At 63.8% G+C, this 56,189-nt stretch carries 54 protein-coding genes and 1 pseudogene (1 of these 55 running past the window's edge); 21 read left to right on the top strand and 34 right to left on the bottom strand.

The window, feature by feature from the left end; all coding sequences use genetic code 11:
- From CFB17_RS17935 to adhP, 7 genes are all read right to left on the bottom strand, one after another.
- A protein-coding gene (locus CFB17_RS17935) for an ABC transporter permease (protein WP_088562955.1) crosses the window boundary here: on the bottom strand, positions 1–685 show its 5' portion. The gene continues 332 nt to the left of window position 1, outside the view; only the first 685 of its 1,017 coding nucleotides appear in the window; its start codon is at positions 683–685; its stop codon lies off the left edge, out of view.
- On the bottom strand, positions 678–2,177 hold the full coding sequence (locus CFB17_RS17930) for a sugar ABC transporter ATP-binding protein (RefSeq protein WP_088562954.1): 1,500 nt from the start codon (positions 2,175–2,177) through the stop codon (positions 678–680). Before CFB17_RS17930 ends, CFB17_RS17935 begins: the two co-directional genes overlap by 8 nt.
- Before the next feature lie 2 nt (positions 2,178–2,179).
- Positions 2,180–3,178 carry a substrate-binding domain-containing protein gene (locus CFB17_RS17925; protein ID WP_322112152.1) on the bottom strand — a complete coding sequence of 333 codons (999 nt, stop codon included), beginning with the start codon at positions 3,176–3,178 and terminating at the stop codon, positions 2,180–2,182.
- Between the two features lie 138 nt (positions 3,179–3,316).
- Positions 3,317–4,435 (bottom strand): LacI family DNA-binding transcriptional regulator, encoded by a 1,119-nt coding sequence (locus CFB17_RS17920; RefSeq protein WP_279311759.1) that lies wholly within the window; start codon positions 4,433–4,435, stop codon positions 3,317–3,319.
- A gap of 466 nt (positions 4,436–4,901) precedes the next feature.
- Positions 4,902–5,054, bottom strand: a complete 153-nt coding sequence (locus tag CFB17_RS19375; protein ID WP_165769701.1) for a hypothetical protein — start codon at positions 5,052–5,054, stop codon at positions 4,902–4,904.
- Positions 5,055–5,751: 697 nt separating this feature from the next.
- Positions 5,752–6,177, bottom strand: a complete 426-nt coding sequence (locus CFB17_RS17915) for a GFA family protein (protein WP_088562951.1) — start codon at positions 6,175–6,177, stop codon at positions 5,752–5,754.
- Positions 6,178–6,351: 174 nt separating this feature from the next.
- Entirely contained in the window at positions 6,352–7,380 is a 1,029-nt protein-coding gene (gene adhP, locus CFB17_RS17910) for an alcohol dehydrogenase AdhP (RefSeq protein ID WP_088562961.1), read from the bottom strand.
- A gap of 198 nt (positions 7,381–7,578) precedes the next feature.
- Here adhP and CFB17_RS17905 point away from each other — a divergent pair, with 198 nt between their 5' ends.
- From CFB17_RS17905 to CFB17_RS17890, 4 genes are all read left to right on the top strand, one after another.
- A complete protein-coding gene (locus tag CFB17_RS17905; RefSeq protein ID WP_088562950.1) occupies positions 7,579–8,013 on the top strand; it encodes a N,N-dimethylformamidase, small subunit in 435 nt (144 codons plus the stop codon).
- A gap of 78 nt (positions 8,014–8,091) precedes the next feature.
- Complete coding sequence (locus tag CFB17_RS17900; protein WP_088562949.1) at positions 8,092–10,464, top strand: N,N-dimethylformamidase beta subunit family domain-containing protein; 2,373 nt, start codon at positions 8,092–8,094, stop codon at positions 10,462–10,464.
- Positions 10,461–11,297, top strand: a complete 837-nt coding sequence (locus CFB17_RS17895) for a Rieske (2Fe-2S) protein (RefSeq protein ID WP_088562948.1) — start codon at positions 10,461–10,463, stop codon at positions 11,295–11,297. Before CFB17_RS17900 ends, CFB17_RS17895 begins: the two co-directional genes overlap by 4 nt.
- A complete protein-coding gene (locus CFB17_RS17890; protein ID WP_088562947.1) occupies positions 11,281–11,646 on the top strand; it encodes a hypothetical protein in 366 nt (121 codons plus the stop codon). The genes CFB17_RS17895 and CFB17_RS17890 overlap by 17 nt, the downstream gene beginning before the upstream one ends.
- Here CFB17_RS17890 and CFB17_RS17885 read toward each other — a convergent pair.
- Positions 11,628–12,020, bottom strand: coding sequence for a hypothetical protein (locus tag CFB17_RS17885; RefSeq protein ID WP_088562960.1), 393 nt, complete (start codon positions 12,018–12,020; stop codon positions 11,628–11,630). The genes CFB17_RS17890 and CFB17_RS17885 overlap by 19 nt on opposite strands.
- A gap of 103 nt (positions 12,021–12,123) precedes the next feature.
- Here CFB17_RS17885 and CFB17_RS17880 point away from each other — a divergent pair, with 103 nt between their 5' ends.
- Positions 12,124–12,645, top strand: coding sequence for a cupin (locus CFB17_RS17880; protein WP_088562946.1), 522 nt, complete (start codon positions 12,124–12,126; stop codon positions 12,643–12,645).
- 33 nt (positions 12,646–12,678) lie between these two features.
- Positions 12,679–13,626 carry a prolyl aminopeptidase gene (pip, locus tag CFB17_RS17875; protein WP_407642439.1) on the top strand — a complete coding sequence of 316 codons (948 nt, stop codon included), beginning with the start codon at positions 12,679–12,681 and terminating at the stop codon, positions 13,624–13,626.
- 69 nt (positions 13,627–13,695) lie between these two features.
- Here pip and CFB17_RS17870 read toward each other — a convergent pair whose 3' ends face one another.
- Positions 13,696–14,604, bottom strand: a complete 909-nt coding sequence (locus CFB17_RS17870; RefSeq protein WP_088562944.1) for a ferritin family protein — start codon at positions 14,602–14,604, stop codon at positions 13,696–13,698.
- A 287-nt stretch (positions 14,605–14,891) separates the two neighbouring features.
- Between CFB17_RS17870 and CFB17_RS20005 the strand changes: the two are divergent.
- Positions 14,892–15,221, top strand: a pseudogene (locus CFB17_RS20005) (DUF1348 family protein).
- Positions 15,222–15,439: 218 nt separating this feature from the next.
- On the opposite strand, the gene CFB17_RS17860 reads toward CFB17_RS20005, so the two are convergent.
- Positions 15,440–15,655 carry a hypothetical protein gene (locus CFB17_RS17860; protein ID WP_133063952.1) on the bottom strand — a complete coding sequence of 72 codons (216 nt, stop codon included), beginning with the start codon at positions 15,653–15,655 and terminating at the stop codon, positions 15,440–15,442.
- 252 nt (positions 15,656–15,907) lie between these two features.
- Here CFB17_RS17860 and CFB17_RS17855 point away from each other — a divergent pair, with 252 nt between their 5' ends.
- Entirely contained in the window at positions 15,908–16,207 is a 300-nt protein-coding gene (locus CFB17_RS17855) for a hypothetical protein (protein WP_088562942.1), read from the top strand.
- Positions 16,208–16,327: 120 nt separating this feature from the next.
- Here CFB17_RS17855 and CFB17_RS17850 read toward each other — a convergent pair whose 3' ends face one another.
- Positions 16,328–17,203: a nitrilase family protein gene (locus tag CFB17_RS17850; protein ID WP_088562959.1), complete on the bottom strand. Its 876-nt coding sequence runs from the start codon at positions 17,201–17,203 to the stop codon at positions 16,328–16,330.
- 399 nt (positions 17,204–17,602) lie between these two features.
- Entirely contained in the window at positions 17,603–18,625 is a 1,023-nt protein-coding gene (locus CFB17_RS17840) for a hypothetical protein (RefSeq protein ID WP_088562940.1), read from the bottom strand.
- A 158-nt stretch (positions 18,626–18,783) separates the two neighbouring features.
- Here CFB17_RS17840 and CFB17_RS17835 point away from each other — a divergent pair, with 158 nt between their 5' ends.
- The gene (locus CFB17_RS17835; RefSeq protein WP_165769700.1) at positions 18,784–19,269 is read left to right on the top strand and encodes an EF-hand domain-containing protein; all 486 of its coding nucleotides are present in this window, start codon (positions 18,784–18,786) and stop codon (positions 19,267–19,269) included.
- A gap of 45 nt (positions 19,270–19,314) precedes the next feature.
- Here CFB17_RS17835 and CFB17_RS17830 read toward each other — a convergent pair whose 3' ends face one another.
- The 3 genes from CFB17_RS17830 to CFB17_RS17820 form a co-directional block, all read right to left on the bottom strand.
- On the bottom strand, positions 19,315–20,985 hold the full coding sequence (locus CFB17_RS17830) for an amidohydrolase (protein WP_088562938.1): 1,671 nt from the start codon (positions 20,983–20,985) through the stop codon (positions 19,315–19,317).
- 609 nt (positions 20,986–21,594) lie between these two features.
- Positions 21,595–23,994, bottom strand: a complete 2,400-nt coding sequence (locus tag CFB17_RS17825; RefSeq protein ID WP_243389942.1) for a phosphoketolase family protein — start codon at positions 23,992–23,994, stop codon at positions 21,595–21,597.
- A 107-nt stretch (positions 23,995–24,101) separates the two neighbouring features.
- Positions 24,102–24,983, bottom strand: a complete 882-nt coding sequence (locus CFB17_RS17820; protein ID WP_243389941.1) for a DMT family transporter — start codon at positions 24,981–24,983, stop codon at positions 24,102–24,104.
- 632 nt (positions 24,984–25,615) lie between these two features.
- Here CFB17_RS17820 and cyoA point away from each other — a divergent pair.
- The 5 genes from cyoA (at position 25,616) to CFB17_RS17795 (ending at position 31,398) form a co-directional block, all read left to right on the top strand.
- Positions 25,616–26,524 (top strand): ubiquinol oxidase subunit II, encoded by a 909-nt coding sequence (gene cyoA, locus CFB17_RS17815; RefSeq protein ID WP_207762175.1) that lies wholly within the window; start codon positions 25,616–25,618, stop codon positions 26,522–26,524.
- 3 nt (positions 26,525–26,527) lie between these two features.
- Entirely contained in the window at positions 26,528–28,552 is a 2,025-nt protein-coding gene (gene cyoB, locus CFB17_RS17810) for a cytochrome o ubiquinol oxidase subunit I (protein WP_088562934.1), read from the top strand.
- A gap of 3 nt (positions 28,553–28,555) precedes the next feature.
- Positions 28,556–29,182 carry a cytochrome o ubiquinol oxidase subunit III gene (gene cyoC / locus CFB17_RS17805; RefSeq protein ID WP_088562933.1) on the top strand — a complete coding sequence of 209 codons (627 nt, stop codon included), beginning with the start codon at positions 28,556–28,558 and terminating at the stop codon, positions 29,180–29,182.
- A 1-nt stretch (position 29,183) separates the two neighbouring features.
- Positions 29,184–29,603: a cytochrome o ubiquinol oxidase subunit IV gene (gene cyoD, locus CFB17_RS17800; RefSeq protein ID WP_088562932.1), complete on the top strand. Its 420-nt coding sequence runs from the start codon at positions 29,184–29,186 to the stop codon at positions 29,601–29,603.
- A gap of 157 nt (positions 29,604–29,760) precedes the next feature.
- Entirely contained in the window at positions 29,761–31,398 is a 1,638-nt protein-coding gene (locus tag CFB17_RS17795; protein ID WP_088562931.1) for a dihydroxyacetone kinase subunit DhaK, read from the top strand.
- Between the two features lie 9 nt (positions 31,399–31,407).
- Here the strand turns inward: CFB17_RS17795 and CFB17_RS19370 are convergent, their stop codons facing one another.
- Positions 31,408–31,578 (bottom strand): hypothetical protein, encoded by a 171-nt coding sequence (locus tag CFB17_RS19370; protein WP_165769698.1) that lies wholly within the window; start codon positions 31,576–31,578, stop codon positions 31,408–31,410.
- 150 nt (positions 31,579–31,728) lie between these two features.
- Between CFB17_RS19370 and CFB17_RS17790 the strand changes: the two genes are divergently transcribed.
- Entirely contained in the window at positions 31,729–32,661 is a 933-nt protein-coding gene (locus CFB17_RS17790) for a LysR substrate-binding domain-containing protein (RefSeq protein WP_165769697.1), read from the top strand.
- A 7-nt stretch (positions 32,662–32,668) separates the two neighbouring features.
- Here CFB17_RS17790 and CFB17_RS17785 read toward each other — a convergent pair whose 3' ends face one another.
- The 4 genes from CFB17_RS17785 to CFB17_RS17770 all read right to left on the bottom strand — a co-directional run bounded on the left by CFB17_RS17785 (position 32,669) and on the right by CFB17_RS17770 (position 35,590).
- Entirely contained in the window at positions 32,669–33,460 is a 792-nt protein-coding gene (locus tag CFB17_RS17785) for a YdcF family protein (protein ID WP_088562929.1), read from the bottom strand.
- Between the two features lie 77 nt (positions 33,461–33,537).
- Entirely contained in the window at positions 33,538–34,056 is a 519-nt protein-coding gene (locus CFB17_RS17780; protein ID WP_243389940.1) for an ankyrin repeat domain-containing protein, read from the bottom strand.
- 116 nt (positions 34,057–34,172) lie between these two features.
- The gene (locus tag CFB17_RS17775; protein WP_088562927.1) at positions 34,173–34,889 is read right to left on the bottom strand and encodes an SDR family oxidoreductase; all 717 of its coding nucleotides are present in this window, start codon (positions 34,887–34,889) and stop codon (positions 34,173–34,175) included.
- A 26-nt stretch (positions 34,890–34,915) separates the two neighbouring features.
- Positions 34,916–35,590 (bottom strand): peroxiredoxin-like family protein, encoded by a 675-nt coding sequence (locus tag CFB17_RS17770; RefSeq protein ID WP_088562926.1) that lies wholly within the window; start codon positions 35,588–35,590, stop codon positions 34,916–34,918.
- Positions 35,591–35,852: 262 nt separating this feature from the next.
- Between CFB17_RS17770 and CFB17_RS17765 the strand changes: the two genes are divergently transcribed.
- The 3 genes from CFB17_RS17765 to phnX all read left to right on the top strand — a co-directional run bounded on the left by CFB17_RS17765 (position 35,853) and on the right by phnX (position 39,436).
- Positions 35,853–36,758, top strand: coding sequence for a LysR family transcriptional regulator (locus CFB17_RS17765; RefSeq protein ID WP_088562925.1), 906 nt, complete (start codon positions 35,853–35,855; stop codon positions 36,756–36,758).
- Positions 36,759–37,085: 327 nt separating this feature from the next.
- The gene (locus tag CFB17_RS17760) at positions 37,086–38,633 is read left to right on the top strand and encodes an alkaline phosphatase family protein (RefSeq protein WP_088562924.1); all 1,548 of its coding nucleotides are present in this window, start codon (positions 37,086–37,088) and stop codon (positions 38,631–38,633) included.
- The gene (gene phnX, locus CFB17_RS17755; RefSeq protein WP_407642442.1) at positions 38,633–39,436 is read left to right on the top strand and encodes a phosphonoacetaldehyde hydrolase; all 804 of its coding nucleotides are present in this window, start codon (positions 38,633–38,635) and stop codon (positions 39,434–39,436) included. The genes CFB17_RS17760 and phnX overlap by 1 nt, the downstream gene beginning before the upstream one ends.
- A gap of 63 nt (positions 39,437–39,499) precedes the next feature.
- Here the strand turns inward: phnX and CFB17_RS17750 are convergent, their stop codons facing one another.
- The 3 genes from CFB17_RS17750 to CFB17_RS17740 all read right to left on the bottom strand — a co-directional run bounded on the left by CFB17_RS17750 (position 39,500) and on the right by CFB17_RS17740 (position 42,624).
- Positions 39,500–40,822 carry a dihydroorotase gene (locus tag CFB17_RS17750; protein WP_088562922.1) on the bottom strand — a complete coding sequence of 441 codons (1,323 nt, stop codon included), beginning with the start codon at positions 40,820–40,822 and terminating at the stop codon, positions 39,500–39,502.
- Between the two features lie 111 nt (positions 40,823–40,933).
- On the bottom strand, positions 40,934–41,812 hold the full coding sequence (locus CFB17_RS17745) for a GNAT family N-acetyltransferase (RefSeq protein ID WP_088562921.1): 879 nt from the start codon (positions 41,810–41,812) through the stop codon (positions 40,934–40,936).
- A 44-nt stretch (positions 41,813–41,856) separates the two neighbouring features.
- A complete protein-coding gene (locus CFB17_RS17740) occupies positions 41,857–42,624 on the bottom strand; it encodes an SDR family oxidoreductase (protein ID WP_088562920.1) in 768 nt (255 codons plus the stop codon).
- Positions 42,625–42,786: 162 nt separating this feature from the next.
- Here CFB17_RS17740 and CFB17_RS17735 point away from each other — a divergent pair, with 162 nt between their 5' ends.
- A complete protein-coding gene (locus CFB17_RS17735) occupies positions 42,787–42,999 on the top strand; it encodes a dodecin (protein ID WP_088562919.1) in 213 nt (70 codons plus the stop codon).
- A gap of 73 nt (positions 43,000–43,072) precedes the next feature.
- Here the strand turns inward: CFB17_RS17735 and CFB17_RS17730 are convergent, their stop codons facing one another.
- From CFB17_RS17730 to CFB17_RS17705, 6 genes are all read right to left on the bottom strand, one after another.
- A complete protein-coding gene (locus CFB17_RS17730) occupies positions 43,073–44,047 on the bottom strand; it encodes a lysophospholipid acyltransferase family protein (protein ID WP_088562918.1) in 975 nt (324 codons plus the stop codon).
- A 96-nt stretch (positions 44,048–44,143) separates the two neighbouring features.
- Positions 44,144–45,118: an ABC transporter permease gene (locus CFB17_RS17725; protein WP_088562917.1), complete on the bottom strand. Its 975-nt coding sequence runs from the start codon at positions 45,116–45,118 to the stop codon at positions 44,144–44,146.
- The gene (locus CFB17_RS17720; protein ID WP_243389939.1) at positions 45,115–46,074 is read right to left on the bottom strand and encodes an ABC transporter permease; all 960 of its coding nucleotides are present in this window, start codon (positions 46,072–46,074) and stop codon (positions 45,115–45,117) included. The genes CFB17_RS17725 and CFB17_RS17720 overlap by 4 nt, the downstream gene beginning before the upstream one ends.
- The gene (locus CFB17_RS17715) at positions 46,071–47,624 is read right to left on the bottom strand and encodes a sugar ABC transporter ATP-binding protein (protein WP_088562916.1); all 1,554 of its coding nucleotides are present in this window, start codon (positions 47,622–47,624) and stop codon (positions 46,071–46,073) included. Before CFB17_RS17715 ends, CFB17_RS17720 begins: the two co-directional genes overlap by 4 nt.
- Before the next feature lie 6 nt (positions 47,625–47,630).
- Positions 47,631–48,701: a sugar ABC transporter substrate-binding protein gene (locus tag CFB17_RS17710; protein WP_165769696.1), complete on the bottom strand. Its 1,071-nt coding sequence runs from the start codon at positions 48,699–48,701 to the stop codon at positions 47,631–47,633.
- Between the two features lie 711 nt (positions 48,702–49,412).
- On the bottom strand, positions 49,413–49,610 hold the full coding sequence (locus CFB17_RS17705; protein WP_106408576.1) for a DUF2735 domain-containing protein: 198 nt from the start codon (positions 49,608–49,610) through the stop codon (positions 49,413–49,415).
- A 407-nt stretch (positions 49,611–50,017) separates the two neighbouring features.
- Between CFB17_RS17705 and CFB17_RS17700 the strand changes: the two genes are divergently transcribed.
- Both CFB17_RS17700 and CFB17_RS20115 read left to right on the top strand, forming a co-directional pair.
- A complete protein-coding gene (locus tag CFB17_RS17700; protein ID WP_088562913.1) occupies positions 50,018–51,058 on the top strand; it encodes a glutamine synthetase beta-grasp domain-containing protein in 1,041 nt (346 codons plus the stop codon).
- A gap of 605 nt (positions 51,059–51,663) precedes the next feature.
- A complete protein-coding gene (locus CFB17_RS20115) occupies positions 51,664–52,122 on the top strand; it encodes an AraC family transcriptional regulator N-terminal domain-containing protein (protein ID WP_407642440.1) in 459 nt (152 codons plus the stop codon).
- A 315-nt stretch (positions 52,123–52,437) separates the two neighbouring features.
- On the opposite strand, the gene CFB17_RS19360 is transcribed toward CFB17_RS20115, so the two are convergent.
- From CFB17_RS19360 to CFB17_RS17675, 5 genes are all read right to left on the bottom strand, one after another.
- On the bottom strand, positions 52,438–52,575 hold the full coding sequence (locus CFB17_RS19360; RefSeq protein WP_165769694.1) for a hypothetical protein: 138 nt from the start codon (positions 52,573–52,575) through the stop codon (positions 52,438–52,440).
- A 101-nt stretch (positions 52,576–52,676) separates the two neighbouring features.
- On the bottom strand, positions 52,677–53,969 hold the full coding sequence (locus CFB17_RS17690; protein ID WP_088562911.1) for a multidrug effflux MFS transporter: 1,293 nt from the start codon (positions 53,967–53,969) through the stop codon (positions 52,677–52,679).
- 190 nt (positions 53,970–54,159) lie between these two features.
- The gene (locus tag CFB17_RS17685) at positions 54,160–54,429 is read right to left on the bottom strand and encodes a pentapeptide MXKDX repeat protein (RefSeq protein ID WP_088562910.1); all 270 of its coding nucleotides are present in this window, start codon (positions 54,427–54,429) and stop codon (positions 54,160–54,162) included.
- A 168-nt stretch (positions 54,430–54,597) separates the two neighbouring features.
- A complete protein-coding gene (locus CFB17_RS17680; RefSeq protein ID WP_088562909.1) occupies positions 54,598–55,257 on the bottom strand; it encodes an NrsF family protein in 660 nt (219 codons plus the stop codon).
- Positions 55,250–55,840, bottom strand: coding sequence for a sigma-70 family RNA polymerase sigma factor (locus tag CFB17_RS17675; RefSeq protein WP_207762174.1), 591 nt, complete (start codon positions 55,838–55,840; stop codon positions 55,250–55,252). The genes CFB17_RS17680 and CFB17_RS17675 overlap by 8 nt, the downstream gene beginning before the upstream one ends.
- Positions 55,841–56,189 lie beyond the last annotated feature (349 nt).

Here is a 56,189-nt window from a genome sequence, read left to right as displayed (position 1 = left end):
GGAAGCCGTAGGCGAAGAACTGCATGCCGGCGATGTTGATGCCGATGCGCCTTGCGGCCTCCGGGTTGCCGCCCATGGCGTAGAGCTGGCGGCCGACCTTGCTGCGCGTCATGAGCAGCCAGGTAAGCAATGCCGCCACCAAAAGCGCCACGATCGGCAGGGTGATGCGGACGAGATCGCCCGAGGTGGTCTCGGTCTCGTAGAAGGTGATCCGGTCCGTCCACCAGTCGGGCAGGTTGTAGATCGAGCGGCCGCCGGTGACATACATGAGGAAGGAGAAATAGACGCTCATCGTCGCTATCGTGGCGATGATCGAGGTGATGCGCACATAGTGGATGAGGGCGGCGTTAAGGAGACCCAGCGCCACGCCGATCAGAAGGCCGGCACCGATGCAGACGAGCGGCGGCAGGCCCGCATAGGCGGCCATGGCGGCCGCCACGTACTGGGCCACCGAGGCGGTGGCGGCAAAGGAGATGTCGATGCCGCCCGAGACCAGGACGACGAAGAGGCCAAGCGCCATGATCGCCTGGACGGCATAGCTCTCCAAGAGATCGACAATATTGGGCAACGTCAGGAAGGTAGGGCTGGCAAGGCTGAGCGCCAGCCCGGCCAGGAGGATGACGGCAAGCAGCCAGGCCTCCGGTCGGCGCTGCAGCCGGCTCAGAAAGGTCGATTGTTCATGCATAGATCTCGGCCTCCAGGGCCTGCTCCGACACCTGACCCGGCACGGCCTCGCCGACGATCCGTCCCTGGCGCATGTGGAGCACCCGATCGCAGGTGGCGAAGGTCTCGATGACCTCGTCCGAGATCAGCAAGATCCCGACACCTTCCCTGGCGAGGGCGGCCACGATGTCGTAGATGCCTTTCTTATTCTTGATGTCGACGCCGACAGTGGGGCTATCCAGGATCAATAATCGGGGCTTCGCGGCCAGCCACTTGGCCAGGACGACGCGCTGCTGATTGCCGCCTGAGAGGGTCTGGACGGGCTTGTCCAGCCCGGGGATCTTGATCGCCAGCCGCTTGACCCAATCGTCGGCCAAGGCGCGTCGCCGGCCTTCCCCGACCAGGCCCAGGCCATTCTTCATCCGGTCGATGACAGCCAGGACGGCGTTGGCGGCGATCGACTGGCGCAGCACGAGACCCAGGCTCAGCCGGTCCTCGGAGACATAGGCGATGCCGGCCTTGAGCGCTGCCCGGTTGGAGGTGAGGTTCAACACCTGGCCGTCCAGCTTGATGCGCCCGCTATCCGGCCGCGTCATGCCAAAAAGCGAGAGGGCGAGCTCGGTCCGACCGGCACCCAGGAGACCCGTCAGGCCCACGACCTCGCCCGCGCGGATCGTCAGGTTGATGTCGCGATACTCGCCGGCCCGCGAGAGGCCCTCCACCTCGAGCAGCGGTGGCGCCTTCGTCATGTCGCGCGCCACGACGCCATGGAAAATGTCCATGCCCGTCATCAGGCTGATGATCCTGGCCTGGTCGACCTCGGCCGCCGGCCAGGTGCCAACCTTGCGGCCATCGCGAAAGACGGTAACGCGCTCGGCGATCTCGACCACTTCCTCCAGGCGATGCGAGACGAAGACGACGGCGATGCCGTCCGCCTTCAGCTTTTGCACGATCGAGAGGAGACGACGGACCTCGGCGCGGGTCAGGGAGGCCGTGGGCTCGTCCATGAAGATAAGCCGGGCCTTGGCGGCCAGACCCCGGCAGATGGCGACGATCTGGCGCTCGGAGACCGAAAGCTCGGAAAGCGCCTTATCTGGATCAAGCGGAAAATCCAGCCGCTGCAAGGTGGCTAGCGCCAATGCGCGCATGCGGGCTTGACTGACCGGCACCGCCGGCCGGTTAAGATGTCGCTCGATCGCAATGTTCTCGGCGACCGACAGGTTGGGAAAGAGGGCCAGGTCCTGAAAGATGACCTGCACACCCAGTGCTCTTGCCTTGGCGGGATTGAGGGGCAGGACGGGTTCGCCGTCGATCAGGACGACGCCGCCCGGGTCGGGGGCATGCACTCCCGCCACAGTCTTGATCAAGGTCGACTTGCCGCACCCATTCTCGCCCACGAGGCAATGGATCTCGCCTGGGCGTACGTCCCAGTCGATGTCCGAGAGCGCCTTGACGCCGCCAAAGCTCTTGCTGATGCCGGCCAGGCGGAGATAGGGCGTCGATGCCGCCGGCATCGTCAGAGGCCGAGCGCTACGAGCCGGTCGATGTTGGCCTTGTCCAGCGATTCCAGCTTTTGTGCCTGGATCAGCCGCTTGGCCTTGTCGACTTTGACCGCACCGACCTCGACCAGTTCCATGCCGTCGGCAGGCTCCTTGCCCTCCGCCAGCATCTTGGCCACCTGGACCAGGCATTCGCCAGCGGTCATCGGATTCCAGATAAACCCGCCCCTGATGATGCCCTGCTTGACGTATTTTTGCCCCTGACCGGGCGAGTAGCCGCCAACGAGTGCCACGGACTTCGCCTTGCCGCGATCGTCCAGCGCTTTGCCGGCGCCGATCGGACCTTGCGAGCCGAAGGTCAAGATGCCCTTGATGTCAGGGTGGGCGCGAAGCTGGTCTTGCGTCGTGCGGAAGGAGTCGTCCAGGCTCTCGGCCACGCCGAACCGGTCGCCCAACATCTCCATCTTGGGATATTTCGTCTTTTGGTAGCTGATGGCGGCATCGGCCCAGGCATTGTGCAGCGGCACTGTGAGCGACCCCACATAGACGATATACTTGCCCTCCTCGCCCATCTCCTTGGCGAGCAGGTCCATATGCGCCTCGCCATAGGCCGCGACCGTCGTCAGCTCGAGATCCCAGTCATTCGCCTTCTGGTCCGGGCTCTCGTGGGTGAGGACCTTGATGCCCGCCGCCTTGGCGCGGGCCAGGACCGGCTCCAGGGCCGCGGCGTCGTTCGGCACCACGCCGATGACGTTCACCTTACGCGCGATCAGGTCTTCCACGGCGCGGACCTGCTGAGCGGCATCCGCCTGGGTCGGCCCGACCATCCAGGCATCGACCTTCAGGGCCTCCGCCTGCTTCTTGATCCCAGCATCCATCGCGTTGAACCAGGGGATGCCGCCGATCTTGGCGACGATCGCTATTTGCGGCACCTCAGTTGCCTGTGCCAAAGCGGCGCCCTTGGTCAGCGCCAACGTTCCGATGCCGGCGGTCAGCAAAAGACTGCGTCTATTCATTGACATGGATCACATCTCCCTGATTTGATCGCGTATTTTTTAATTCACCATCTTTTATTGCTTTGATGATGAATATATTATTATTTATTTACTTTATCATCGCGTCGAAGACTTCGCAAGATCTCCGGCGATTTGTGCTCATGCCTTGGCGCCTCTCCCGGTTCCCTGCTCCCGCTGCCTCCCGCCCGTACGCGATGGCCGGCGCAGACCCTGGCCCGGTAGCCCGGCGGCCGGATCACCCGTCTGGCATCTGGCCGTCGACGCGCGGATGACCAGCGAGACCGGCAGCATTGCCTGGACGACCGGGCTGCTATCACCATCGATCCGCGCGCGCAGGCGATCCCAGACCAGCTCCGCCATGGCTTCGACGGGCTGCCGGATCGCGGTGATGGAGGGTGCTGCCGCCCGCATCCAGGCATAATCGTCGAACCCCACCAGCGAGACTTCGCCCGGGATGCTGACGGAAAAACGCGCGAGACTGGCAAGGGCGCCCAAAGTGGCAAAGTTGGTAAGGGCGATGATCCCGCTTGGCCGCTCATGCGTGCTGAGCCAGGTCTGCAGACGGTCGACTGCGCTCTCGAGATCGAAGCCGACCTCGATCAAGGCGGGCTCTTCCAGGCCGGCCGCCGCACAGGCCTCGACGATGCCCTTGCAGCGCAGCTTGATGTTGCTGAGTGTTCTGGCCGATGCGACGATCAAGAGACGTCGATGGCCAAGGTCGATCAGGTGACGGGCCGCCTCGAGTCCTGCTGTTACATTGTCTACAGCGACCGTATCGGCGCTGTGCGCACCGCCCACACGGTCAAGGACGACATAAGGTGTTCCCGCCGCCGCCAGTAGGCTGGCGCCGGCAAAGTCGTCGGTGCAGGGGATGACGATCATGCCAGCCGGCCGCCAGGAGAGCAGGGCTTGCAGCCGGCTGTGTTCGGTTGCCACATCGTCCGCCGCACTGGCGACGACAAGATCGTGATCATCCGTCCGAAGTCGCCGCTCGACCGCCGCGACGATTGAGGTGAAGAACGGATTTTCCAGGCTCGGCACCAGCATGGCCACCACCCGCGCGCGGCCGCTTCTGAGCTGCGATGCGGCCCTGTCGACGGCGTATCCCAGACTGGATGCCGCTTCCTTGACCCGCTGCGCGGACTCAGCGCGGACGCGCCGCCCGGTCAGGACGTTCGACACGGTGGCCGGCGAGACGCCCGCCAAGCGTGCGACATCCAGAACCGTCGGGCGTGAAGGGCCGCGCTTTGCCGGCACGATAGCTTCCCATGATCGCACGCTGAGCGTGCTCTTGAAACGTTTTATGTGGGCCGATCTACGCAATTTGCGCGGCTGATGCAAGTGAAAAGGCCGTGGCCTGTTTGCGGGCCACGCCGCTTCGATCTGCGCGGGAGAGGGGCGCGTCGCCTGATGGGTTCCGGCGTGTGTCCGACGAGAGCGGTCAGAGCGCTAACCGTGGATCGGGGTGCGTCGACGCGGGGCGATGATAAACCTGCGATCTTGGGCCTGATGGTTCTTCAGGGTCGGGCGTTCGGCGCGGGGCGCTCTCAGGCAGGTCGCCGCCAAGGTGTGCTCGAGTCCGCTTGGCGCGGTTCCAGCGGCCATGGATTTCAGGGTTCCAAGCGGCGAGCTTGTGGCTCAGCCATCGAAGCTGGGAGAAGTCAGCTTCTGCCTCCCGCCACATGGTGCGATGAGGTCGAATGTAGAAGGCGGCGGCCCGGCTTTATTTTGCTGCCAGTGATGCCAGCGACAGCCAGCCTACCGTCCAGAGCACGGCGGAAGCGGCAAAAGCGCCGCCAAGTCCTAGCCAGACAGGGATGCCTTTGACGGCTTGCTGCGATTCTGGCTCGACGCTCCGCAACGTAAGGTTGATCATTTGTCTAGTCCAGAAAGACGACTTGGACCTTGGCGCCGAGCGCGTCCATGAGCCTTTGATCTTCGTCGTCGATTGACGCGAACAGCCGGGCGAACATCGCCGAAATCAACTGGAACATTCCGTCCGCCATCCAATCTAGAGGATAGAATGAACGATATTGGTTAACCCTTAAGTTGTCTAGCGTTTTGCCTAAGGGTTGCAAAAAACTTTCCGCCTATGGGAGGTATCGCGGCATTCCGAACGGCGCCGATCCCAGATAAGGCAAGCAATTGAGCTCAAATCGGGCCAAGCAACCGGCGGCGATAAAGCGATCTTGACGCCAACTGCAAACGAGCATCTTAGGTTGAATGAAGCTTAGGAGAGATTCATCTTATGGCGGTTGAGGCGGAGGATGGCCTCGTCATCGCCAGACCGCGGAATTTCGGCGCGGAGCATCCCGGCCTCGCGGCCCGCGCCGACGTGGCGTGAGAAACGCTTCTTGCCGGGACATCCGCGGGCATAGTTATTCATCTTGGGTTGATAGACTGTTGCGTGGCGCCGCAGGGCTTCCTGCCGGGCAATGCGGCGCGAGCCAGCAGCGCTGTCGTCTTACTCACGCGGTCCGGTGGTGGCGTGTAGGCATCTCTGTCCTCGACCTCGACGACATCGCCCATGTCCGACGTTCACGAGGGCGGGCCGCCCAAGCGGGCGGCGATCGTCAGTCGGCCGGGATGAAGCGGAGCGTGCCTGCCCGGCGCGTCGGCTTGCCCGTATCGTTGGTATGATTGATGCCATCCATGACCGGCACTTCGGCGAAGTCGAACGGGCTGACCCCTTCCAGGCAGGCCACGTTGACCGCGTAGAGATTCTGGTCGGAGCGGCGCTGATGATGGGTATATATGCCGCAGCGGGAACAGAAGAAATGCTGCACCGACCGGCTATGGAAGCGATAGGTCGTCAGCATGTCCTCGCCCCGCAGGACCTTGACGCCCCCCATGGCCGCCATGGCGACGACGGCGCCACGCATCCGGCAATAGGAGCAGGTGCAGCGGCGGATCGTGTTGAAGCCGTCGCTGAGCGTCACCTCGAAGCGCACCGCGCCGCAATGGCACTGGCCGGCTCGAACGTTTGCCTCGTTCACCATCTGGCCCGCGTCTCCCGCTAGTCTTCCCTCCGGGCCGCCGTCGCGGCGGCCCGGAGGGAAGACTAGCGGCGAGATCTGTAGGGGAGAAGCCGGCCTCTCGTGCATGGCCGCATGGCCGCAAGCTGGCGCCGGGTGTCGCTCGAGGCCGAGGGCACTGCCCCGGTCTGGCCGGCCTTAGGCGAAATCGAGCACCATGCGTCCCTCGACCTTGCCGGCGCGAAGGTCGGTGAAGATCTCGTTGATCTTCTCAAGCGGGGCCCTCTTGATGGTCGACTTCACCTTGCCCTCGGCGGCGAATGCCAGGGCCTCGGCCAGATCGCGCCTGGTGCCGACGATCGAGCCGCGCACGGTGATGCGCTTTAGCACCACGTCGAAAATGGGAGTGGGGAACTGGCCGGGCGGCAGGCCGACCAGTGCCACCGTGCCCCGCCGACGGACGAAGCCCAGGGCCTGGCTGAAGGCCGGCGGCGAGACGGCGGTGACGAGCACGCCATGGGCACCCCCGCCTGTTGCCTCGAGCACCGCCGCCACGGCATCGGCGGAGCGGGCATTCACGACGGCATCAGCACCGGTCTCCTTTGCCAGGGCCAGCTTGTCCTCGGCAATATCGAGGGCAACGACGTGCAGCCCCATGGCCTTGGCATATTGGATGGCGACCTGGCCCAGGCCACCCACGCCGGAGATCGCCACCCACTCGCCCGGCCGGACCTCGGTCTCCTTCAGACCCTTATAGGTCGTGACGCCGGCGCAAAGGATGGGGGCGATTGCGGCGAAATCGACTTTCTTCGGCAGCTTGCCGACGAAGGGAGCAGCGCCGATCACATATTCGGCAAAACCGCCATTCACGCTGTAGCCCGAATTATGCTGGTGCTCGCAAAGCGTTTCCCAGCCGGTCTCGCAATACTCGCAGCGCAGGCAGGCATCGTGCAGCCAGGCGACGCCGACATTGTCGCCTTCCTTCACCTCAGTGACCCCCGGACCCACGGCCACGACGATGCCGGCTGCCTCGTGGCCGGGAATGAAGGGCAGTGTCGGCTTGACCGGCCAGTCGCCGTCGGCCGCATGCAGGTCCGTGTGGCAGACGCCGCAGGCGACCGTCTTGACGAGCACCTCACCCGGCCCGGGCACCGGCACGGGTACATTTTCGATCACGAGCGGTTTGCCGAACTCGCGCACGACCGCGGCTTTCATGGTCTTCGTCATCGCCGGACTCCTGCTTGTCTGCATGACAATATGAACTGTTTTTCCTCCCCGGCATTGACCAAGGTCAAACAGCAGTGATTCGGTCGATTTTTCAGTCACGCGGGGGCAGGGCGGCCCGGCTTTGGAATAAAACTTGCGTTCCCTGGTCCCGAGCGCGGCCAGGACGGCCGCCATTCCTTAGATCAGCCAAGGTCGGACATGATCACCATCCCCGGTCCGGGCACTCCCGAGCGGCAGAGACTGATCGACGAACATGAGCGCTGCATCCGCTCTATGAAGGGGGTAGCCGGCTGCGCCATCCTGCGCTGCGGCTCACCGGGCGACACGACGTCGCTGTCAGGGGGCATCACCGAGGACCCGCTTCTCCGGGCGGTGCTCCAGCGCATGCGCGGCCAGCCGACCCGGGGCAAGCTCGTGGCCGTCTGCACCAAGGTAGACGCCGAGTGGCGCATCGCGCGGCTCTCGGGCGTCCCGGGCGTGCCGCCCCGCTTCGTCGACGAGTGCGTCTTTACCGACGAGCAGGAGGTCCAGCACGCCATCTTCCTTCGCCGCCTGGACGAGATGGCGGCGGAGGACGGCATGCCGGAACATTTCGACGAAGGCTGGAAACGCGGCCGCCACAACTGGCTCTAGGGCCGGCTTCTTGCGTCATCATCGGGCCCGCTGCCGCCGGGCCAGCCCCGGTGCGACGTCGTCGCAAAGAGGAATCGAATGCGCCTTACTGGCTATGCCGACAAGTTCAGCGTCCATCCGGGCGAGCTGATACGCTTCTATGTCAATTGCGACGGCCCTTCCGCGTTTCGCGCGGAGATCGTCGAGATGGTGCTGGGCGATACCAATCCCCGCGGTCCGGGGTTCATCGAGCGGCCCGTACCCTCGACGGCCGAGGGCGTCTATCCAGGTCGGCGGCAGACCATCGCCAGCGGTTCCTACGGCTTCGTGCCCGACAATCCGCTCCTTGCCCCCGCGAGCTTCACGCTGCAATGCTGGATCTGGCCGACCACGCCCAGGACCGACCCGCATTACTGGCGCCACGGCCCGCAGGGAATCCTCACCAAATGGAGCGAAGGGCAGGGGTACGGCCTGTTCTTGGACGCTCACGGCCATGTCGAGCTGCGCGTCGGTACGCAGAGCCTGCGCTCCTCCTATCCCTTGCGCGACCATGCCTGGCATTTCGTGGCGGCGAGTTACGATGCGGCGACCGGCAAGGCCGTCCTCCATCACGAGCCGCAGATCGTCTATGCGCTGGACCCGCCTCCAGCGCCGGTCGAGGCCCATTTTCCTCTGGGGGCAGGAAAGACGACGGCACCTTTGCTCCTGGCCGCCTTCGCCGGCGCCGCGGCGCCCGGCAACCGGCAGCATCCCTCGGGCCATGTGACGATCGGGCATTATAACGGCAAGATCGACGGGCCGCGTCTCGCCAGCCGCGCGCTCTCCAGGCTTGAGATCGAGTTCTTGAAGGCGGGTGCCGCGCGCGGCCTCACAGAGCGCACCCATGCGGGCCCGACGCCGGCGCTGGCCGCCGACCTCGTGGCGGCCTGGGATTTCAGCATCGGCATCCCCACCCTGACCGCCACGGATGCCGGACCGTTCAAGCTCGACGCCACCCTGGTCAACTGCCCGCTCCGGGCGGTCACCGGGCATAACTGGCAAGGCGAGAATTTCGACTGGAAGCACGCCAGGGATGAGTATGGCGCCATCCACTTCCATGACGATGACCTGGACGATGCCCGCTGGGAGGAGAGTCTTTTCTGGGAGGTACCAGCCACGCAGGAGAGCCGCTCCTACGCCTTGAAGCTGACCACCAGCGAGGGCGATGAGGATTACGTGCCCTTTTGGGTGGTGGCCAGGCTGGGCTCGCCCGCCAAGAAGATCGGCGTCATGATCCCGACGATCAGCTACATGGCCTATGCCAACGAGCACATGGCGACGAATGGTGCCGGCGCGGAATTGCTCTCCTTTCGCGTGCCGATCATGCAGGATCAGAACCTGTTCCTTGCCGAGCACCGCGAATATGGCGCCTCGCAATATGACGTGCACACGGATGGCAGCGGCAACCATTTCTCGACGCGCCTTCGGCCCATCCTCTCGATGCGCCCCAAATATGACAGCTTCATCGCCCAGGCACCCTGGCAGTATCCGGCCGATCTGCATCTGATCTACTGGCTGGACGTCATGGGCTATGACTATGAGGTCTTCACCGACGAGGACCTTACCTATGAGGGGCTGAGTCGCCTCTCCCGCTATAATGTCGTCCTGACGGGCTCGCATCCCGAGCATAATTCCGGGCCGCAGATCGATGCCTTGCACGATTACACGCAGCGCGGCGGCCGGCTCATGTATCTGGGCGGCGATGGCTGGTACTGGGTGCAGACCTATCATCCGGGCTACGACCATCTGGGGCGCGGCGTCGTCACCGAGCTCAGGCGCTGCGAATCCGGCATTCGCGGCTGGCAGGCCGGCCCGGGCGAATATTATCATCAGAGCACGGGCGAGCTTGGCGGCATGTGGCGCTTTCGCGGGCGCAACCTGCACGCCGTGGCCGGCGCGGGCATGGCGGCGCAGGGCTTCGATGTCTCGACCTATTTCACCCGCACGCCCGACAGCCTCGATCCGCGCATCGCCTGGGCCTTCGAGGGCATCGGCTATGAGGAAAAGCTGGGCAATTTCGGCCTTTGCGGCGGCGGTGCCGCCGGCCTCGAGGTCGACATCATCGATACCATGCTGGGCTCGCCGCCCCACACGCTGGGCGTGGCCACGTCCGCCGGCCGGCACACCGAGGCCTATCTGCTGGTCATGGAATATTACGGCCTGAGCCAGCCCGGCATCGACGGCACACAGCATCCCCGCGTGCGCGCCGACCTCGCCTTCCATGAGACGCCCAATGGCGGGGCCTGCTTTGCCTTCAGCTCGATCGCCTATTGCGGCTCACTGCCCTGGAACGAGGGCCGGAACAATATCTCCCGGCTGACCAAGAACGTCCTCGACCGCTTCATGCAGGATGGTCCCCTGCCGCCGCCGCCGCCCGAGGCGATCAAGCCGCGCGGCCGCGCCGACTACGACCCGGCGGCCCTGCGGCCTTGAACGCGCCCGAGGCCTCGACCACGCTCCTCGAGGAGGAGCGGCTCTGGCCCTTCGTCTGGACCTGCATCGGCCTTGGCGCGCAGATCCCGGCCGAGGGCGACATCCTGCCCTACACGCTGGGCAGCCTCGGCATCCATGTCGAGCGCCTGGCGAGGGGCGGCCTCGCCGCGCGGCTGAACCGGGCACAGCATGGCGGTTGTGTCATGGTGCCGATCCAATGCCGGAGCGGGCGCAAGATCCGCTGCGGCTTCACCTCCTGCGGCTATAGCCTGGATCGCGGCCCGCTGCCGGCTCCTTTGCCGGACGAGGAGGCACCCGAGCGCCTGGCCTTTCGCGGCGCCAGGCCGGAATTGTTGGCCCCGCTCGCCGTACGGGAAGAGGCAGGACTGATCTTCGTCCACGCCAGCGGGGCACCTTTGGAATTCCACTTGCCCGACGGCCTGTCGGACTGGCGGGACGGCGGGGCGATGGCACAGACGATGCTGGCCCTGGCCTGGCACGAGGTGCCCCCCCGCCTGGGCGGCCTACTGCGACATTGGATGTTTCCCAACCTTGTGTACCTGCGGGGGCTGGACGGCGAGGCTCTCCTCATCCTCCAGCCCGTAGCCCCGACGCAGACGGCCTGCCGACTCTGGGCGCGCGGACAGGGCCAGGCGGGAGCGCCAGCCTTCTGGCTGGAACGACTGACGGGCACGTCTGGCACCGAGCCCGACCCGACATTGCAGCACCGTTTCGCGGCCTGGGCGGCACCCCTCATGGGCCGGCCGCCGGCGGCCCGTCTCCAGGGCAGCGCCTATCCGCGCAACACGCGCTATAATGTCGTCGTCGCCTGAGGCGAACGCCTTAGGGGCCCCCTTCGCCGGGGGCCGTGTCGAGAGCGTGGCCGACATCCTGTTCGCCTGTCTTGCCTGCGTGAAGCAATCGGGCCTGCCGCCCCGAGACTTCGCCGTCGCGGCGATCGAAGATGTTGCCGTCGATCTCGTGGCAAGAGGCTTTGATGCCAGGGTCAATCCCTGGCTTCTTCGCCATGCCCTCTCGCCCAAGGCTGCCGGGGCCGTGCTCTTGGCGTTGGGCCGCTTCGGCCTGGCGCGTCCGGTTCTGGCCGATCCGACGCGTGCTCGAAAGATCATTCTTTTCCGTGCGGCGGCGATCCCTAACGATCGTCACACCTCGACGTCATAGACCGCAAGCTCGGGGCGCATCGCCTCGATGACGAAATCGACGAAGGCCGCCGGCACGTCCAGATAGAACTCGGTGGTGGAATAGGCGCCGACCGAGGCTTCTAGCCCCTTCTCCGCCAGCCAAGGGACCAGTTCCTCGAGGTCAGCCTTGGGAGTTTCGCTCAGGAAGGCGATCTGCGAGCGCAACTTATCGCCGTCACGCTTGGCCTCGCGGCTCATGCTGAACTGCAGGTCGATATTGGTCTGCGGTTGGCGCAACCAGATCGCCCGCTCCGTCCGGCGCAACTGTACAAAGCCCAGCCTGGCCTTGAAGAGCTCGACGATGGTGTCGAAATGCCTTTCGTCCAGGCGGTTGGCGATATGATTGAACTGCATCGGGGGCAGATCCTTGGCTAAAGGATGATCCAGTCTCTCCCATGCAATGACCTTGCCGTGCGCGCCACCTACCCTGGCCCTCCAGCCCATCGGGGAGACCTCCATGCCGCTTCAGGCGCCCGGCCAGCCAGAGATACTGAGATTACAGCGGCGGGACTGGGTCCCGAACAATCCAAGGCTGCCCATCCTCCTTTATCGGCGCGTCCTGCCGGCGGACACGCAGGATCCGGCTTCGGCCTTCGAGGCGCTCTTTGCCCGGCATGGCTGGCCACCCGCCTGGCGCAACGGCGTCTATCCGTTCCACCATTATCATGCCACCGCGCACGAGACCTTGGGCTTCGCCGGTGGCAAGGCCCGGCTCATGCTGGGCGGCCCGCTCGGCCAGGAGGTGGAGATCGGCGCCGGCGACGTCGCCATCCTGCCGGCGGGAACCGGCCATCGCCGGCTCAGCGACGCGGGCGACCTGCTCGTCATGGGAGCCTATCCGCCGGGCCAGCGGGCCGATCTTCACCGTGGCCCGGCGGATGCCGCCATGCTGGCATGCATCGATGGCCTGCCCGTACCGGCGAGCGATCCGGTGACCGGCCGTGCCGGCGCATTGACGCGTCTCTGGCAAGCCTCCTAACTCTGGCCGCGAACCCGCCGCCTGGAGATGCCGATGCGCCCGCTCCATCCCGCCATCGAGCCCTATGACCAAGGTTTTCTTAACACCGACGACGGTCATCGCGTCTATTTCGAGTTGTGCGGCAATCCCCGGGGCCAGCCGGCCGTCTTCCTGCATGGCGGCCCCGGCGGCGGTTGCAGTCCCGAGCATCGGCGCCTGTTCGATCCGGATCGCTACCGCGTGCTGCTCTTCGATCAGCGGGGCTGCGGTCGCTCAAAGCCCCACGCCTCGCTCGAGAACAATACGACCGCCCATCTGGTGCAGGACATCGAAAGCCTGCGCCAGCGCCTGGACGTCGAGCGATGGCTCGTCTTTGGCGGTTCCTGGGGCAGCACGTTGGCCCTGGCCTATGCGGAGACGCACCCGGCCCGGGTGAGCGGTCTCATCCTGCGTGGCATCTTTACCGTCCGCGCCGCTGAATTGCGCTGGTATTATCAAGAAGGTGCATCCTGGCTCTTTCCCGATCTCTGGGAGGAGTTCCTGGCCCCCATTCCCGAGAACGAGCGGCAAGATCTCATGGCCGCCTATCGTCGCCGTCTTGTCAGCGCTGATCCGGCGCAGCGCCTGGAGGCGGCCAGGGCCTGGTCGCTGTGGGAAGGCCGGACCATCCGCCTCTTGCCCGACATGGCCCTGGCAGACCATTTCGGTGCCGACGATTTTGCCCTGGCCTTCGCCCGCATCGAGAATCACTATTTCGTTCATGCGGGCTTTTTGCGCGAAGGCCAGCTCATCGCCGACGCGCACCGCCTGAGAGGCATTCCCGGCGTCATCGTCCAGGGCCGCTACGACCTGGCAACGCCGGTTCGCACCGCCTGGGACCTGCACAAGGCCTGGCCGGATGCCGAGTTCGTCCTGGTGCCCGACGCCGGCCATGCCTTCAACGAGCCGGGCATCCAGGCCGCACTCCTGGATGCCACTGATCGCTTTGCCGGGGGCCGGTGAGGCGGACAAGCCCTATCTCGCCGGGCTCCTGACCGCAGGAAACCGCCTGCCTGGCCGGCGGCCATTCGCTCAGCCGCTGCCGATCAGGATGCCTGTCGCCAGCACGAGGCCACCGCCCAGCATGACCTTGGCGGCGGCCGAGACGGGTGGCGTTTGCATGAAGCGCCACTGGATCCAGGCGATCGTCAACAGTTCGATGACGACGACGATGCCGGCCACGACCGTCGCGGTGACGAAATCCTTGATGAGGTAGGGAAGGGTGTGGCCGATGCCGCCCGCCACAGTCATCAAACCACAAACTAGGCCACGCAAAATTGGCGCGCCCCGGCCTGACAGCTTGCCATCATCGGCCAGTGCTTCCGCAAAGCCCATGGAGATGCCGGCCCCCAATGATGCGGCTAGGCCGACGAGGAAGGCGTTCCAGGGATCGCGAGTGGAAAAGGCGGCGGCAAAGACGGGGGCCAATGTTGAGACCGACCCATCCATGAGGCCGACCAGCCCGGGCTGAACGATCTGCAGGATCATCCGCTTGCGCGCGGCCTCGGCATCCTCCGGCGTCGGCGTGCTGGCGCGCTCTTCCTTTGCAAGCTCGTCGAAAAGCCGGCTTGTCGGCGTGTCCGTCGTCCTGGCGGCGAGCCCAGCATAGAGACTGGCGGCCGCTTGTGTCATCCGCCCCACTTCTTCTTCGATCACCCGACGGCCTTTGGCGCAGGTCTCGCCGACCGGCGGGTGAACGAAGAGGCCCTTGACGTCCTGACGCCGCATATAGGGGACATGCGTGCCGAATCGCTGGGTGTAGAGATCCAGGAGGCGGTCGTGCTGGCGGCGGGCAGCGGCCGCGATTTCCAATAGCCGCTCCGCCTCCGGCGACGGCTCGAGATGGCGCGCGAAATCCGCACAGACGTACGCATCCTCGGCCTCGCCATGGATCGCCAACGCCAGCCATTCGCGTTCGTTCAACTCGGTAGGGCTACGCAAGTCAGGAACTCATTTTTTAGAATCATTCAAAGAATATTGGAGGCCTTACCATCCGTTCAAGATACGTACGGGGCGATCAGGCGGACAACGGGTGGCATCGTTATCGGTCGCCGCCTTGCCGCGTCCACCGGTCCGATCGCAGGGGCCTTATGCGAACGTCGGTTTGAGCCCGGTAGGCGTTTGCCTCTCGTCAGGGAAGGCAAGATCGTGGCTTCTCCTCAACCGCCACGGCTTGAGAGTGTGACCATGGCGACAGTCTCGGGCCGCCCTTCGATCGCGCCATTGCGGTGCGAAAGGTACGTCTCGCCGAGGATGGCTGGAGCAGTCGCGATCCCGTCCGAGTGTCGATGGCCTAAGCCAGATTGCGTCGGGCGCAATAAATGGACGCGTGAGCCGAAGTATTGCCTTGTCAGAGAACTATGTATGAACCGCCAGCTGAAGCCAGGATCGCCCTGCGCTTTACCTATGCGTGCCGCAACGACTGCGGCTTCCGGTCCTGCGGCAACGATAGTCGGGTCTTTAACGCGAGAGGCGTCAAGGCCCATCGGCTTGCCTGCATCAATCACTTGCCGATCAGGAGCGCAGGTTCCGTTGGCCTAGCGGTTGCCATCGGCTGACCATCCAGGCTTGTCGGATCGCGGTCTTTATTCCTTGAGGGCCGGCGGTTGTCGAGTTGCCAAGCCTTCGTGCGGCATGGCAACGCAACCAACGGTGCTGGACCGAACGGTTCCACCTGGTCCCTATACAGGGATTGGTCGTTACGCGCCTGGCCTGGATCGCCACCGCAAGGACGGGCGGTAGCGTCAAGATCGCCAAGTTTGAGTCGTTTGATGGTCTAGAGGCAGTCCCGCACCTCGAGGGGAACGACGAGGACGAGCTGCTCGGCCGCGGCGACGAGAGCCTTATGTGCCTCGCGTTCAAGCCAAGCGTCGCGATCGCAAAGAAGAACGCGGCCAGCAGCAACGAGTGCCACCGCCTTATCGCCAATCTCGATCACTTTGGGGTCGAGTTCAATCGAGAACACAGAAGCGGCGTCAGCAACGTGCACCATGGCGGTTGTCCAGAAAGAGCGGGATGCTAACGCAGAAATTAAGGTCAAATCCCAGGCACTGCAAGAATTTGGTGCTGGCATGCGAGTTAAAATGAGGTAGTGTTGCTGCCAACCTACACAGTGCGATGAAATACAATCCAAGGTTGCTGGGATCGGCGATCTGTAACCTTTAAGTTGATTATTGTACTTGCCCCAATTTTGCATGGAATTGAGCAAACAAGCTCAATCAACGCCGCCGAACGAGAGGAAGAGATGCGAGGTTTGCTGCCGCGTGACGTCGATACTATAGCACCGTCCAATAATCTTAAGCTTAATATCGACGATCTGATCCCCGATTCTGCCAACGATATAGTCTTCATGGCAGCGGATACAATATCGAGGGTCGAGATCCATACGCCGGATGCTGTCGTCGCGCGCGGCAAGATCGATTCGTTGACGACCGCCAACGGTGAGTGTCACTCAGATCTCGACTTCATCCGTCTGGCCAGTGGCATTCGCCTTCTCTTCCCACCGACCTTGACGGTCGTGCCGGTCCTCACGCCGCCGCGCTGACGGATGGCCGAGGCCGCGATCAAACAGCTTTCTGATCAAGGATAGGACAAGCGATGCCCGCACGGCAGGACCGGGTGGGCATCGGCGATCGAGCGCGGGTGGCTTCGCGCGCGGCGGTTCTCAATACCAGCGGCTGGCCGCCTCTGCCCCCAGCATCTCGTCATAGAGGTCGCGCCTTCGATCACGCAGCACCTGATTGAACGCGTTCCAGTTACGGCCTCGCCGCGCGGCCGCGAGATTGATTTCGGCTGTGATGATCTCTTCCTCGCGCGCGCTGGCAGGGCCGGCCACCGCCCAGCCCGTCTGCGCGGCAATCAGGCTGCGGCCGATGAAAGGCTGTCCACGCTCTGTACCGACGCGGTCGGCGGCGGCGACGAAAATCGAATTGCAGTGCGCGGCGGCCATGGTCAAAACATTGGCAATCGCCTTGTCATCGGGCTGACCGCCGGGAACGGGCACCCAGTTGGTCGGCACGCAGACGATCTCGGCGCCTTGGAGGGCCAGGAGGCGATAGGCCTCGGGAAACCAGCCATCGTAGCAGATGAGGCAGCCGAGCTTGCCAAAGGGCAGGTCAAAGACGGGGAAACCCAGATTACCACGCTCGAAATAGAGCGCCTCGTCGGCCCAGAGATGGTTCTTGCGATAGCGGCCGACCGGACCATCCGGCCCGAGGATGATCGCGGAATTATAAAGTTTCGCGCCGTCGCGCTCGGTGATGCCGGCCACGAGATAAAGGTTCAACTCGCGTGCGGCCGCCTGCCAAGCCTTGACGGTCATGCCATCGTCCAGGCTCTCCGCCAAAGCGTGCGCTTCCTCACGGGTTTGAAAGACATATCCCGTGTTGCAGAGCTCGGGCAGGACGACGAGGTTGGCGCCTTTCTGGGCCGCCTGCGTCATCAGAGCGATCGACCGGCGGACATTTATCTCCACCTCGCCGAAGACCGGCTCCATCTGGATGCAGGCAACACCGATCTTGGCTTCGTCGACAGGCTTCATGGTCATATCCAGCAGCGCGATTTGTCCCTTGCGGATAGCCATTTAGACGGACCGGGGGAAGTGCCGATTCACAACCAGGCCGTGACCGACGGGCAGCGGCACCTGACACGCCTCGTGGTCAAGCCCCGGCCAACGCACCCTCTTGCAGGGGATGCCAGCTATTATGACGATGACAGCCAATCCGGCGATCGACCTTAGGGCCTTCTGACGGGGCCCCGGCAACTGTCTTGCGGTCGCGGCCCCGATCAACTGGGCCTGCGATGACATCGGCTTTTTCCGTCAGTCCGCTTTTTCCGTCAGTCCAATGACGATGCGCGGATCGAGGTGCTGTCTTCCTGTGTCGGTGCCGGCAGCCTCGGGGATGAGGGGGGCCTAGCTGTAGGTCTTGCGGCCTCAGGATCAGCCGCTGGGGATGGTGATGATCGGGCTGGCGTCATTGCGGCCGCGATCCGATATCGTGGCCAGGAGCTGGAGCATCGAGAACATCCGCTTCGAGGCGAGGTCGCGATCGTCGACCGTGAAATAGCGATCGCGGTAGCGGACGCTGACGAACGCGTTGACGGGCGGCAGGCGCTGGCTGGTGATATGCAAGGCGGGGAGCGCCTGGTCGCTAGGGTCAGGCGCTTCGGTCGGCCGTGTGCGGCCACTGGAGATATCGTCTTCCGGCACTTCGATGCTGTCGGCAATCATGTTCATGGTCTGTATTAAGGAACGCGTGTAAAATGCTATTTCATCAGGATGATCTGGCGTCAGCCCGAAGACGACCTTGAATTCGCGTCGCGTCGGATCGAGCTTGAGGACCTTGCGCAGCCGTTGCTCGGCCGGGTCCATGTCCTTGCCGTTGTCGTAGAATACGAAATAGGCGGCGCGGTTTTCGCCCTGGTTCTCGAACCGCATGCCGAGCTTGCCGGCATTGCCCAGTTGCTCGATCAGATACATCGCCGTGCGAAAGCCCAAATCCGATTGCGGATGGCCAAGGCCGCTGTCGAAGCGGTTGCGCAGGCCATTGATGGCCTGCACCCCCAATGTGATGACGACGTCGCCAGGAGCCCCGGACATAATCAGGGCCAGGATCTCGGAGGGCGCTAGCGGCGTCATGAGGAAGGCGCCGTAATCAGCACCACGGATCGGCGCATAGGTGATGGTCGGGTGGTCCGAATAGGTCACACCACCACTCAGCGCGTCGTTGGCGCGGATGGAAAATCCGTCCGAGAACAGCGACGAGCCGATATTGACCTGGCCTTCCAGGTTGTAGCCGGCCACCAGTTGATTGATCCGGACCACGCTTGGCGTATCGCCGTAGCGCAGGCGCACAAGGTTGAGGAGCAACTCCTGCTTCGCACTTTCGTTGCTGGTTTCGCCAAAGGAGTTTCGGTCGGCCAGCACGCTGGAGGGTCCGAGCGAGGTGCAGCCTTGCAGCAATATGCATCCTATCAGCAGCAGCGCTGCCACTCTGCCAAAACTTAGCATGGTCCTCCAATTGCCATTCCGTACCGATCCATCATCTCTATTGCGCCCAGTCTAGGGGCTGATGATGATTTACCAAGGGAAGATCAATGGGGTTGCTGGCGAGGCCGGCCATGCAGGCGAAGTGGACCTTTCCTCTGTTGTTTCTCGTCGTTGCCGCCTGCGGCGATGACACGATCGTCAAGAAGCTCGATCTGCCGCCGCCGCCCACGCAATCGGTGGGTGCCGACGAGGCCGCGACGCGGCAGCTTTTCGACCAGATTGACCGGAATCACGACGGCCAGATCGACTCCGACGAGCTGCGCGCGAGGGTCATGGCGCTGGATTCCAATGGCGACGGTCTGCTGCAGAGCAAGGAGGCGCCCGGCATCGTCGCCGCGGCCGATAAAAATGGCGATGGCGTGGCGACTCGGGCTGAGTTGGCGACCACCGACTGGGCCAGTCTGATCCGATCCTACGGTGACGGCGGCACAGCCCTTAGCTATGACCAATTCACGGCGGCCGGCCCGCCCGTCGCTCCTGATCCCGGATTGCGACACGAGGGCCGTGACGAGCGCGAGAGTATCGTCTTGCCTCAGATCCCGCTGTGGCGATTCTAAAAAACGCCATTTTTCAACGAACTACGACCATCTGCTCAATCGAGATCATGCTTGGTGGGTGATCTCGCCATCGCAGATGGTCAAAACTGGTCTCAGATCAGCAATGGCGTCGGGTGAGGTGGCCTCGATGTCGCCCGAGAGGACGACGATATCGGCCAGATAACCTGGTCGCAGGCGACCTTTGCTGCTCTCCTCGAACGATACCCAGGCGCTGGTCGCGGTGTAGGAGCGCAGAGCCTCGTGCAGGCTCGGACGATGATCGGGGAGGCCCGGTGCCCAGGGTTGGCGCTTGAGGGCCTCGCCGAGGCAAAAGAGTGGATCGAGGGGCGAGACCGGCCAGTCGGTGGCGAAGACCATGGGTACGCCTTGGTCCTGGAGCGTCTTCCAGGGATAGGCATCGCCCCATCGTGCCCGCCCGATGCGCGAGACCGTGGGCTCAAGCGGCAGGCCGGCCGAGCCCGGCGGATGCACGGGCTGCATCGAGGCCACCACGCCAAGCTCGGCGAAGCGCGGTGCGTCCTCCTGGTGGAGGAGCTCGATATGTTCGATGCGATGGCGATGGTCGTTCGGTCCGTTCGCCGCCCTGGCCGCCTCATAGCCATCAAGCACCATGCGCACCGCGCCGTCGCCAATGGCGTGAACGGCGATCTGCAGGCCCAGACGGTCCGCCTCGATGGCCAGCGCATTGAAGTGGTCCGCGCTGAAGAGCGGCTCACCGCGCCAGCCAGGTCGATCCGCATAATCGTCGACCATGACGGCCGTCCAGGAATCGAGCACGCCGTCCATGAAAACCTTGACGAAGTCGGCCTTGAGCTTGGGTCCGGCGAATCGTTCCTTGCGTGCCACCGCCTCCTGAAGCGCGGTGAGCGGCATGAAATTCTTCATATGGAAGGGAATGCGCACGCGCTGGGTAAGCTGCCCCCGGCGCTCCAGTTCGGCCAACAGCTCCAGCTGGTAGAGATTGCCATCCATGTTCTGGATCGAGGTGATGCCCAGCGTCGCGCAATAGGCGAGGCCCCGACGCATTCTCTCGAGGTCGCCGGCCCGCTCGGCTGCCGTCGGCGGCGGCTCCGGGTCCCCACCGGTCAGAACGCCAAGCCGCTCGCGGCCGCCGGTGTCGGAGAGACTGGCCACGGGATCGATCGCCCGATTCTCCCGCAGTTCGCCCGTCGCCAGGCCGTCCGCGCCCATGACGATCTCATTGCCGACGCCGACATCGCGTCCCCTCAGGATGCCGGCCTGTTCCAGAGCCAGGCTGTTGGCCCAAGCCGTATGATGATCGGGGGAGAAGAGGAGGAGCGGCCGGTCCGGCAGGATCTGGTCGAGGTCCTGCCGGCTCACCGGATGATCGACGCCCAGGACCGTGTAATTTGCCTGCTGGCCGATGATCAGGCGCAGATCGGGCTTGCCAGCGGCATAGGTCCGCACCGCCTCGGTCAGGGCCTCTTTGCCCATGACGCCCAGAAGGTTGAGCTGCTCGAGCTCGCACGCTCCTTGGAAAAGATGCATGTGCCCTTCGTTGAAGCCCGGCAGCACCGTGGCCCCGGCGGCATCGATCCGCTTGGTCGCCGGGCCGCACCAGGCGGCGATCTCCTCGTTGCTGCCAAGGGCAACGATCCGGTTTCCCTGGATCGCCAGCGCCGCCGCGCGCGGTTCCGCCTCGTCCATCGTCAGGATGCGGCCATTCAGAATGACGAGATCGGCTCTATCGGCCATGCGTGGCTCCAGGTTCGAAAGCGAGAATGCGTCCGCCTAGCAAAGAGCCGGCCCGGCCGCCAGGGTTAGGCGCAAGGGCGGTGGTGATCGGGATCGCCGGGGGTGTCCGACAAAATGCACGTCGCCCGCCCAGGGTGTCGATCTCTCGTATCGGGCCAGCCTTCGCCGGAAAAGCGCCGGCATCAGCCTGGCCGGAGATAGAGGCTCCTTCGGCCAGGGGTCAGGGCGTCGGCGGCAAAGAGCGCCGACTTTTTCAGGCTAGCAAGGCTTTGATGCCGGGAAGAATTAATTAAATCCCATAAAGGGCTGGGAAACAAAAGAAAATCATAATTCCATCCAAATGCTGTCTTTCAGGGAACAACATCCAGGGCGTGCCGCTGCCGCGGGCATGGGTCGCAGGTCCGCGCGCGGCACAAGATCAAGGGCATGACCCTGAAGACCCCGGCGTTCCCACAGGCTATCGAAGCCAAGGCGAGCCGAATTCCGGACCGCGGCGGCAGTCCAATCGACGTGGCGGCGGCCGTTATCCGGCCAGCACGCCGCCCCATAATCCAACTATCGCAAGATATTGGAACGCGATGATCACCTGATGGCTAAAAAATGTCTGTCCTAGACATTGTCCGCCGAGGTGTCGGCGATTCGGCTCGAGATCCTCCCGCCGCCCCAGCGCCAGTCGCGCACCTCGGGCAGATCCTCGCCATGCTCGTCCACATAGCGCCTGTGATCGAGCAGCTTGTCGCGAATAGCCTGCTTGGCATAGGCGGCCCTGGTCGCGAGCCGGGGCACCCAGTCGATCACGGCCTGAAACAGCGAGAAGCGGTCCAGGTGGTTGAGCACGGTCATGTCGAAGGGCGTCGTGGTCGAGCCTTCCTCCTGGTAGCCGTGCACGTGGATGTTCTGGTGATTGCGGCGCTTGTAGGTCAGGCGATGGACGAGGGCCGGATAACCGTGGAAGGCGAAGATGACCGGCTTGTCCGGCGTGAAGAGGGCGTCGAAGTCACCCTCGGACAGTCCATGGGGATGTTGCTGCGGGGTCTGCAGCTTCATGAGATCGACCACGTTGACGACCCGCACCTTGAGCTCGGGCAGTTGCTGACGAAGCATGTCGACAGCAGCCAGGGTCTCCAGTGTCGGCACGTCGCCACAGCAGGCCATGACGACGTCGGGCTCGCTGTCCTCGTCATTGCTGGCCCAGGTCCAGATGCCGATGCCGGCCGTGCAATGGCGTATGGCATCGTCCATCGAGAGCCAGTTCGGCGCCATCTGCTTGCCGGCGACGACGACATTCACGTAGTTGCGGCTGCGCAGGCAGTGGTCGGTGACCGAGAGCAGCGTGTTGGCGTCGGGCGGCAGATAGATGCGGACGACATCCGCCTTCTTGGCGGCCACGTGGTCGAGGAAGCCCGGATCCTGGTGCGAAAAGCCGTTATGATCCTGGCGCCAGACATGCGAGCTCAGGAGATAGTTCAAGGAGGCGATCGGTCGTCGCCAGCCGATTTCGTTGCAGACTTTCAGCCACTTGGCGTGCTGGTTGAACATCGAATCGATGATGTGGATGAAGGCTTCGTAGCAGGAGAAGAAGCCGTGCCGCCCGGTCAGGAGATAACCTTCCAGCCACCCCTGGCATTGATGCTCGCTCAAGACCTCCATCACTCGCCCATCAGGTGAGAGATGGTCATCATAGTCATAAATATCAGCCACATAGCAGCGATTCGTGACTTCCAGGATCGCCTGCCAACGATTGGAGTTGTTCTCGTCCGGGCTGAAGACGCGGAAATTGCCCTGTTGCAGGTTGAGCCGCATGACGTCGCGGAGGAACTCGCCCTGGACGCGGGTCGCTTCCGCCATCGAGCCGCCCGGTGCCGGCACATCTTGCGCATAGTCGCGAAAATCGGGCAGGCGCAGGTCGCGCAACAACAGGCCGCCATTGGCGTGCGGGTTGGCGCTCATCCGGCGGCTACCTTTGGGCGGCAGCTCCTGCAATTCGGGGATCAGCGCGCCGTCCTCGTCGAACAGTTCCTCAGGCCGATAGGAGCGCATCCACTTCTCGAGGATGTGGACATGGCCGGGCTTGTCCATGTCGCCCATCGGCACCTGATGCGCGCGCCAGTAGCCTTCTGCCCGCAGACCATCGATCTCCTTGGGGCATGTCCAGCCCTTAGGCGTCTTTAGGATGATCATGGGCCAGCTTGGCCGGCCGTTAAAGCCGTTCGTCCTGGCATCCGCCTGGATCGCCTTGATCTTCGCGATCGCTGCGTCGACGGCCTTTGCCATCTTGGGATGCATGATGTCGGGCTCGTGGCCCTCGACGAGGACAGGCGCCCAGCCATAGCCCTCGAAGAGCTTTAGCAATTCCTCTTCGGGAATGCGGGCAAGAAAGCAGGGATTGGCGATCTTGTAGCCGTTCAGGTGGAGGATCGGCAGGACGGCGCCATCCCTGGCGGGATTGAGGAACTTATTGGAATGCCAGCTGGTCGCCATCGGCCCGGTCTCGGCCTCGCCGTCGCCGACGACACAGCCGACGATGAGGTCGGGATTATCGAAGGCGGCGCCGAACGCGTGCGAGAGGGCATAGCCGAGCTCGCCGCCCTCGTGGATCGAGCCCGGGGTCTCCGGCGCCACATGGCTCGGGATGCCGCCTGGAAAGCTGAACTGCTTGAAGAGCTTCTTGATCCCACGGACGTCCTGCGAGACGTCGGGATAGACCTCGCTATAGGTGCCTTCCAGATAGGCGTTTGCCACCAGCCCCGGGCCGCCATGCCCGGGACCGATGACATAGATCATGTCGAGATCTTGCGCCTTGATGACCCGGTTCAGGTGCGCATAGATGAAGTTCAGGCCGGGCGTCGTGCCCCAATGACCAACCAGACGGGGCTTGCAATGGGCGCGCGTCAAAGGCTCGCGCAGCAGTGGATTGTCGAAGAGATAGATCTGGCCGATCGAGAGGTAGTTGGCCGCCCGCCAGTAGGCGTCGATCCTGGCGAAATCCTCCTGCTGCGTTTCGGCCATCATCTTCTTTCCTAGCAGTTGAGCTATCGCTGTTAGAGACTGTATCGCCGCTGGCGGTCATCAAGAATAAGAGGGTGGCAGATGCTGATTTGATGGCAGCCAGTCCCTCACTGAGGATGCACGGAGGGATGGCGGCGGCCCCAGGGCGCTCGTTGCTTTTCACGCACGAAGGTAAAGAGGCCGGCGGCGACGATGATCGTGGCGCCCACCAGCATGTAGAGGTCAAGATGGTCGCCAAAGACAGTGTAGCCGAGGATGATCGCCCAGACCATCTGGCTGTATTGGGTCGGCGCGACCAGGCTGGCGGCGACACGCGCCGAAGCCAGCATCAAGAAGACGTTGCCGGCTGCGGACAGCACGCCGTAGCTGGTCAAGAAGAGCCACTGGCCTGAACTGGGCCAGCTGGCATGCGGTAGCATCAAGATGAAACTCAGGACGATCGGGCCGATCAGGCCGGCGCTATAGAGGCTGATCCGCTTCTCAGTACCGCCCAGCTTGCGCAGGAGGATGATCGTGACGGCACCGGAAAACCCGCTGGCGATCGCCGCCAGATGACCGATGCCGAGTTCGCGAAAGCCGGGCCGCAGCACGATCAAGACACCGCCAAAACCGATGAGAACGGCCGTCCAGCGCCGCCAGCCGACCTGTTCCTTCAAGAACAGGACGGAGAGGATCGTCACGAAGGCCGGCAGCAGGAAGATCAGCGCGAAAGCCTCGGCCATGGGCAGGGCCGTGAACGCCACGACGGAGGCAAGGCTGCCCGTTGCCGCCATGATGGCGCGCAACCCCCACATGGGCCAGTTGCGGCTGAGGACGAGATCGATCCAGCGATCGCCCGGTCGCTTGACGAAGGGTATGGCCAGGATGCCGAAGAGGGCGCCAATGAAGACCACGAGGAAAGGATCAAGTGATCCATCGAGCAGCTTGATCGAGGCATCGCTCAACGCATAGGTGGCATAGGCAAGAAAGGCGAGGGCGACGCCTTTCACCACACTGGTTTCCATGGGACACCGCGATCGAGGCTGGAGAAGCTAAACCAGTCCTCTATAGAACGGGAAGCCAGGCACTTGCCATCGCGCTATGGTTTCTTTTTCAGCTTGGCCCGGCGAAACTGCAAGCCGGCCACGCTCACCGTTGGATGGTTGCCAATGGTGGGGACCGGTATGGTTCTCCATGCCCGGTGCGATCACATTTTCGTCCCGCCGAGCGGGGATGATGGCGGCCTATCCATCAATGCGTTACTGGGTGGCAGCCATGCGGCTGACCGTGCGGGCGGGGATGAGCATCGAGAGTCTGGATTGAAATTCTTTGTTCTAAGGAAGGATTGGCGGGCCAAGCGGAATTTTTCAGCGCCTCAAATTTAATTACGCAGTAATTGACGGGGCTCTGCAAAAAGGTCGCATCTCGTTGACACTCCAAGGGCCCCATAGTCATTTGCGGCCAATGTTCCAGTGGGATTTGTGTTGAGATAATGGAAAAGCCGGAGCCGAAGGGCGGGGGAGCACTCTCCCGCCGATCTCTGCGTGACAGCGCGACGCGATCCTCGCCGGTTCATGCAGGAGAGCATACGCAGCGTCGAGGCATAGGTCGAAGCAGAGCCCGCTCGCTCTGGATGGCCTGCATGGCCCTTCTGGTCATGCCGGCCTTGGCCGGATGCCAGATGGTCATCTTCAATCCGCAAGGTGAGGTCGGGCACAATATTAAGTGGGGCATCATCACGACGACGCTCCTGATGCTGCTCGTCGTGATCCCGGTGATCATCATGACGTTCGTGTTCGCCTGGCGTTATCGCGCCTCGAACACCAAGGCGTCCTACGATCCGAACTGGGCGCACTCCAACAAGATCGAGGTCGTGGTCTGGGGCGTGCCTTGCGTGATCATCCTGATCCTGGCGACGATCACCTACATAACCTCGCACACGCTGGACCCCTACCGGCCGCTCACCAGCGACAAGCAGCCCATCAATGTCGAGGTCGTCTCGCTCGACTGGAAATGGCTCTTCATCTATCCGGACCTCAAGATCGCCTCGGTCAACGAGCTGGCCTTTCCCGAAGGCGTTCCCGTGAACTTCAGCCTGACCTCGTCGACCGTGATGAGCTCCTTTTTCATCCCGGCTCTGGGCAGCATGGTCTACACGATGCCGGCGATGACGACGAAGCTTCACCTGATCGCTGATCATGCCGGCACCTTCGATGGTGCTTCGGCCAACTATAATGGTGGCGGCTTCTCGAACATGTATTTCAAGGCTCACGCCTTGAGTCAGTCCGAGTTCGACAGCTGGGTCGCCAAGGTGCGTGGCGCCGGCCAGACGCTCGACGTCGACAGCTACAAGAAGCTGGCGGTCGGCAACGACGGGTACTTCCCGGTCACCTACTACGGCTCCATTGACGAGGGCATGTTCGGCAAGATCGTGCATAGCTGCATGCAGAAGGGTTCCGACCTTTGCTGGGCAGGCGCGGCGCGCGAACCCGAGATGGCCCAGAAGATCGACGAGAGCACCACACCCTCGCCGTCGAAATCGGGAAATTAAGCGATGTTTGGCAAACTTACTCTCGACGCCATCCCCTTCCATGAGCCGATCGTCATGGGTGCGGTCGGCTTCATGGTCGTCGGCGGCATCGCGGTCTTTGCGGCGTTGACCTATTTCAAGCTCTGGAAATGGCTCTGGACCGAGTGGTTGACCTCCGTCGACCACAAGAAGATCGGCGTGATGTATCTCATTCTGGCGATCGTCATGCTGCTGCGCGGGTTCTCCGACGCCATCATGATGCGCACCCAGCTGGCCCTGGCCTCCGGTGGCGGCCCGGGCTACCTGCCGCCTGACCATTACGACCAGGTCTTCACGGCCCACGGCGTCATCATGATCTTCTTCATGGCGATGCCCTTCGTGATCGGTCTCATGAACGTGGTCGTGCCGTTGCAGATCGGTGCCCGCGACGTCGCCTTTCCCTATCTGAACAATTTGAGCTTCTGGCTGACCGCGGCCGGTGCCATCCTCATCAATGTCTCGCTGGCGGTGGGCAATTTCGCCCGCGTCGGCTGGCTGGCCTATCCGCCGCTCTCGGGCCTGCAGTTCAGCCCCGATGTCGGCATGGACTACTATATCTGGGCACTCCAGATATCGGGTGTCGGGACACTCCTGGCTGGCGTCAATTTCGTCACGACCATCATCAAGATGCGCGCACCTGGCATGACGATGATGCGGATGCCGGTCTTCACCTGGACCGCGTTCTGCTCCAACATCCTGATCGTCGCGGCCTTCCCGGTCCTTACCGTCACGTTGGCGCTGCTCAGCCTCGATCGCTATATCGGCACGCATTTCTTCACGAATGACGCCGGCGGCAACCCGATGATGTATGTCAACCTCATCTGGATTTGGGGCCATCCGGAGGTCTACATCCTCATCCTGCCGGCCTTCGGCGTCTTCTCCGAGGTCGTCTCGACCTTCTCGGGCAAAAGGCTCTTCGCCTACACCTCGATGGTCTACGCCACGGTCTGCATCACGGTCCTCTCCTTTGTCGTCTGGGTGCACCATTTCTTCACGATGGGCGCCGGTGCCAACGTCAATGCCTTCTTCGGCATCACGACGATGATCATCTCGATCCCGACCGGTGTTAAGATCTTCAACTGGCTCTTTACGATGTATCGTGGCCGCATCCGCTACGAGCCCCCCATGCTCTGGGCGATCGGCTTCATCGTCACTTTCGCCATCGGCGGCATGACAGGTGTCATGCTGGCGATCCCTTCGAACGACTTCGTGTTGCACAACAGCCTGTTCCTGATCGCGCATTTCCATAACGTGATCATTGGCGGTGTCGTCTTCGGTGCCTTCGCCGGCATGTATTACTGGTTCCCCAAGGCCATGGGCTTCAGGCTCGACAGGAAGCTTGGCGTCTATGCCTTCTGGTGCTGGCTGATCGGCTTCTACCTGGCCTTCATGCCCCTCTACGTGCTGGGCTTCATGGGCATGACGCGCCGGCTCAACCACGTCGACAATCCCGACTGGCGGCCCTGGCTGATCATCGCCTTCGTGGGTGCCGTCGTGATCCTGGCCGGCATTGTCTTCCAGCTCCTGCAGATCGCCGTCAGCATCCGCGACCAGAAGAAGCTGCGCGACCACACCGGCGATCCCTGGGGCGGCCGTACGCTCGAATGGTCGGTCTCCTCGCCGGCGCCTTTCTATAACTTCGCCAAGACGCCGCATGTCGATGACCTCGATGCCTACTGGGCAATGAAGGAGGCCGGCCAGACGCAGAACCATGCGCCCTACCAGCCCATTCACATGCCGAAGAACACCGGCACGGGCGTCATCATCGGCGCCTTCTCATTGGCCCTGGGCTTTGCTTTGGTCTGGCACATCTGGTGGCTCGCCATCGTTTCAGCCGCCGTGATCGTCCTGGCCTCGATCATCTATTCCTTCAGCGAGGACACGGCCTACTGGGTCCAGCCCGAGGAGATCGAGGCAATCGAAAATGAGCATCAGCGGGAAGTCGCCCAGTATGGCGGCCAGTCCGCCCTGGGCGAGCCCTCGACCCAGATCGCGCCGGAGCATGCCTGAGCGATGAGCACGCAAGCGATGACAGCCGTGGACGACGCGGCCGACACCCACGATTCCCAGGAAGAGCATCACGACAGCGGGTCGACGACCACGCTGGGGTTTTGGATCTACCTGATGAGCGACTGCATTCTCTTTGCAGCGCTCTTTGCAACCTTCGCTGTACTCCGCGGCAACGTCGCGGACGGCCCAACCGGGCAGCAGATCTTCGAGCTGCCCTTCGTGCTGGCCGAGACGTTTATCCTGCTCTTCAGCAGCTTCACCTATGGCCTCGCCATGCTTGCCATGGGCGAGGGCGACCGGAAGATGCTGTTCCGCTGGCTGGGGGCCACCTTTATCCTCGGCGCGGCATTCCTGACGATGGAGGTCTATGAGTTCCATCACCTGATCAAAGAGGGCTTCGGGCCTGATCGCAGCGGCTTTCTTTCGTCCTTCTTCACACTGGTGGCGACTCACGGCCTGCATGTCACGGCCGGCATGGTCTGGATGATCGTCCTTCTCATCCAGGTCATGCTGCGGGGCATCACCGGCGTGAACCAGACGCGGCTCGCCTGCCTTGGCGTGTTCTGGCATTTCCTCGACGTGATCTGGATCGGTGTCTTCACCGTCGTCTATCTGCTGGGAGCGATCTGACATGAGCAGTGCCCGCGACGTTCATTCCGGTACGGGTCATGGCAGCGTCGGCAGCTATGTGAGCGGTCTGGTCTTGGCGGTCCTCCTGACGGTCGTGCCGTTCATGCTGATCATGACCAAGGCCTTTTCGCCAACCACGCTTGCCTTGATCGCGCTCGTCTTCGCCGTCATCCAGATTGTGGTCCACCTCGTCTATTTCCTCCACATGGATGGCTCGGCCGAGCAGCATTGGACCATCCTCTCGATGGTCTTCACGATCGTCACCGTGGCCTTCGTCATCATGGGCTCGATCTGGATCATGTATCACTTGGACAACAACATGATGCCCGGCATGGTCCGTCCATCGCCCGAGCTCGAGCTGCCCAATGGCGGCGAGGCGCCGATGGACATGCAGAACATGGACCACTCCACCACACCCTGAGCGCTGGTCCGACGGTTGCACGAGGGGCGTCCTTACCAGGGCGCCCCTTTTTCTTTGGCGGCCTTCATGTTTTCGTGTGTCTTCGTCCGGCCGTCTTGGCTCCCATTCGAGCCGGTCTGCCCTAGTTTCCCGACGAAACAAAGAGAGCGAGGGCCGCTTGAAGCACTTCATCAACGCGCGTACCGCCATCGTCACTGACGCCCTGGACGGCTTCCTCGCCGCCAGTGGCCCCGGTCTTGCCCGGCTGGACGATTTTCCCGACGTCAAGGTCGTCCTGAGGTCCGACTGGGCCAAGGAGGGCGTGGCGGTCATCAGCGGCGGCGGTTCCGGTCACGAACCTGCCCATGCGGGCTATGTAGGCAAGGGCATGTTGACCGCGGCGGTTTGTGGCGAGGTCTTCGCCTCACCCAGTGTCGAGGCGGTGCTGGCAGCCCTCCTTGCCGTCACCGGTGACGCGGGTGCTCTCCTGATCGTCAAGAACTATACGGGCGACCGGCTCAATTTTGGTCTTGCCGCCGAGCAGGCGCGTGCACGGGGCCTCAAGGTCGAGATGGTTATTGTTGGCGACGACGTGGCGCTGCCCGACAATCCACAGCCGCGCGGCATTGCCGGCACCGTCTTGGTCCATAAGCTAGCAGGAGCGGCTGCGGCGGCGGGGCTGCCCCTGCCGGAAGTACTAGCCGCCGCCAGGGATGCAGCCACGCATGTCCGCTCGCTGGGTCTGGCGCTGACGAACGGCACCGGCTTCGGCGAAGCGGGACCACAGAGGATTGCCGAGGGCCAGGCGGAACTCGGGCTCGGCATTCACGGCGAGCCCGGTGCCGCCACCATTCAAATGGGCGACGCCCAAACCCTGGTCGGACGCGTCGTCGCGCCGCTGCTGGCGTCGCTCGGCCCGAATCCCGCTCGGCAGGTCTTGATGCTGAATAACCTGGGCAGTGTGCCGCCTATCGAGATGTCGATTCTAGCCAAGGCTGTGCTCGCGAGCGAGCTTGGTCCCCTGGTCGACCAGATCGTGGGGCCGGCGTCCCTCATGACCTCGCTCGACATGAACGGCTTTTCTCTCTCGCTCCTGGAGGCGAGCCCGGCAAGGCTCGAAGGCCTGGCGGCGCCGACCACAGCCTCGGCCTGGCCGGGGATCAGGCCTTGGGGCGCTGCCTCGCTGCGGCCAAAGCCGGCGCTTGAACGCGAGACGGCGGCACCCTCCGCCAACCCGGCACTCCGCGCCGTCATCGAGAAGGTTCTGGCGATGCTGGAATCGTCGGAGGCGGAGATCAACGCCCTGGACGGCAAGGTCGGCGACGGCGACGCCGGCACGACCTTCGCGCTTGCCGGCCGGGCCGTCAGCGCGCATCTCGACGACCTGCCGCTGGCCGAGCCCGGCAAGCTCATGCTCGCCCTCGTCCATCTTCTCGAGCGTCACGCCGGCGGCTCTTCCGGCGTTCTTTTGGCCATCCTCTTCGCCGCCGCCGGAACTGCCTACGAGTCGGCCCCCGACCTCGGCAAGGCGCTCCAGGCCGGTCTCGACAAGATGATGGCCTATGGGGGGGCCAAGCCCGGGGACCGGACGATGATCGACGCCCTGGCACCGGCCATCGGCTGTCTTGCCCGTGGCGAGACGCTTCGCGCGGCGGCCGACGCCGCACGCAAAGGCGCTGACGAAACCACGCGCATGGCGGAAGCGCGCGCCGGGCGGGCTTCTTATATCCGCGCGGAATCGCTGTCCGGCCATATCGATCCCGGCGCGGAGATCGTGGCCAGGGTCTTTGCCACCCTGGTGGCGGTCGCGGGATGAGCGGCCGGCTCAGCGCCGCCAAGGGGACTTGATCGTCTCCCCATAGGCATCGGCCGGCTCGATGCCGATATCGATGAGAAGATGATGCCCGGTATCGAGCAGGCGACGAAGGTCCCGTCGACGCTGCCGCTCGATGCCGATATCCGCCAGCCAGCGCGTCAGACGCCGACCTGGTGACATGATCCTGATCGGACGGCGCACGTTCAGGCATTGATGATGTGGAGTCATGCGCGTTTTGGCCAGTGTCACTGCTGTAGCGCAAAATGCCGTCGAACCGCCTAGCTCTCAAATTCTCTTTGTGACGTCTTCGCTTGCGTTTAAGTCATGCGAATGAAACCGACATCTCCTGCCGGTCCGGTTGCCGGTCGCCTGCCGTCGCTGACGGCCTTACGTGTCTTCGAGGCCGCCGCTCGGCTGGGCGGCATCGCTAGGGCGGCCCAGTCCCTGCATGTGACGCAGAGTGCCGCCAGCCGTCAGATCACGGCACTCGAAGCCGAGCTTCAACTTTGCCTTTTCAAGCGCGTGCATCGTGGCGTCGTGCTTACCGCCGATGGGCAGGCGCTGGCTGCGACTCTCACCCGCTCCTTCGGGCAGATCAGCCAGGCGGTCGATCGGCTGCGGGCCGACCGGGGTACCGTCCGCCTGTGCGTCCTGCCGACGATAGGCATTCGCTGGCTGTGGCCCCGCCTGCACCGCTTCGAGGAACGTCATCCTTCGATCCGGCTCAAGGCCGACATTTTGTGGAATGCCTTCGAGCCCGACGATCTCGACCATGATCTCGGCATCCGGTGCGGACGCGGTGCCTGGCCCGGCAGTCGAGCGGTGATACGCCTGTTGGGCGAGTATCTGACGCCCGTCTGCTCGCCGGATTTTCTGAAAAACCACCGATTGCCGAAGACAGCGGCAGAGTTCGCGGCAGCTCCTTTGCTGCACAATGACCCTGATCACCAGGATTGGCGGGTCTGGGCCGAAGGTTGGGGCGGGCCTATTTTCGACGTGGCCCATGGCCAGGTCTTCGACATGCTGGACATGGCGGTCCGGGCCGCCAGCTTCGGTCGGGGCATCGCCATGGCCGATCTCGGCATGGTCGCAGCCGAGCTGGCGGAAGGGACGCTGATAGCACCCTACCAAGCGGTCGTCCGCAGTCCCGAGAGCTATTATATCGTCGAGCGACGGGGCGTGTCTGCGCGCACCGAGGTCGAGACCGTGCGCGCGTGGCTGCTGGAGGAAGCGGCCGCCGCGGGCGCCGGCATCCAGGCATGAGTGAAGCTTAAGGAGCGGGAAAGAGTTCGTTCGTCCGTCCGGTCAGCCGGTAGGCTATGAGGCCCGTCCACTCCCTTGCCGCAGCATCGACCAGCCAGAGCTTGGAGGCGAAGTCGAGATCCATTCCGGCAGTGCCGCGCGCCGGTGTCTTGTAGGCGACCGGCCAGGCTACGACGTTCCACCCAGCTGCACGAAAGCAGGCGACGGAGCGCGGCATGTGGAGCGCCGAGGTTACGAGCAGCCAGGTCTCGTCCGGGCGAGGCTTGATCATCGCGGCTAGAAAACGCGCATTTTCATAGGTGTTGCGCGAGCGGTCCTCGTAGGTGACGGGCCGATCGCCTAGGCCCTCCTGGGCGAAGATCGCCCGCGCCACGTCCGCTTCGGTGATCGGCTGGCTGGTGATGGCGCCGCTGCCGCCGGTGAAAGCCAGGCGAGCTTGCGGGTAGCGGCGGGCAAGGTCGACGAAGGAGATCAGCCGCTCGGCTTCCTGATTCAAGGTGGGCAGGCGTCGGTCGGCCGACAGCCGCAGATCCATCGAGCCGCCAAGGGCGATGATGCCGGTAAAGGTGGCAGGAGGCATGTCCGGATGCGGGAAACGGTTTTCCAGGGGCCTTGCCGCATAGATGTCGACCGGCAGGGCCAGCACCAGCAGATAATAGCAAAATGAAAGGGCGATCAGCGTGACACCGCTGCGTCGCTTTCGGCTCAGAAGGAGAATCCAGCCGAGGAGCCCCAAGACCAGCATGAAGACGCTGGGCTTCATCACTGCCCAAAGGAGCTTGCCTGCAATGAACTCCATGGAGCCTCCGACGCTTCAGCCACGCTGATCTCGTTCTGGGGCCCCCTCGCGAGATCAACCAGTGCGTCAGATGACGATCAGGTCTGCGCGGCCAGACGATCAGCCGCTGCCACGGCGCCCATGGCGCGGGCCGCCCCCAGCGCAGTATTCCCGGCGGCATCCTCGGCCTTGGCGTCGGCACCCTTGGCCAAGAAGAGGTCGATCAGTTCCAGCCGGTCGAACATGGCCGCCACCATGAGAGCCGTGCGTCCGTCTGGACCGGTTCCATCCACGTTGGCGCCGTGTTCCAGCAGCAACCGCGCCACGCCGATTTCCCCCTTGAAGGCGGCACCGGCCAGCGGCATCTGACCCCGATCATTGGCGAGATTGGGGTCGGCGCCGGCTTTCAGGAGCACTTCGGTAGCCTCGACATGGCCGTGATAGCTAGCCAGCATCAGGAGCGAATCGCCCTTTTCGTTGCGCAGATTTGGCGGCACGCCGGCCTCAAGCATTTCCGCCAGCTCGGCTGCCTTGCCGCTCCTTGCATAGCCAAAGATCCGGGCAGCAAGCTCGAGGGTCTCGTCATCGAAGCCTTCGGGCTTCTGGTTGTCGTTCAAGGCGTCCTCCTGGAAGTGGCCATGGTCATTCATGGCATATAGCGGAGGAGGAGGGCGGAAGAAGTCTGGCGCTGGAAATAGGCGACGGCTTCAGCCCTCGAGCGACGTCGTGACGATCAGAACGCGGCCTTGCCGATCGACGCGCCGCCGTCGACATGCAGCGTCTGGCCCGTCATGAAGGCAGCTTCGTCCGACAGTAGAAACGCGATCACGGCGGCGATTTCGTCCGGCTTGCCGAAGCGCTGCATCGGCACTCCGGCCAGATAGCGGCGCTCGCCCTCGCTGCCGGGTGGGTTGTTGGCGCGAAAAAGTTCGGTTTCGGTCGGGCCCGGTGCCACGGCGTTGACGGTGATGCCGGTGGTCGCCAACTCCAGCGCCCAGCTTCGGGTGAAACTCACCAATGCCGCCTTGGCGGCAGCATAGGCGGTGCGCTGAACGGCACCCAGCACGGTGAGGCTGGAGATGTTGACAATGCGGCCCCAGCCGCGCGCCTTCATGCCGGGTAGAGTGGTCTGAACGGCCTTCAGTGCCGGATGCAGGTTGACGCGCAGAACGTCGTCCAGTGCCTCGATCTCGACCTCGGCCAGGCGCTGCGGGCGCACGAGGCCGACATTGTTGACGACGCCATCGAAAGTAAAGCGGCTATCGAGTTCACGCAATACGACGTCGGTCGCCGTGGCATCGGCTAGGTCGAGGGCGACCATTTCGCCGGGGAAATCGGCGCTCGCCCGTCGTGCGATACCGACCACGTGGTGCCCGGCCCGGACGAGGCGATGCGACAAGGCAAGACCGATGCCCTTGCTGGCGCCGGTTATGAGAAAGCTGCGAGCCATGGCTGACCTCTGGGGCGGGGGCGATCTCAGGCCGCGATCTCGGCGGCGCGGCGGAGTGCCGGCAGCATGTCCTCGGGGTCGGGCCGGCGGGTATAGTCCGGGTTCACTTCGGCATAGAGGATCGTGCCGTCCTGGCCGATGACAAAGCGCCCGGGCATTGGCAGCGTCCAGCTCGGGTCGCCATTGAAGGCTGGCAGGTCGTTCTTCAGGTTCTTATAGAGCTCGACCAGGTATTCGGGCAGCGCGAAGCGCAGGCCGAAAGCGGCGGCGACGTCGTTGTGCGGGTCTGAAAGGATAGGAAAGCCAAGTCCGTTCTGACGGATCGACTTGCGGCTGTTCACCGCGGTCTGCGGCGAGATCGCGACGAGGCCAGCACCCAGCTTCTCGAACTCGGGCAGTGCTGCCTGCAATGCCTGAAGCTCCATATTGCAATAGGGGCACCAAGCGCCGCGATAGAAGCTTACCACCAGCGGGCCACGCGCCAGCAGATCGGCGGACGCAACGGGCTTGCCGTCCGGATCATTGAGCGTGAAGGCGGGAGCCTCGTCGCCAGCCTTGAGTGCGCGGGCGGCAGCCCCGCTGGCGATCAGCTCGGCGGTGGCACGATGCATCGTCTCGATCACCGCGGGAGGCACGTTGTAGGGTGGCTTTCCGGCCTCGAAGTCGGCCTTGAACGCATCGAGCCTGGCTTGCAGGGTCATGGGAAACTCCTTGGATGGGTTGGTGGAATGATGGCGGAAGTGCTCGACGCCGATCGTTTGCGGCTCTCCGGCAACGCACTGGAAAAAGCCGGACCGACCGATTGTAGGGGCAGGGCATGACGGTCGGTCGCGCTGTCAGTCTCCAAAAGCCCTGCCGCGTGGCGGGAACGGTGTGGCAGGGGTGCGGGCTCAGACATGCCTCCACTTCACTCGACATGGCAGAGTTGTCGGCGCAATAACGCCCATTCCTGGGAGGAATGGCATGGACCGATATCAGGCGATGGCGACCTTCGTGCGGGTTGTGGAGACTGGCTCCTTTTCCGCTGCCGCCCGCCAGCTCCGTGTCGGCCAGCCCGCCGTTTCCAAGACGATCGCGCAACTGGAAGACCGGCTTCAGGTCAGCCTGATTGTCCGTTCGACCCACGGTCTCGCCCCTACCGAAGCCGGGCTGCGTTTCTATGAGCGCGCCCGGGCGGCGATCGCGGAAGCCGACGAAGCGGATCTGGCTGCGCGCGGTGCCGGCGCTGGTCTTTCCGGCCGGCTGTGCGTGTCGGCGGCGACAACCTTCGCGCGGCTGCATATCGTGCCGCACCTGCCGCGCTTCCTGGCACAACATCCCGATCTCCACATCGACATCATTCTGGATGATCGGATCATCGATCTCGTCGCTGAGGGTGTTGATATCTCGCTACGCATGGGTGAACTCACCGACTCCGCGGCAGTCGCCCGCAAGCTGGCGACGGGCGGGCGTTCAGTCGTCGCGACGCCCGCCTATCTCGCCCGCGCGGGCATGCCGCGCAGCCCCGCCGATCTCGCCATGCATGAGGCCGTGATCTACAGCCGGACAAGGAGTGTCTGGTCATTCTCACGCGAGGGCGCTGAGGTATCAGTTGCGGTGCGCGGGCGTGTGCGGGTGAGTGCCGCTGAGGGCATACGCGCCGCCGTGCTGGCGGATATGGGACTCACCATCGCCTCGGATTGGATGTTCGCCGAGGAATTGGCGAGCGGCGCGGTGAGCCGCGTGCTCGAGGGCTGGGCCCTGCCATCGATCGACCTTTGGGGCGTCTTCCCTTCCGGCCGAATGGTCAGCGCCAAGGCTCGGCAATTCGCTGCCTTCGTCGAGGACGTGATGAGCCGGGCGCCGGAGGGTCATTCCTCGCGGGCTTGACCCTTATTGCGTTAGCTCGTCCTCTTTGTGAGATCCGGCTGGCCGACAAGATCGTCACTGGCTTCGTTAGCATCTTGCGGTCGAGCCCGGCCCGCACGGCATCCGCGTCAAGGCCATGGCAACCGGTCGGATCGAGACGCCCATGGGTCTGGCGTTGACGCCTTTGACGCTTCGTTGAACAAGGAGCAGGCGCTCACGATCCCGCTCGGCCGACGCGGCCGATCCCGCCCTCTATCATCCGGCGAGGCCTGACCTGAGTGCCGCTGGATTGCCGCCCAGGCGAATCCCGACCATAGCACCCGTACCCTGCGGGCAACGGTAAAATTCATGGCCGACAATGCACCCTTGAACATCCTCTTGATCACCGCCGACCAGTGGCGAGGCGATCTCATGCGCCTGGCCGGCCCATTTCCGGCCCTGGAAGGGCTGGCGGCCGAGGGTGTCACCTTCGAGCGTCATTTCAACCAGGCCTATCCCTGCGGTCCGGCACGCGCCTCCCTTTGGACCGGGCTTTATGCGCACAAGCACAGAAGCATTCAAAACGGCACCCCGCTCGACGCACGCCATCCGACCTTGTTCCAGTTGCTGCGCGGGGCGGGCTACCAGCCGCGTCTCTTTGGTTATACCGACACGACGCTTGACCCGCGTGGCCGCCCGCCGGCCGATCCCGATCTCGGCAATTACGAGAACATCGCCCCGGGCATCCTGCCCGAGATGCTCCTGAACGAGGCGGCGGCTCCCTGGCTGGCTCATCTGCGGCGGGCCGGCTATCCGCCGACCGATCCCGACGCGGGCAGGGGCGGTGTTTTCGATCGGGCCCCTTTTCCGGCACCCGCGATCTATGACGCCCGGGACAGCGAGACCGCCTTCCTTGCCGACCGGTTCATCGACTGGCTGGCGGTGGCAGGTGCGACGCCCTGGTGCGCCCATCTCTCCTTCATCGCGCCGCACCCGCCTTTCGTGGCACCCGAGCCATTCGACCGGCTTGTCGATCCCGCGTCCTTGCCGCCGCCGATCGGCGCCGCAGGCCACGCGGCCGAACGCCTCCAGCACCCCTTATTGGCGTGGCTCCTGGAGCGAATCGACATCGCCAATTTCGTGCCGGGACTGAGCGGTCCGGCTGCCGATATCGACGCGGATACGGTCGCTCGCATCCGGGCGGTCTATGCCGGACTGGCGCGGGAGGTCGACCGCAATCTCGGCCGCATCTTCCAGGCGCTGCGCCAGCAGGGGCGGTGGGAGCGGACGCTCATTGTATTTACGGCCGATCATGGCGAGCAATTGTTCGACCACGGCCTCCTGGGCAAGACAGCCTATTTCGACCAGTCGGCGCATATCCCCTTGATCCTGCGCGACCCAAGGGCGGCGGCCGATCCGGGCCGTGGTCGCCGGGTGGAGGCTTTCAGCGAGGCGATCGACCTGCTGCCAACCCTGCTCTCGGCCAGCGGGTTGGCGGCGCCGCGCAACGCCGACGGCCGGGATCTCTCGCCCTGGATCCGGGGCGAGACGCCCAAAGCCTGGCGTGACGCTGTCTTCTGGGCCCATGATTTTCGCGATCTTGCCGGTCGTGCCGCCGAGACGGCCTTCGGTCTGCCCTCGGAATGGTGCAACCTTTCGGTCGTCCGTACAGAGAAGTTGAAATATGTCCATTTCGCCGGCCTGCCGCCCGTGCTCTTCGACCTGGTGGCGGATCCGATGGAGACTGTGAACCGGGCCGCCGATCCCAAAGCCCGGGAACTCAGGATCGAGGGCATGGAGCGGCTGCTGACCTGGCGGCAGCGAGCCGAGGAGCGTACGCTTACGGGCTTGATGGCAAGAGGTGGCAGGCTCTACGAGGACCAGGACGACGCCACACGCGATATGGGGCTTGCATGATCAACCGACTGACCTGTGCCATCTTCGACTGGGCGGGCACGCTCGTCGACTATGGTTCGCTGGCCCCGATGGGCGCCTTCGTCGAAACCTTCGCTGAGTTCGGCGTCGCGATCTCGATCGACGAGGCCCGGGGGCCCATGGGGATGGCCAAGCGCCCGCACATCGCGACCTTGATGGCAATGCCCAGGATTGCCGCGGCCTGGAGGAAGCAGCACGGTCGCGAGCCCAGCGAGGCCGACATCGATGCTGTCTATGAGGTCTTCGTCCCTAAGAATATTGCCGTGGCCGCCGGCTACGCGACCCTGATCCCGGGGGTGACGCAGACAATGGCGGCGTTGCGCAGCCGCGGCGTGAAGATCGGCTCGACGACCGGTTATACCCGCGAGATCATGGAGCGCATCCTGCCTGTCGCCGCCGAGCAGGGCCTCGATGTCGACAGCCTGGTCTGCACCGGCGACACGGCGCAGGGGCGGCCGACCCCCTTCATGATCTACCGTACCCTCCTCGATCTCGGCATCTGGCCCGCCTGGCGGGCCGTCAAGATAGACGATACCGAGGTCGGCATTGCCGAGGGCCTGAATGGCGGCACCTGGACGGTGGGCGTCGCCCTGTCCGGCAATGTTTTCGGCCTTTCCCGCAAGGCCGCCGAGGCTCTGCCCCATGGCGAGCGGGCGACGCGGCGCGAGGCTGCCTATGGGCGCCTGCGGGCGGCAGGCGCCCATTTCGTCATCGACAGTGTGGCCGAACTCATCCCCGTCATCGACGACATCAATGGCAGGCTTGCCCGCGGCGAGAGGCCCTGAGACGCGGTCCTCCTGTCGCAGGCGATAGGGCGGGCCAGCCGAGTCCGGAACGGCTTGAGCGGCTCAGCTTCTGAAACGGACGGGCTGGCCGATCGGCTTGCCAAGGAGTTCGTCCTCGCGCATCACGAGTTGGCCGCGGACGATCGTCATGACTGGCCAGCCCTGGCAGGTCTGGCCGTCGAAGGGTGTCCAGCCGCAGGGCGAGACGATCCAGTCATTGGTGATCGTCCGTTTCCTGCCCATGTCGACGATGGTGAAATCAGCATCGTAGCCGGCCGCCAGGCGTCCCTTGGCGACAGCGCCGTAAATCCGGGCGGGACCGGCCGCCATCAGGTCGACCAGGCGCGTCAGGCTAAGGCGTCCCTGACTGACCTGGTCGAGCATCATCGGTACCAGGGTCTGCACGCCCGTAAGGCCCGAAGCCGTGGCAGGCCAGGGGCGCTCTTTGGCGGCCTTTGGATGCGGTGCATGGTCGGAGCCGATCGTGTCGACCATGCCGTCCGCCACCGCAGCCCAGGCCGCATCCACGTGGCGCTGCTCGCGGATGGGTGGGTTCATCACCGCATAGCCGCCCAGACGCTCATAAGCCTCCGGTGCTGACTGCGTGAGATGATTGACCAAAAGCTCGACGCTGGCGACGTCGCGGAAATCCCTGAGATAGGCCAGTTCCTCGGCGGTCGAGACGTGCAGGATATGCGCCGGCCGGCCAGTCTCGCGGGCCAGTGCCATCAGCCGCCGCGTGCCCAGATAGGCGCACTCCACGTCGCGCCACTCCATATGCAGGCGGTAGGGACCGCCCTCGGCAAAGAGCGGCTTGCGCGCTTGCAGGCGTTCCTCGTCTTCGGAATGGTAGCAGATGCGCCGCCTGCCGTTCAGCATCACCCGCCGCAAGCTTTCGTCGTCCTCGACCAGCAAATCACCGGTGGAGGAGCCGGCAAAGACCTTGACGGCGCAGACGCCCGGTTCCTCTTCCAGGGCCGCGAGTTCGGCGATGTTCGTCTTGGTGGCGCCGACATAAAAGCCGATGTCGCACCAGGAGCGACCCTTGATCCCGTCGCGCTTGCGCGTCAGGCGCAGATTATTGATCACCGACTCGGCCGTGTTCGGCATGTCGAAGACGGCGGTAAGGCCACCCAGCACGGCTCCTTTGGTGCCATCGGGAATGGATTCGATGGCAGGATCGCCCGGATCGCGCAGATGCACATGCGGATCGATCAGGCCGGGAAGAACATGCAGCCCGGCGCAGTCGATGCGTTCGGCCGTCACGGCCGTTCGCAGATCGCCGATCGCCACGATGTGCCCGTCCCGCACCCCGATATCCGCCTGCTCGATGCCCCAGGGACGGACCAGTTGGCCATTGGCGAGGACTAGATCATAGGCGGTCATGGCAATCGACTCCGGCGCTGAAAAGCGGGCGCGACCCTAGAGCAGATCGCGCGATGGCGGAACCGGCCCGCAAGGAAATCCATCCATCGCGAAGCAGACGGCAAGCGCAGCCTAGAATCCCAAGGTCGACGGTATCATGACCGGACCCGGTAGATTGAGATCGCCTCGGACCATCAAGACAAGCGGTGGTGTCGCCAAGGTAGCGCTACCCTGCCAGCCTAGCTGATCGGGAGGGAAATGGACGACGATTTGCGACTGCGGCAGGCCCAAAGCCGCAAGGATCGTCGCAAGGGAGGGTATTCCTGTCGCCACGACGTCGACGATGTGCAAGGCATTTCCCTCATGCCTTATGACGATGATGGCATCGTGGGATGCCAGGTGCCAGACCTCGAGATCGCTATCATGATGCAGATTGAGCACGAAGGCTCCGGCCATGCCGGAGAGGGCAAAGACCCTCGAGACCGGCTGCCGCCGGCGTGCGATCGTCGCTATGAGCTGGCGATCGAGCCGCAACCCCAGATCTAGGCGCCGCGCCATGGCTGAGGCTGGCAGGACAGCAGGTCCCTCGCCGCAAAAAAAGTGCTGCGGCAGGATGCGAAATCCCATGGGCTCGTAGAAGCCGGGGATCGAGGTCATCAGGAAGACGAGACAGCGTCTCTCGTCGCACCAGCGAAGAAGACGATCCAGCAGCGAATGGCTGAGGCCCTGGCCGCGCCAGTCCGGCCGAGTGGCCACCGACTGCACGCCCACCGCCGGCACCCTGCGGCCATCGACGATGAGTGGCAGGACAAAGGCCGCGGCACTGGCGATGCAGTCGCCGGTCACGTCGTGGTAGGTAAAGGCCCTGTAGGTGGGCTCTCGGAGATCGAGCTCCTCCAGAATGTCGAGGTCCAGACCGAACACCTCGCAAAGGAGCCTGCCGATCGACGCGCGATCCGGACGATTAGGATGGCCTTCGCGGTACGTCAGTTTGGTCGAGATGACCGGCATGACACTATCCTTGCGGCTGCCGGCAGCGCAGCCCTCGACAAAAGCTAGATCGTTGCCAGGATGCCACCATCCACATAGATCACCTGGCCGTTGACGAAGTCGGCCGCCGCACTGGCAAGAAAGATCGCGGTCCCCTGGAGTTCCTCGACCTTGCCCCAGCGGCCGGCCGGCGTGCGCTGTCTCAGCCACTGATCGAAGGTCGCGTCCTCGCTCAGGGCTTTGTTCAAGGGCGTGGCAAAGTAACCGGGACCGATTGCGTTGACCTGCAGCCCATGCCGCGCCCAGTCGGTGCACATGGCCTTCGTCAGATTCTTAACCGCACCCTTGCTGGCCGTGTAGGGTCCGACGCCATAGCGTGCCACCTCGCTCATCAAGCTGGCGATGTTGATTATCTTGCCGCGTCCGCGCGGGATCATGTGTCTGGCAACGGCCTGGCTCGTGAAGAAGACGCTGTCGAGGTTGGTGCGCAGGATGGCGTGCCAGTCCTCGGCGGCAAAGCTCTCGAGCGGGCCCCGACGCTGCATGCCGGCATTGTTGACGAGGATATCGATCGGGCCTTCTTCAACCTCGATGCGCGAGATCGCGGCCTGGGTCGCCGCCTGGTCCGTGACGTCGAAGGCCATGGCGCGAACATCGAGCCCTTTATCGCGCAGGCCATCGCTTGCGGCCTCGAGCTTGGCAACGTCGCGCCCATTGATCACAAGGCTGGCGCCGGCGCGACCGAGTCCTGTTGCCAGCGCCAGGCCGATGCCCTGACTGGCGCCTGTGATCAGCGCGCGTCGCCCCGCAAGGCTGAAAAGCTCGATCGACATCTGGCACTCCTGAAGGTCCAGGCTCTTTCATGGCGGGCCCGCGTGGCCCTGGCAATGCGAGCCAGCGCCGCATTTGCCTTGCCGGGATCCGGAACGATGACAGCCGGTCATCGTTAGCTATGCCACCGGACGTTCCGGTAAAGCGACCGTTGAGGAGAGACCATGTCGGAGAACCATGTCTATCGCCGGACCGAGTTGGTTGGCAGCTCGCCCGTCTCCATCGACGATGCCATCAAGACCGCTATCGAGCGGGCGACCAAGACGCTGCGCCATGTGGAGTGGTTCGAGGTGGGCCAGATTCGCGGCCACGTCGCCGACGGCAAAGTGGGCCATTTTCAAGTCGTCCTGACCGTAGGCTTCCGACTGGAGGATTAGCGGGCGGAGCGGTGCTGGCCATCCGTAGTAGGCGGAGCGGGAGAGAGCGCCAGCCTGGCCGCCATCTGGCTGATCAAGGCTCGGCGCCTGGGTGCGGCAGGCCAGTGATCTTCTTGTTCCAGAGGCGGTTCATGCAGAACCAGTCGCCTGGCGACTGGCTGATATAGGCCTCGTAGCGGCGATTGACCTCCATCATCATCGCCGTGGCGCGCGCCTCGTCGTCGGGAAGCGTTGGGTCGGCACGAATAGAGGCGTCCAGGTGCAGATGATAGCGGCCGGGCCCGACACGGCGCGTGTGGGCCGTCGTCATGGGCACATTGGCCTTGATAGCGAGGCGGGCGGGGATGAGCGACACGGGTCGCTGACGACCAAAGAACGGCAGGCGCTTGCCATCGCCATCCCGACGATCGGCAACCAGCCCGATCGAGCCGCCGCGCTTCAATGCGCGGTAGAGGGTCAGCATGCTGTTATCGCGCGAGATGACGGTGATGCCCATGGCGCGACGGAAGGCCAGGAGGCGGGCGTCAATTGCTGGATGACGGGGGGAATAGACGACCGTGATGTCATGCACGCCGAGCCTGAGGGGCAGTATGGGCGGCACCTCCCAATTGGCCAGATGCGGCGTCAGGCAAATGGCCGGCTCATTAGTGGGGGCATCGGGGTGGGCCGAGACCGTGATCCGCTCCGAGGCCGGGTCAGCGATGGTCGCCAGGTGCGGATATTCGCCAAATACCGTCCCGGCATTGCTGAAGACATCTCCGACGAGCCGCTCGATTTCGCGACTGGAGCGCTCGGGAAAAGCAACCTTGAGATTGCGTCGGACGATGTCCCGTCGGCGCGAGAAGCGTCCCACGCAGCGCCCCACCACCGCGCCTAATTGCCCCGCATGCTCGGGCGAGAGCCGGGCGCAGACAGCCCAGAAGAGTCGGGTCGCCAAGGTTTCGGCGAGCGCACCCCAGTTCCGGTGCGGGGGAGCGGGTGCCGTGGTCGCCAGAGCAGGCGGATCTCGTTCGTCCGTATGGCGAGGCAGGCGTTCGCTGGAGATCATCGGCTGTGGTCGCAGGCGTGGGGTAGCTTGGCGCAAGATGCGCTGGCGGAGGGCCTAGCACAGCCGGGCCTTGAATGCCCACCCCGGCCCGCGCTTTCAGTCGTTCACGCGGGCAGCCCGGCCATAGAGCAACACGAGGAGGAGGATGATGCCGCCAAAGATGATATTTTTGCCGGCCTGGCCGATCTGCGCCGTCGACAGCACGGCTTGCAGGACGACTACCATGAGCGTGCCGGCGATCGAGCCGACATAGCCACCGGTCCCGCCCAGCACGCTCGTGCCGCCAATGATGACGGCGGCAATGGGCACCAGGAGATAATCGTTGCCCATGCCCAGATAGGTCTGGGACGCGTAGCCGGTGAGGAGCAGGCCGGCCACGGCCGAACTTGCGCCTGAGATTATGAAGACGGTCAGATAGACGAGCCTCGTGTCGATACCCGAGAGGAAGGCAGCCGTCTCATTCGTGCCGGTCGCGTAGACCTTGCGCCCGAAGCTGGTGCGTTTGAGAACGACGATGGTCAGCACCGCCAGCACCAGCCAGAGAAGCGCCGCCATCGGCAGGCCGCCAACGTCGCCGGTCACCATGTCACGCCAGAAAGGCGGGATGGTCGAGCGGGGCGGCTGGCCGTTGATGTAGAGGAGGGCCAGGCCCTGGAGCAAGGCGTTTGTGGCGAGCGTCCAGACGAGGGAATGGACGCGGAAGATGGCAACCCCCACGGCGTTGAAGGCACCCACCAGGGCGCCAAAACCGATCCCGAGGCCGAAGGCCGCGGGTATACCATAGCCGTTGGCGTAGCACGTGGCGGCCAGGATCGCCGAGAAGGTGAGATTCCAGGGGACGGAGAGGTCGATATGGCCGGTCAGAATGACGAAGGTCTGGCCGATCGCGATGATCCCCACGAAGGAGGCGATGAGCAACTGCGCCTTGAGATTGCCGAGCGAGCCGAACGCCGGGTTGAGCGCGATGGCCACGCCCACCAGAAGAAGAAGGAGGATATAGGCGACGAGCACGCTATGCTCGGCGATGAGGAGGGCGGGACTGGAGCGGCGGCCCTGGAGCGTGGCGTTCATGCGCGAAGGACCTGGAGCCAGTTGGGTGAACTCAGCGCGCGGTAGCTGCCCGCGGCGAGGACGATGATGAGGAGGCCGCCCTGGACGACGCTCTGGTAGAAGGGCGAGATGCCGGCGGCGAAGAGCACGGAGACGATGATCGAGAGAAAATAAGCCGCCAGCACCGGCCCGAGGACGACGCCCCGGCCACCCATCAGCGGTACGCCGCCAAAGACGACGGCGGCAACTGAATTCAGGGTGTAGCCGCTGCCGATCGTAGCGTCGCCCGAAGTCGTCTGGGCGGTGAGGAAGAGGCCGGCCAGAGCGGCCAGCAGCCCGCTCATGGCGTAGGCCACGATCTTGGCGCGCACGACATTGAGCCCGGAAACATAGGCGGCGCCTTCATTGTCGCCGACGGCATAGATGCTTCGCCCGAGGCGGCTGCTCATGATCGGCAGCCAGACGAGAAAGATGACGGCCAGAAGAAAGATCAGTCCGTTCGGCACCGGACCGGTCGAATCGGTAAGGCCGGTGGCGAACCAATCGGGAACGGAACCCCCAGGCTCCGGAAGGACCAGGAGGGCAAGGCCGCCATAAATGTAAAGGCTGGCCAGGGTGACGATGATGGGCTGGATGCGGCCGACGGCGACGATGACGCCGTTGAGCGCGCCGGCCGCCGTGCCGATGAGCAGGACGGCGATGATCGTGAGCGTGGCGCTGGTCAGACTGTCGCCCATGTAGGTGGCGGCGATGGCGTTGCTGAGGCCGACCATGGCGCCGACCGAGAGATCGACACCGCGCGTCAGGACGACGGCCATCTGCGCCATGGCGGCCAGGGCCAGCGTGGTTCCCTGGTTGGCCAGGATCCGGGCGCCGAAACTCGACAGGATGAGGGGCTGTTGCGTCCAGTAAAGGATGATGATCAGTGGCAGGCCGATGAGGGCCAGAAGTGCGGGGCGATAGCGCGTGAGGATCAATGCAGGGCCCTCTCCGGCGAAGCGACGCCGGCCGAGGCGCCGGCCTGGATGATGGCGGCCTCGCTCAAGCCATCGCCCTTGAGTTCGGCCGTGATCCTGCCGTCGTTCATGACGAGCACGCGGTGGCAGAGGCCGACGAGTTCGGCGGTCTCGGTCGAATAGAGCAGGACGGCCTTGCCGGTCGCCGCCAACTCCTCGATGAGCCGATAGAAGCTCTGCTTCGTGCCGACATCGATGCCACGGGTGGGATCATAGAAAAGGAAGATGTCGGCGCCCGTCGCCAGCCATTTGGCGAGGACGACCTTTTGCTGATTGCCGCCGCTGAGGGAGCGCACGGGGAGGCGCAGCGAGGCCGCCTTAATGGCCAGGCGATCTTGGAGGTTGCCCGCCAAGGCATCTTCCTGGCCGCGATTGATGAGGCCATGACGCGCAAAGCGGGGCAGGGTGGCCAGCGTCAGGTTGGGGAGGATTCCCATGGGCTGAAGCAGGCCTTGGACCTTGCGATCCTCAGGAATGAGCGCGATGCCGGCAGCCTTGCCGCGCCAGGGGGTCCCCGTACGGATCGGCTGACCTCGGCATTCGATCCGACCTCCCAGACGTCGATAGGCGCCGAAGAGTGCAAGCAGGAGATCGCCCTGGCCCTGGCCCTCCCGGCCGCCCAGGCCGACGACCTCGCCGGCCTCAAGCGTCAGATCCAGATCCTTGATGCGATCGGCGACGGTCAGCCCGCGGGCGCGCAAGAGGGGGGTGACGCTGGGCGGGACGCCAGCTTTGCGCTCGAAGGATTGCTCGACGCGTCGGCCCAGCATGTGCTCGACAATGGCTTCGTCGTCGAGGTCCTGCATGGGTGCCGTAACGACGCTCTGACCGTTTCTAAAGATTGTAACGCGATCGACGAGCTCGCGCGCCTCGGCCATTCGGTGCGAGATGAAGATGACCGCGCGGCCTTCCAGCCGGAGATGGCGCAGGATGGCGAAGAGCCTGTCCACCTCGCGCGGGGCCAGCGCCGAGGTGCCTTCATCCAGAATGAGAACGCCGGGATCGCCGGCCAAGGCCTTGGCGATTTCGACCAATTGGCGATCGGCCAGCGACAAGTCGGCGACCATGGCATCGGGATCGAGATGGGTGATCTTCAGCCGCTCGAGCAGGATCTGCACGTCGCGTCGTAGCTTGCCCGAGGCGATCCGCCCGAGAAGTCCTGTTGGCTCGCGGCCGATCATGACATTCTCGGCCACTGTCATGTGGGCGAAGAGCGAGAGTTCCTGGAAGACGGTACCGATGCCATGGCTCGCGGCCTCGCGCGGGTTGGCAAAGCTCACCGGCTGGCCGCGCAGGGTGATGGTCCCGGTATCGGGCGCGAAAATGCCCGAGAGGATTTTCACCATGGTGCTCTTGCCGGCACCATTGGCGCCGTGGAGGGCGTGGATCTCGCGGGGGAAGCAGGCTAGATCCGCGCGGTCCAAAGCCAGCGTGCCTCCGAATCGCTTGACGATGCCGCCGGCGGCCAGCAGCGGTCGCCGGTGGCCCTCTTGCGCGTAGGTCGCGTCCAAGATCGCCTAAACCTTCTGTGCCAGTACTTCATTGACATCGAACTCAAGCCCGCAGGCGCCGATATTGATTGCTGTGAACAAGCTGTCGGGCAGATCGGGGAAGAAGTTCTTGCCGGGCTCCAGCGTCTCATTGGTGACGACCGGCAATGGAATGGAGATTTCGCTCGGCGTCGGCTCGCCCTTCAAGATGTTGACGGCTGCCATGATCGAGAGTGCCGAGAGCGTCGGCGATTGGCCGATCGAGAGCATTGGGAATTTAAGCTCATAGGCAAGCTTGCGAAAACCGTTCTCGGCCTCGCCAGCCGTGGGCGGGATCTTTTGCCCCGCCTGCTGGATGGCACGGCAGACGCCGGTCGTGCCGCCCTGGGACCAGACGGCATCGAATTTTCCGCCCGCCGCCAGCGCATTGGCCGTCACCTTCTGGCCCGTGCCGTCGTCCCACTCGCCGTATACTTCCGTAAGCTTCAGGTCGGGATATGGCTTGAACAGTTCCATGGCAGCGCGGGTGCGCTCCTGGTCGACAAAGGTGCCGGCCACGCCACGCACCATCAACACGCTGCCCTTGCCGCCTGTCTGGTCCAGCACGAACTGGGCCCATGCCTTGCCCATCTGGTACTGATCCTGGTTCAGCTTGATGGCCTTGGGCGTCGTGACGACATTGTCGAACGAAACGACCAGGATGCCGGCCGCTGCCGCCTGGTTGATGGCAGAATTCAGGCCGGTGGGGCTGGCGGCATTGAGGATGATCGCGTCGACCCCCGCCAGGGTCATCTCGTTCAACTGGGCAATCTGGGCCGCGACGTCATTGCCAGCACTGGCGACACGCAGGCTGGCTACATCCTTGGCCACTTCCGGCCGGCTCACATAAGACTTGGCGACCTGCACCATCTCGGTGCGCCACGTATTGCCAATATAGGAGTTGGAGATCGCGATCTTGTAGGGGCCGGGCTTGGTCGGCCAGCGGGCCGGCTTCGTTCCGTCCTGCCAGGGCTTCAGGCAGGCTTCGGCGGCCATGGCTTGTCCAGCACCGAGCGCTCCGCAACCAAGCAGCACGCTGCTGGCTGTGGCTTTCAACAAGCCTCTACGGTCCATCGCGTTAGTTCCCTGATACGCATTTATTATGCGCCAGCTAAAAGACTGGCTGTTGCGTCCTGTCAAGGCCGCACGGCCACTCGGGCGACGCCGTCATCGGGCTCGCTAGTCGAGGGCTCAAGGAGGCTCTAGCCCCGGACCGGGATACTCGGCCGATAGTGCCGGGAGGCTGCCTTTCGGCATGCCGCCCGCGTGGCGCGACGCCTAGCTTTGTTCCAGTGCCATGCGCGGCCCGCCTGATAGCCGACGGTGTCTATTGTGACTTCTTCAGCGCGTTGAGGAGTGAGGCGTCATCAGCAGCTCGCGGTCTGGGCGCATTCACCAGATGCCGAATCATCGGTCCTGCGGTCCGCGGCGTCCGTGGCGGCAGGGCACCGTTTGGCGCAGCCTCTCAGCCTATGTCGTCGGCCGCCAGCGGCTAGTCGCGAGGGTGCACGGACGTCGTTCCGTAGTGCGCCGAATCGACACCGGGTTTCCAGATACCGCCGTCGCGAGGTGGGACGTGCGCCAGCAAGGACAAAGCCGGGAGTTTTGATGTGCCGATCGATTCGTCCATCGCGAGCTTTGGGGCGAATCTCGACTTAGCCGGCATCCTTGCTGGTTGCGAGGACCGATCGGGTCTGTATCGACGACATATGCAATGTGGTCATTGCCGCGCCATCCGGCAGATATGCGTGCACAGCCATGGCGGACCGCTCAACGCCTGCGGCGGTTCTCGGCTTCCCGAATGGCTTCCTCATGATACCAGCCGCCGCCATAGACGATCTTGCTATTCATGGCAGGCAGGTCGCGGACCATGTTCTGCGCTGCTTCGCGGCGCGTCGCTTCCAGCGATCGACCGCGGGCCGGGAACTGGTAGATCTCCGCTGATCTACGGGGAGGATTGGTCATCATGATACGTGGCTCCATCCGACGTTTCGCGATTTGGGGAGAAACTATAACTGATTTGAGCAGAAGATGCACCACGTTTACGCATAATGCCTATGTTAACATCATAGAATGACCAATAAATAGCCAAATTAACGTCCTGCTTCTTTGTGTGGCAGAAAGGCTTGCGCGGCGGGCCGCGCGCGGCCTACATCGTCGCCGTCAGTCATCCGGTAGAGCACACGATTCCTCTTAAGAATCGGTGAATGCGTGGACGGTCGCGCGTCGCTTCGACATACCCTGTGGTGGGTTTGATCACATTGACGCTCGGCGGTGCGGCATCTGGCACAGGATTCGCCTAGGTGGCGTGGGCCGTCTCGGCGGCCGCATGCTCGATCACTCGGCTCGGGTCATCAGTTTGTGAGAATGCAGCAGTGACGAAGTACAAGCTCGAATATATATGGCTCGACGGCTACACGCCCGTTCCGAACCTTCGTGGCAAGACTCAGATCAAAGAATTCGACGCGTTTCCAACGCTCGAACAGTTGCCCCTTTGGGGCTTCGACGGCAGCTCGACGTTGCAGGCCGAAGGCCGCAGCTCCGACTGCGTCTTGAAGCCGGTGCGCGTCGTGCCGGACATCACGCGCACGAACGGCGCGGTTGTTCTCTGCGAAGTCATGATGCCGGACGGAGAGACACCGCACCCCTCGAACAAGCGCGCCACCATCCTTGATGACGATGGCGCCTGGTTCGGTTTCGAGCAGGAGTATTTCTTTTATCAGAACGGCCGCCCCCTGGGCTTTCCCGAGAACGGCTATCCTGCCCCGCAGGGCCCCTACTACACCGGTGTCGGCTTTAAGAATGTGGGCAATATTGCCCGCGAGATCGTCGAAGCTCATCTCGACATCTGCCTCGCGGCCGGCCTCAACCACGAAGGCATCAATGCCGAGGTGGCCAAGGGCCAGTGGGAGTTCCAGATCTTCGGTAAGGGCTCCAAGCGTGCGGCCGACGAGATGTGGCTCGCCCGCTATTTCCTTGAGCGTTTGACGGAAAAGTACAGCGTGGATATCGAGTGGCACTGCAAGCCGCTGGGCGATACCGACTGGAACGGTTCCGGCATGCATTGCAACTTCTCGACCAGCTACATGCGCGAAGTGGGTGGCAAGGAATATTTCGAGAAGTTGATGGCGGCATTCGAGGCGGCTCGCGAGGACCATATCGCCGTCTACGGGCCGGACAATCATATGCGCCTGACCGGCAAGCACGAGACGCAGTCGATCCACCAGTTCAGCTACGGCATCGCCGACCGTGGCGCCTCGATCCGCGTGCCTCACAGCTTCGCGCGAAACGACTACAAGGGCTATCTCGAGGATCGCCGTCCGAATTCGCAGGGCGACCCCTACCAGATCGCTTCACAGATCCTCAAGACCATCTCTTCGGTTCCGACCGGCGCCACTGCTTCGGTCGCAGCCTGATCATCTCCGCGCCTCGGCCGCCAGATCTTCTGGGCGGGTCGGGGACAAGTCAGTCAGAGAAAGGCGGATCGGAAACGATCCGCCTTTTTTTGACCGGTGGCCAATCTGCAACCGCTGACATGTCATCTGTATCTTCGATGACGACCCCGAGGCGGCCCGTCGGGCCTGCGGCTGAACAGCCGGTCAAGCCCGCGCGATCTCGCAGTGCGTCCCCAGAAGGCAATTCCGGAGATGGCAGCCCGACGCAGTAGCTGCCCGGGCAAGAGGTTGGTCTTGATCCAAATTCCGGAGGCCATGCACCGCATGCTGCGGCAGCTGGGCGTCTAGGAAGGCGGCTAGTCCTGACGGAGATCACCAAACGGCTGCTGAACTGGTATCTCGCGCATCGCAGCCATACCCGATTCGCCCCCTGAACCTCCACGTCCTGTCCTGTCGGCAGCTTCCGGCGCACACGCGGCCTGCCCTTGCTTGACACGATGGAACGTCGGGATTCCACAGCAAGACAGGTGCTATAATCCAGGCCACGGTGTCGTCGCGAAGGACAGCCGCTCCTCTTGGCGGCAGACGGGTAGGGCAGCCGGATCGTTTTCTTGTTGCTGCATGAAATGCGCGAAGGGAAGTGGCCTCGGTCGCGCGCGAGTAAACTTGCCTGTCCCGCGCCAAGGCCTGGCCTTCCGAATCCATCCACGCGCGTTGGGCCCGCCATTGCCGCTTGCCCAGGCAGGGACGCCGTTGCTCCGGCTGGCCCGGCAGGGTTTCGGCCTGCCGAAAAGGGGCCGCTCGTCGCCATCACTGTCCGAGGCGGCGCCATCCGCCACCTCCCTGATTCAGCCCGCATTCGATGGAAGAAACCGGCATGCGCCTCGATAAAGACGAGGGCTCCAGCGGGCGTGGTCCTCATCGATTTCAGCGCTGCACTCGCCGATAGCGTTTTGCGCATGATGCGGTTTCTCGATAGGCCGCGTGCCTTGCCGACGTTGGCGCCGATGATCAAGCAGGAGATCTGTTACTGGCTACTAGCCGGCTCCGGGCGGCAAAATCGCGAACCTGCTCCTGGCAAGTGATCATTCCATGCGTGTCATGGAGGCGATCCGAAGTCCCCGCGAGAGTGTTAGCGAACTGGTCTCCATCGCCGAGCTTGCCTCGATCGCGCGGCTGGGGACTTCCTCCTTTCGCCGTCGATTCGATCAACTGACCAGGATGACGCCGTTTCAATATCAAAAGTAACTTCGGCTGACGGAGGCACGGCATCTGATGATATCGAAGGCACCAAAGTCGGGACGGTGGCGCTCAAGGTCGGCTATGAAAATGCATCGCCATTCAGCCGCGACTATTCCCGCAGGTTCGGCGCGCAGCCCAAGTGAGCCGCGATCGAGGAGTCAGACCTCGCCGCGTAATCTGAGCACGCCTTGACCCGATGCCATGGCGCGGCGCAGCGACCGCGTGCCTGAGATCAATGCCTTGATGCGCGGGTTCGCCCAGGACGAGCTGACCACCCCCGTCATTTCGAGCGACATTTTCGGCCATCTTGGCTTTGTCAGATCATACCCGCGCGATGCATGCGCGCAGGCTTGCCGACAATCTCGCCGCTGATCTTGGCGAGGGGAGGGAGGTGCGTTCAGCCGGGCTTGTGGTCCCGGTCGCCATTGGCGGCGATCAGACGTGTGCAGGCGAGGCTGCCGATGCCGGCCAGCGCGATCACACAACCCAGAGGGCGGGGGGTACCATCCGCAAAGGCGCCGACCAGAGCCGAGCCTAAGATGCCGCTGCCATATTGGATGGCGCCGACCAAGGCCGAGACCGCGCCGACACTGAACGGAAAGCCGCGCATTGCGCCGGCGATCGAGTTGGCCACGATCAGGCCGGAGGAGGCGATGAAAACGAATAAGGGCAGGATCAGTCCCCAAAGGCCGCCCCAGTTTGTCCAGGCCGCCACCGCGACGATGACGCTCGAGACGGCGGCGAGGCCAGTGCCCCAGAACAGCAGGCGGTCGCTGCTCTGGCGCACGACCAGACGCGCATTTAGAGTGTTGGCGATCATGATGCCGGTGATACCGGCGCCAAAGAGCAGCCCGTAGAGCCCTGCTGGCACGTGATAATAGCTGATATAGACAAAGGGCGAGCCCGCGACGTAGGCGAAGGTGCCGCCATAGTAAAATCCGCCGACGCCAGCATAGCCGAGGAGGCGGCGGTCCAGCGCGAGTTCAGCATAGCGAACGAGCGCGATGCCGAGCGGTTCGGTATTGCGCCTGGCGGCCGACAGCGTTTCAGGCAGCATCGACAACGATGCCAGGGTGACCAGGCCGACGCAGACCAGCGTCCAGAAGATCGCGTGCCATCCGGCCAGGGCCATGATCTGACCGCCAAGGAAGGGACCGATCAAGGGGGCGATCGCCATGACCGTCATCAGCGTCGACATCATCTGGACCGCTCGGTCCCCTTCATAGAGATCGCGCACCATGGCGCGCCCGAGGACGACGCCGGCACTGGCACCGGCCGCCTGCACGACGCGCCAGCCGATCATCGTCCAGACGCCATAGGAAAGCGCGCAGCCGGCCGAGCCGATCACGAAGAGGACGATGCCGATCGCCACCGGCCAACGTCGACCATGGCGGTCGCTGATAGGCCCCCAGAATAATTGGCCGAAGGCGAAGCCCATGAGATAGGCCGAGACCGTCAACTCCAGCGTGCCGTTATCGGCATGGAGCGAGCGGCTCATCGCCGGCATGGCCGGCAGATAGAGATCGGTCGAGATCGAGGCGAACCCCATGAGGGTGCTTAGAATGGCCAGCACCTGCCAGCCTCGGCGGCCCGGGATGGCCGCTCCCGGGCGCAGGCGGCAGGCGCCCGGGGGCGGATTATCGTCGACGGGGTCGGTCTCGGTATCGTCGCGTGGCGAATTGTCGTCCATGCTAGGTCCGTCTCGGGAGGAGCGTCCGAACGTGGACGCCTGGTCCCCGCTACTCCTTGCGTTGACGGTCGTCGACCTCGTTCTCCGTCATGGGGACGGCAATCTCATCCCGATAGCGTCGCCGCCCGCGCATGGCCGACGTTGATCAAGGTGGGACCTGGCGCCCGGCCGCCTGGGACGCCTCGATGCCTCAATTGCCGGAGGCTGGGGCCATCGCGCCCTTCATCATCGCGTTCTTGTTCATGCCCTCGCTTTTCTTCATGGCACCCTTCTTCATGGCGTCGTGCTTCATGGCGTCGTGCTTCATGGCGTCGTGCTTCATGGCACCTTGTTTCATGGTATCCTTGCTCATGGCGTCGCCTTTCGCGGGCGACATGGCATTTTGGGCGAAGGCGACCGGCGTACCCGCCACACCGAGGGCGATCGCGAAGGCGGCGGCGAAAGTGGCGCAACTGCGCATGAGAGGGTTCCTTTTCGGGTTGTCGATCGAATCATTCGACCAATCGCCTCATATTCGCCCCCGTTTGACCGCGCGTTACATGCAAAGCGAACTTTTTCGGCAAGGGGCGATCACGGGCAGGTGTATGGGCCGGAGGCCGGATGATCGCGTAAAGGCCGGCGTGCCGCCTTATCGGCCGGACCCTGGGGCGTAGGCTGATTTCGCCAGGAGCCGGTTGCAGCCGACAATCAGGCCGATGGCCAGGGCATGGAGCAAAAGGTCGCTCGCCGTCACATTGAAGGGGTGGAAGAAGTTAAGTAGCGTCGCCGCCGCCGCCGCCGCCGCTATGCCGCCCAGCAAGGCGGTCAGGTTCGGTCGCAGCGGAAAGGTCCGCCGCAACATGATGATCATGAGCGCCGATAGCGGAACTGACAGGCCGAGGATGAAGAACACGCAATCCATGGACAGCCGGATGGTCGCGGGCTCGCTGTCTGGCAAGATCAGGTCGCGCAGGCAGCCAAGGCCACTGAAGCCGATCCAGATGGCCAGGGCGGGCAAAGGCAGGAGGCCCCAATAGGGATTTCGGCCGGGAATGCTCGTCTGGAAAGCAGCGATGGCCGCCAGGATGGTCGTCAGCGAGGAGCCCAGGACCGCGAGCCACATGTCGGGCGCCGCCGTGAGACGGTGCAGCATGCTGCCAACGTCCGAGACCAGGGCCAGGAACAGGCTGATCGCGACGACCACGGCCAGCCATAAGCCGGCCATCAGGGAGGCTGACGGTGATTTACGGACAGGCTTTAGATCCGCAGCCAGCCTGTCGATCAACTGCTCCTCGGACCATTCAGCCATGATCGTCGTACGTTCCTGCAAGTTTGGCGCGCAGCGCCCGGATGCCCCGATGGAGATTGACCTTCAAGGCGATCTTACTGCGGCCGGTGAGGGCCGCCGTTTCGCCGAGCGAGCGCTCCTCCAGCGCCAAGTGTCGTACGGCCTGGCGCTGGCTTTCAGGCAACGTCTCGACAACGGCCGAGAGGTGCCGGAGATCGTCCCGCCGTTCCAGCTCGTGAACGACCCCGGGAGCCGGGTCGGCATGCGTGTCGTAGGCGAAGGCGTCATGCACCTCGCGCCGGCCGTGTCGTTCCTGGCCGCGCAGGCTGTCGATCGCCCGCCGGCTGGCGATCGCGCGCAGCCATGGAAGGAAAGGGCGTGCCGGATCGTAGGTAGCCCTGGCGCGGTGAATCGTGATCAGGGTTTCCTGTACCACATCGTCGATCCTTCCGGCATCGACGCCACGCGCCCTCGCGGTGGCAGCGATGATGCTCACGCACTGGTGCAGCACGAATCGATACGCATCGGCATCGCCTTGCTGGGCTGCCGCCATGCCCGCAGCCAGCCGAGCTTCCCTATCGTCGGGGATGTCGTCTTCGCTCACGACACGCAATCGCTCCCGGCACCGACTGCCCCATCAAGTCCAGCATGATCCACTACGCCCGAAAGCTATAGCGCCCAGCCTGCCGGCAAAAATAGCAGCCTTGCCCGGGAAACGCGAATCGGCTGGTTTCTCTGGCAAGGTCGAGCGGGCCCGGCCGATCTGGAGAGACAAGGCATGGCGGCTCCTTCGAGAAGGGACGACTCCTTATTCGACCCGTATCTGCCAACGGTTACATCGCGTATGGCGTTTTCATGGCGCGTTGTAAGTTCTCAATCGACTGGTTTGGCTAGGTTGAGGAAGAGTTCGACGAGTTCGGCTTCGTCGACGTTCAAGGCGGCCTGGGCGAAGG

Source organism: Arboricoccus pini, from assembly GCF_900187945.1.
Taxonomy (GTDB): domain Bacteria; phylum Pseudomonadota; class Alphaproteobacteria; order Geminicoccales; family Geminicoccaceae; genus Arboricoccus; species Arboricoccus pini.
The sequence above is the reverse complement of the archived record's forward strand: the minus strand, read 5'-3'. Positions and strand labels throughout refer to the sequence as shown.

What these genes read in the sequence shown, in the direction of transcription:
- CFB17_RS17930 (WP_088562954.1), bottom strand. Translation starts at nt 2,177, where the DNA reads ATGCCGGCGGCATCGACGCCCTATCTCCGCCTGGCCGGCATCAGCAAG.
- CFB17_RS17925 (WP_322112152.1), bottom strand. Translation starts at nt 3,178, where the DNA reads ATGAATAGACGCAGTCTTTTGCTGACCGCCGGCATCGGAACGTTGGCG.
- CFB17_RS19375 (WP_165769701.1), bottom strand. Translation starts at nt 5,054, where the DNA reads ATGATCAACCTTACGTTGCGGAGCGTCGAGCCAGAATCGCAGCAAGCC.
- CFB17_RS17915 (WP_088562951.1), bottom strand. Translation starts at nt 6,177, where the DNA reads ATGGTGAACGAGGCAAACGTTCGAGCCGGCCAGTGCCATTGCGGCGCG.
- adhP (WP_088562961.1), bottom strand. Translation starts at nt 7,380, where the DNA reads ATGACGAAGACCATGAAAGCCGCGGTCGTGCGCGAGTTCGGCAAACCG.
- CFB17_RS17905 (WP_088562950.1), top strand. Translation starts at nt 7,579, where the DNA reads ATGATCACCATCCCCGGTCCGGGCACTCCCGAGCGGCAGAGACTGATC.
- CFB17_RS17900 (WP_088562949.1), top strand. Translation starts at nt 8,092, where the DNA reads ATGCGCCTTACTGGCTATGCCGACAAGTTCAGCGTCCATCCGGGCGAG.
- CFB17_RS17890 (WP_088562947.1), top strand. Translation starts at nt 11,281, where the DNA reads ATGTCGTCGTCGCCTGAGGCGAACGCCTTAGGGGCCCCCTTCGCCGGG.
- CFB17_RS17885 (WP_088562960.1), bottom strand. Translation starts at nt 12,020, where the DNA reads ATGCAGTTCAATCATATCGCCAACCGCCTGGACGAAAGGCATTTCGAC.
- CFB17_RS17880 (WP_088562946.1), top strand. Translation starts at nt 12,124, where the DNA reads ATGCCGCTTCAGGCGCCCGGCCAGCCAGAGATACTGAGATTACAGCGG.
- pip (WP_407642439.1), top strand. Translation starts at nt 12,679, where the DNA reads ATGCGCCCGCTCCATCCCGCCATCGAGCCCTATGACCAAGGTTTTCTT.
- CFB17_RS17860 (WP_133063952.1), bottom strand. Translation starts at nt 15,655, where the DNA reads ATGGTGCACGTTGCTGACGCCGCTTCTGTGTTCTCGATTGAACTCGAC.
- CFB17_RS17855 (WP_088562942.1), top strand. Translation starts at nt 15,908, where the DNA reads ATGCGAGGTTTGCTGCCGCGTGACGTCGATACTATAGCACCGTCCAAT.
- CFB17_RS17850 (WP_088562959.1), bottom strand. Translation starts at nt 17,203, where the DNA reads ATGAAGCCTGTCGACGAAGCCAAGATCGGTGTTGCCTGCATCCAGATG.
- CFB17_RS17835 (WP_165769700.1), top strand. Translation starts at nt 18,784, where the DNA reads ATGCAGGCGAAGTGGACCTTTCCTCTGTTGTTTCTCGTCGTTGCCGCC.
- CFB17_RS17830 (WP_088562938.1), bottom strand. Translation starts at nt 20,985, where the DNA reads ATGGCCGATAGAGCCGATCTCGTCATTCTGAATGGCCGCATCCTGACG.
- CFB17_RS17825 (WP_243389942.1), bottom strand. Translation starts at nt 23,994, where the DNA reads ATGGCCGAAACGCAGCAGGAGGATTTCGCCAGGATCGACGCCTACTGG.
- cyoA (WP_207762175.1), top strand. Translation starts at nt 25,616, where the DNA reads ATGGCCCTTCTGGTCATGCCGGCCTTGGCCGGATGCCAGATGGTCATC.
- cyoB (WP_088562934.1), top strand. Translation starts at nt 26,528, where the DNA reads ATGTTTGGCAAACTTACTCTCGACGCCATCCCCTTCCATGAGCCGATC.
- cyoC (WP_088562933.1), top strand. Translation starts at nt 28,556, where the DNA reads ATGAGCACGCAAGCGATGACAGCCGTGGACGACGCGGCCGACACCCAC.
- cyoD (WP_088562932.1), top strand. Translation starts at nt 29,184, where the DNA reads ATGAGCAGTGCCCGCGACGTTCATTCCGGTACGGGTCATGGCAGCGTC.
- CFB17_RS19370 (WP_165769698.1), bottom strand. Translation starts at nt 31,578, where the DNA reads ATGTCACCAGGTCGGCGTCTGACGCGCTGGCTGGCGGATATCGGCATC.
- CFB17_RS17790 (WP_165769697.1), top strand. Translation starts at nt 31,729, where the DNA reads ATGAAACCGACATCTCCTGCCGGTCCGGTTGCCGGTCGCCTGCCGTCG.
- CFB17_RS17785 (WP_088562929.1), bottom strand. Translation starts at nt 33,460, where the DNA reads ATGGAGTTCATTGCAGGCAAGCTCCTTTGGGCAGTGATGAAGCCCAGC.
- CFB17_RS17775 (WP_088562927.1), bottom strand. Translation starts at nt 34,889, where the DNA reads ATGGCTCGCAGCTTTCTCATAACCGGCGCCAGCAAGGGCATCGGTCTT.
- CFB17_RS17770 (WP_088562926.1), bottom strand. Translation starts at nt 35,590, where the DNA reads ATGACCCTGCAAGCCAGGCTCGATGCGTTCAAGGCCGACTTCGAGGCC.
- CFB17_RS17765 (WP_088562925.1), top strand. Translation starts at nt 35,853, where the DNA reads ATGGACCGATATCAGGCGATGGCGACCTTCGTGCGGGTTGTGGAGACT.
- CFB17_RS17760 (WP_088562924.1), top strand. Translation starts at nt 37,086, where the DNA reads ATGGCCGACAATGCACCCTTGAACATCCTCTTGATCACCGCCGACCAG.
- CFB17_RS17750 (WP_088562922.1), bottom strand. Translation starts at nt 40,822, where the DNA reads ATGACCGCCTATGATCTAGTCCTCGCCAATGGCCAACTGGTCCGTCCC.
- CFB17_RS17745 (WP_088562921.1), bottom strand. Translation starts at nt 41,812, where the DNA reads ATGCCGGTCATCTCGACCAAACTGACGTACCGCGAAGGCCATCCTAAT.
- CFB17_RS17740 (WP_088562920.1), bottom strand. Translation starts at nt 42,624, where the DNA reads ATGTCGATCGAGCTTTTCAGCCTTGCGGGGCGACGCGCGCTGATCACA.
- CFB17_RS17735 (WP_088562919.1), top strand. Translation starts at nt 42,787, where the DNA reads ATGTCGGAGAACCATGTCTATCGCCGGACCGAGTTGGTTGGCAGCTCG.
- CFB17_RS17730 (WP_088562918.1), bottom strand. Translation starts at nt 44,047, where the DNA reads ATGATCTCCAGCGAACGCCTGCCTCGCCATACGGACGAACGAGATCCG.
- CFB17_RS17725 (WP_088562917.1), bottom strand. Translation starts at nt 45,118, where the DNA reads ATGAACGCCACGCTCCAGGGCCGCCGCTCCAGTCCCGCCCTCCTCATC.
- CFB17_RS17705 (WP_106408576.1), bottom strand. Translation starts at nt 49,610, where the DNA reads ATGATGACCAATCCTCCCCGTAGATCAGCGGAGATCTACCAGTTCCCG.
- CFB17_RS20115 (WP_407642440.1), top strand. Translation starts at nt 51,664, where the DNA reads ATGCGCGAAGGGAAGTGGCCTCGGTCGCGCGCGAGTAAACTTGCCTGT.
- CFB17_RS19360 (WP_165769694.1), bottom strand. Translation starts at nt 52,575, where the DNA reads ATGTCGCTCGAAATGACGGGGGTGGTCAGCTCGTCCTGGGCGAACCCG.
- CFB17_RS17690 (WP_088562911.1), bottom strand. Translation starts at nt 53,969, where the DNA reads ATGGACGACAATTCGCCACGCGACGATACCGAGACCGACCCCGTCGAC.
- CFB17_RS17685 (WP_088562910.1), bottom strand. Translation starts at nt 54,429, where the DNA reads ATGCGCAGTTGCGCCACTTTCGCCGCCGCCTTCGCGATCGCCCTCGGT.
- CFB17_RS17680 (WP_088562909.1), bottom strand. Translation starts at nt 55,257, where the DNA reads ATGGCTGAATGGTCCGAGGAGCAGTTGATCGACAGGCTGGCTGCGGAT.